This is a genomic window from Agromyces sp. NPDC057679, assembly GCF_042799635.1.
In the GTDB taxonomy this organism is placed as follows: Bacteria; Actinomycetota; Actinomycetes; order Actinomycetales; family Microbacteriaceae; genus Agromyces.
In genome coordinates this window covers 223441-278164 of sequence record NZ_JBHVIK010000003.1, presented here as the reverse complement: position 1 = coordinate 278164, position 54724 = coordinate 223441, and the positions used below count along the sequence as shown (strand labels likewise).

Annotated in this window: 57 protein-coding genes and 1 tRNA gene (2 of these 58 running past the window's edge); 30 read left to right on the top strand and 28 right to left on the bottom strand. The window is 69.5% G+C overall.

Annotated elements, in window-relative coordinates:
• The 3 genes in view from ACFVAJ_RS14240 to ACFVAJ_RS14230 are tightly spaced (at most 53 nt apart) and all read left to right on the top strand, a layout consistent with a single transcriptional unit that may run on beyond the window.
• Positions 1-707, top strand: the end of a protein-coding gene (locus ACFVAJ_RS14240; RefSeq protein WP_376945167.1) for an ATP-binding cassette domain-containing protein. 1654 nt of this gene lie to the left of the window's left edge; only the last 707 of its 2361 coding nucleotides appear in the window; its start codon lies off the left edge, out of view; its stop codon occupies positions 705-707.
• Positions 704-1372: a pentapeptide repeat-containing protein gene (locus ACFVAJ_RS14235; RefSeq protein ID WP_376945165.1), complete on the top strand. Its 669-nt coding sequence runs from the start codon at positions 704-706 to the stop codon at positions 1370-1372. Before ACFVAJ_RS14240 ends, ACFVAJ_RS14235 begins: the two co-directional genes overlap by 4 nt.
• A 53-nt stretch (positions 1373-1425) precedes the next feature.
• Positions 1426-1614 (top strand): hypothetical protein, encoded by a 189-nt coding sequence (locus tag ACFVAJ_RS14230; RefSeq protein ID WP_376945163.1) that lies wholly within the window; start codon positions 1426-1428, stop codon positions 1612-1614.
• 69 nt (positions 1615-1683) lie between these two features.
• Here ACFVAJ_RS14230 and ACFVAJ_RS14225 read toward each other — a convergent pair whose 3' ends face one another.
• From ACFVAJ_RS14225 to ACFVAJ_RS14215, 3 genes are all read right to left on the bottom strand, one after another.
• Positions 1684-2628 carry an alpha/beta hydrolase gene (locus ACFVAJ_RS14225; RefSeq protein WP_376945161.1) on the bottom strand — a complete coding sequence of 315 codons (945 nt, stop codon included), beginning with the start codon at positions 2626-2628 and terminating at the stop codon, positions 1684-1686.
• 91 nt (positions 2629-2719) lie between these two features.
• A complete protein-coding gene (locus tag ACFVAJ_RS14220; RefSeq protein ID WP_376945159.1) occupies positions 2720-3082 on the bottom strand; it encodes a hypothetical protein in 363 nt (120 codons plus the stop codon).
• A 289-nt stretch (positions 3083-3371) separates the two neighbouring features.
• Positions 3372-4214: an AraC family transcriptional regulator gene (locus ACFVAJ_RS14215; RefSeq protein ID WP_376945157.1), complete on the bottom strand. Its 843-nt coding sequence runs from the start codon at positions 4212-4214 to the stop codon at positions 3372-3374.
• A 79-nt stretch (positions 4215-4293) separates the two neighbouring features.
• On the opposite strand from ACFVAJ_RS14215, the gene ACFVAJ_RS14210 reads away from it, so the two are divergent.
• From ACFVAJ_RS14210 to ACFVAJ_RS14195, 4 genes are all read left to right on the top strand, one after another.
• Positions 4294-4974: an alkylmercury lyase family protein gene (locus ACFVAJ_RS14210; protein ID WP_376945155.1), complete on the top strand. Its 681-nt coding sequence runs from the start codon at positions 4294-4296 to the stop codon at positions 4972-4974.
• A gap of 343 nt (positions 4975-5317) precedes the next feature.
• Positions 5318-6070, top strand: coding sequence for a hypothetical protein (locus ACFVAJ_RS14205; RefSeq protein ID WP_376945153.1), 753 nt, complete (start codon positions 5318-5320; stop codon positions 6068-6070).
• A gap of 30 nt (positions 6071-6100) precedes the next feature.
• Entirely contained in the window at positions 6101-6283 is a 183-nt protein-coding gene (locus tag ACFVAJ_RS14200) for a hypothetical protein (RefSeq protein WP_376945151.1), read from the top strand.
• 349 nt (positions 6284-6632) lie between these two features.
• Entirely contained in the window at positions 6633-6863 is a 231-nt protein-coding gene (locus ACFVAJ_RS14195) for a hypothetical protein (protein WP_376945149.1), read from the top strand.
• Positions 6864-6902: 39 nt separating this feature from the next.
• Here the strand turns inward: ACFVAJ_RS14195 and ACFVAJ_RS14190 are convergent, their stop codons facing one another.
• Positions 6903-7505 carry a GrpB family protein gene (locus tag ACFVAJ_RS14190; protein ID WP_376945147.1) on the bottom strand — a complete coding sequence of 201 codons (603 nt, stop codon included), beginning with the start codon at positions 7503-7505 and terminating at the stop codon, positions 6903-6905.
• Between the two features lie 124 nt (positions 7506-7629).
• Positions 7630-8199, bottom strand: coding sequence for a hypothetical protein (locus tag ACFVAJ_RS14185; RefSeq protein WP_376945145.1), 570 nt, complete (start codon positions 8197-8199; stop codon positions 7630-7632).
• Positions 8200-8556: 357 nt separating this feature from the next.
• Between ACFVAJ_RS14185 and ACFVAJ_RS14180 the strand changes: the two genes are divergently transcribed.
• The 3 genes from ACFVAJ_RS14180 (at position 8557) to ACFVAJ_RS14170 (ending at position 10811) form a co-directional block, all read left to right on the top strand.
• A complete protein-coding gene (locus ACFVAJ_RS14180; protein ID WP_376945143.1) occupies positions 8557-9072 on the top strand; it encodes a hypothetical protein in 516 nt (171 codons plus the stop codon).
• A gap of 29 nt (positions 9073-9101) precedes the next feature.
• Positions 9102-9857 carry a YcnI family protein gene (locus tag ACFVAJ_RS14175; protein ID WP_376945141.1) on the top strand — a complete coding sequence of 252 codons (756 nt, stop codon included), beginning with the start codon at positions 9102-9104 and terminating at the stop codon, positions 9855-9857.
• Positions 9858-10022: 165 nt separating this feature from the next.
• Positions 10023-10811 (top strand): maleylpyruvate isomerase N-terminal domain-containing protein, encoded by a 789-nt coding sequence (locus ACFVAJ_RS14170; protein WP_376945139.1) that lies wholly within the window; start codon positions 10023-10025, stop codon positions 10809-10811.
• Positions 10812-10948: 137 nt separating this feature from the next.
• Here the strand turns inward: ACFVAJ_RS14170 and ACFVAJ_RS14165 are convergent, their stop codons facing one another.
• From ACFVAJ_RS14165 to ACFVAJ_RS14155, 3 genes are all read right to left on the bottom strand, one after another.
• The gene (locus ACFVAJ_RS14165; protein ID WP_376945137.1) at positions 10949-11293 is read right to left on the bottom strand and encodes a YciI family protein; all 345 of its coding nucleotides are present in this window, start codon (positions 11291-11293) and stop codon (positions 10949-10951) included.
• On the bottom strand, positions 11290-11811 hold the full coding sequence (locus ACFVAJ_RS14160; protein ID WP_376945135.1) for a GNAT family N-acetyltransferase: 522 nt from the start codon (positions 11809-11811) through the stop codon (positions 11290-11292). Before ACFVAJ_RS14160 ends, ACFVAJ_RS14165 begins: the two co-directional genes overlap by 4 nt.
• A gap of 60 nt (positions 11812-11871) precedes the next feature.
• Positions 11872-11947: transfer RNA gene (locus ACFVAJ_RS14155), tRNA-Gly, on the bottom strand.
• Positions 11948-12122: 175 nt separating this feature from the next.
• Here ACFVAJ_RS14155 and ACFVAJ_RS14150 point away from each other — a divergent pair.
• Positions 12123-12503 (top strand): YybH family protein, encoded by a 381-nt coding sequence (locus ACFVAJ_RS14150; protein WP_376945133.1) that lies wholly within the window; start codon positions 12123-12125, stop codon positions 12501-12503.
• Between the two features lie 23 nt (positions 12504-12526).
• Here ACFVAJ_RS14150 and ACFVAJ_RS14145 read toward each other — a convergent pair whose 3' ends face one another.
• The gene (locus ACFVAJ_RS14145; protein ID WP_376945129.1) at positions 12527-13030 is read right to left on the bottom strand and encodes a sigma-70 family RNA polymerase sigma factor; all 504 of its coding nucleotides are present in this window, start codon (positions 13028-13030) and stop codon (positions 12527-12529) included.
• A 156-nt stretch (positions 13031-13186) separates the two neighbouring features.
• Positions 13187-13585 carry a hypothetical protein gene (locus tag ACFVAJ_RS14140; protein ID WP_376945127.1) on the bottom strand — a complete coding sequence of 133 codons (399 nt, stop codon included), beginning with the start codon at positions 13583-13585 and terminating at the stop codon, positions 13187-13189.
• On the opposite strand from ACFVAJ_RS14140, the gene ACFVAJ_RS14135 reads away from it, so the two are divergent.
• Entirely contained in the window at positions 13584-14348 is a 765-nt protein-coding gene (locus ACFVAJ_RS14135; protein ID WP_376945125.1) for an SDR family NAD(P)-dependent oxidoreductase, read from the top strand. The genes ACFVAJ_RS14140 and ACFVAJ_RS14135 overlap by 2 nt on opposite strands.
• A gap of 16 nt (positions 14349-14364) precedes the next feature.
• Here the strand turns inward: ACFVAJ_RS14135 and dhaM are convergent, their stop codons facing one another.
• The 3 genes from dhaM to dhaK are packed head-to-tail and all read right to left on the bottom strand — an operon-like array spanning position 14365 to position 16765.
• The gene (gene dhaM, locus ACFVAJ_RS14130; protein ID WP_376945123.1) at positions 14365-15096 is read right to left on the bottom strand and encodes a dihydroxyacetone kinase phosphoryl donor subunit DhaM; all 732 of its coding nucleotides are present in this window, start codon (positions 15094-15096) and stop codon (positions 14365-14367) included.
• Positions 15093-15740 carry a dihydroxyacetone kinase subunit DhaL gene (dhaL, locus tag ACFVAJ_RS14125; protein WP_376945121.1) on the bottom strand — a complete coding sequence of 216 codons (648 nt, stop codon included), beginning with the start codon at positions 15738-15740 and terminating at the stop codon, positions 15093-15095. The genes dhaM and dhaL overlap by 4 nt, the downstream gene beginning before the upstream one ends.
• Before the next feature lie 23 nt (positions 15741-15763).
• Positions 15764-16765 carry a dihydroxyacetone kinase subunit DhaK gene (dhaK, locus tag ACFVAJ_RS14120; protein WP_376945119.1) on the bottom strand — a complete coding sequence of 334 codons (1002 nt, stop codon included), beginning with the start codon at positions 16763-16765 and terminating at the stop codon, positions 15764-15766.
• A gap of 207 nt (positions 16766-16972) precedes the next feature.
• Between dhaK and ACFVAJ_RS14115 the strand changes: the two genes are divergently transcribed.
• Positions 16973-17731, top strand: a complete 759-nt coding sequence (locus ACFVAJ_RS14115) for an MIP/aquaporin family protein (protein WP_376945117.1) — start codon at positions 16973-16975, stop codon at positions 17729-17731.
• Positions 17732-17832: 101 nt separating this feature from the next.
• Positions 17833-19347, top strand: a complete 1515-nt coding sequence (gene glpK / locus ACFVAJ_RS14110; RefSeq protein ID WP_376945115.1) for a glycerol kinase GlpK — start codon at positions 17833-17835, stop codon at positions 19345-19347.
• Between the two features lie 65 nt (positions 19348-19412).
• On the opposite strand, the gene trpD is transcribed toward glpK, so the two are convergent.
• On the bottom strand, positions 19413-20465 hold the full coding sequence (gene trpD, locus ACFVAJ_RS14105; RefSeq protein ID WP_376945113.1) for an anthranilate phosphoribosyltransferase: 1053 nt from the start codon (positions 20463-20465) through the stop codon (positions 19413-19415).
• Between the two features lie 138 nt (positions 20466-20603).
• Between trpD and ACFVAJ_RS14100 the strand changes: the two genes are divergently transcribed.
• Genes ACFVAJ_RS14100 through ACFVAJ_RS14075 form a run of 6 tightly spaced genes read left to right on the top strand, consistent with a single transcriptional unit; the run spans position 20604 to position 26456 of the window.
• Positions 20604-21239, top strand: a complete 636-nt coding sequence (locus ACFVAJ_RS14100; RefSeq protein WP_022887748.1) for a heme-copper oxidase subunit III — start codon at positions 20604-20606, stop codon at positions 21237-21239.
• A 49-nt stretch (positions 21240-21288) separates the two neighbouring features.
• Positions 21289-22083 carry a c-type cytochrome gene (locus ACFVAJ_RS14095; protein ID WP_376945110.1) on the top strand — a complete coding sequence of 265 codons (795 nt, stop codon included), beginning with the start codon at positions 21289-21291 and terminating at the stop codon, positions 22081-22083.
• A 37-nt stretch (positions 22084-22120) separates the two neighbouring features.
• On the top strand, positions 22121-23197 hold the full coding sequence (locus ACFVAJ_RS14090; RefSeq protein WP_376945108.1) for a Rieske 2Fe-2S domain-containing protein: 1077 nt from the start codon (positions 22121-22123) through the stop codon (positions 23195-23197).
• Positions 23194-24801, top strand: coding sequence for a cytochrome bc complex cytochrome b subunit (locus ACFVAJ_RS14085; RefSeq protein ID WP_376945106.1), 1608 nt, complete (start codon positions 23194-23196; stop codon positions 24799-24801). Before ACFVAJ_RS14090 ends, ACFVAJ_RS14085 begins: the two co-directional genes overlap by 4 nt.
• Positions 24802-24833: 32 nt before the next feature.
• On the top strand, positions 24834-25736 hold the full coding sequence (locus ACFVAJ_RS14080) for a methyltransferase domain-containing protein (protein WP_376945104.1): 903 nt from the start codon (positions 24834-24836) through the stop codon (positions 25734-25736).
• 36 nt (positions 25737-25772) lie between these two features.
• The gene (locus tag ACFVAJ_RS14075; RefSeq protein WP_376945102.1) at positions 25773-26456 is read left to right on the top strand and encodes a methyltransferase domain-containing protein; all 684 of its coding nucleotides are present in this window, start codon (positions 25773-25775) and stop codon (positions 26454-26456) included.
• A 70-nt stretch (positions 26457-26526) separates the two neighbouring features.
• Here the strand turns inward: ACFVAJ_RS14075 and ACFVAJ_RS14070 are convergent, their stop codons facing one another.
• The 5 genes from ACFVAJ_RS14070 to ACFVAJ_RS14050 form a co-directional block, all read right to left on the bottom strand.
• A complete protein-coding gene (locus ACFVAJ_RS14070) occupies positions 26527-26958 on the bottom strand; it encodes a cytochrome c oxidase subunit 4 (RefSeq protein WP_376945100.1) in 432 nt (143 codons plus the stop codon).
• Positions 26958-28694, bottom strand: a complete 1737-nt coding sequence (gene ctaD / locus ACFVAJ_RS14065; RefSeq protein WP_376945098.1) for a cytochrome c oxidase subunit I — start codon at positions 28692-28694, stop codon at positions 26958-26960. Before ctaD ends, ACFVAJ_RS14070 begins: the two co-directional genes overlap by 1 nt.
• A complete protein-coding gene (coxB, locus tag ACFVAJ_RS14060; RefSeq protein WP_376945096.1) occupies positions 28691-29593 on the bottom strand; it encodes a cytochrome c oxidase subunit II in 903 nt (300 codons plus the stop codon). The genes ctaD and coxB overlap by 4 nt, the downstream gene beginning before the upstream one ends.
• A 199-nt stretch (positions 29594-29792) precedes the next feature.
• A complete protein-coding gene (gene erpA, locus ACFVAJ_RS14055; RefSeq protein WP_157424487.1) occupies positions 29793-30143 on the bottom strand; it encodes an iron-sulfur cluster insertion protein ErpA in 351 nt (116 codons plus the stop codon).
• A 79-nt stretch (positions 30144-30222) separates the two neighbouring features.
• On the bottom strand, positions 30223-31668 hold the full coding sequence (locus tag ACFVAJ_RS14050) for a dipeptidase (RefSeq protein WP_376945094.1): 1446 nt from the start codon (positions 31666-31668) through the stop codon (positions 30223-30225).
• Between the two features lie 36 nt (positions 31669-31704).
• On the opposite strand from ACFVAJ_RS14050, the gene ACFVAJ_RS14045 reads away from it, so the two are divergent.
• A complete protein-coding gene (locus ACFVAJ_RS14045) occupies positions 31705-32292 on the top strand; it encodes a DUF3043 domain-containing protein (RefSeq protein WP_157424485.1) in 588 nt (195 codons plus the stop codon).
• 66 nt (positions 32293-32358) lie between these two features.
• On the opposite strand, the gene ACFVAJ_RS14040 is transcribed toward ACFVAJ_RS14045, so the two are convergent.
• On the bottom strand, positions 32359-33507 hold the full coding sequence (locus ACFVAJ_RS14040) for an alkaline phosphatase family protein (protein ID WP_376945092.1): 1149 nt from the start codon (positions 33505-33507) through the stop codon (positions 32359-32361).
• A gap of 75 nt (positions 33508-33582) precedes the next feature.
• Here ACFVAJ_RS14040 and ACFVAJ_RS14035 point away from each other — a divergent pair, with 75 nt between their 5' ends.
• Positions 33583-36060: a DNA topoisomerase (ATP-hydrolyzing) subunit A gene (locus ACFVAJ_RS14035; protein WP_376945090.1), complete on the top strand. Its 2478-nt coding sequence runs from the start codon at positions 33583-33585 to the stop codon at positions 36058-36060.
• A 146-nt stretch (positions 36061-36206) separates the two neighbouring features.
• Here the strand turns inward: ACFVAJ_RS14035 and ACFVAJ_RS14030 are convergent, their stop codons facing one another.
• Complete coding sequence (locus ACFVAJ_RS14030) at positions 36207-38285, bottom strand: type IIA DNA topoisomerase subunit B (RefSeq protein WP_376945088.1); 2079 nt, start codon at positions 38283-38285, stop codon at positions 36207-36209.
• Positions 38286-38426: 141 nt separating this feature from the next.
• Between ACFVAJ_RS14030 and ACFVAJ_RS14025 the strand changes: the two genes are divergently transcribed.
• Positions 38427-38663, top strand: a complete 237-nt coding sequence (locus ACFVAJ_RS14025) for a hypothetical protein (protein ID WP_022887733.1) — start codon at positions 38427-38429, stop codon at positions 38661-38663.
• A gap of 85 nt (positions 38664-38748) precedes the next feature.
• Here the strand turns inward: ACFVAJ_RS14025 and ACFVAJ_RS14020 are convergent, their stop codons facing one another.
• From ACFVAJ_RS14020 to ACFVAJ_RS14005, 4 genes are all read right to left on the bottom strand, one after another.
• The gene (locus tag ACFVAJ_RS14020) at positions 38749-39486 is read right to left on the bottom strand and encodes a type 1 glutamine amidotransferase (RefSeq protein ID WP_376945086.1); all 738 of its coding nucleotides are present in this window, start codon (positions 39484-39486) and stop codon (positions 38749-38751) included.
• The gene (locus tag ACFVAJ_RS14015) at positions 39483-40739 is read right to left on the bottom strand and encodes a Mur ligase family protein (protein ID WP_376945084.1); all 1257 of its coding nucleotides are present in this window, start codon (positions 40737-40739) and stop codon (positions 39483-39485) included. The genes ACFVAJ_RS14020 and ACFVAJ_RS14015 overlap by 4 nt, the downstream gene beginning before the upstream one ends.
• A gap of 7 nt (positions 40740-40746) precedes the next feature.
• Positions 40747-42039 (bottom strand): RNA polymerase sigma factor, encoded by a 1293-nt coding sequence (locus tag ACFVAJ_RS14010; protein WP_376945082.1) that lies wholly within the window; start codon positions 42037-42039, stop codon positions 40747-40749.
• A gap of 263 nt (positions 42040-42302) precedes the next feature.
• A complete protein-coding gene (locus ACFVAJ_RS14005) occupies positions 42303-43229 on the bottom strand; it encodes a proteasome assembly chaperone family protein (RefSeq protein WP_376945080.1) in 927 nt (308 codons plus the stop codon).
• Between the two features lie 88 nt (positions 43230-43317).
• Here ACFVAJ_RS14005 and ACFVAJ_RS14000 point away from each other — a divergent pair, with 88 nt between their 5' ends.
• From ACFVAJ_RS14000 to sucB, 3 genes are all read left to right on the top strand, one after another.
• The gene (locus ACFVAJ_RS14000) at positions 43318-44790 is read left to right on the top strand and encodes a leucyl aminopeptidase (protein ID WP_376945078.1); all 1473 of its coding nucleotides are present in this window, start codon (positions 43318-43320) and stop codon (positions 44788-44790) included.
• Between the two features lie 98 nt (positions 44791-44888).
• On the top strand, positions 44889-46262 hold the full coding sequence (gene lpdA / locus ACFVAJ_RS13995) for a dihydrolipoyl dehydrogenase (protein WP_376945076.1): 1374 nt from the start codon (positions 44889-44891) through the stop codon (positions 46260-46262).
• 68 nt (positions 46263-46330) lie between these two features.
• Complete coding sequence (gene sucB / locus ACFVAJ_RS13990) at positions 46331-47803, top strand: 2-oxoglutarate dehydrogenase, E2 component, dihydrolipoamide succinyltransferase (RefSeq protein WP_376945074.1); 1473 nt, start codon at positions 46331-46333, stop codon at positions 47801-47803.
• Here the strand turns inward: sucB and ACFVAJ_RS13985 are convergent.
• Positions 47800-49437 carry a hypothetical protein gene (locus ACFVAJ_RS13985; protein ID WP_376945072.1) on the bottom strand — a complete coding sequence of 546 codons (1638 nt, stop codon included), beginning with the start codon at positions 49435-49437 and terminating at the stop codon, positions 47800-47802. The two genes, sucB and ACFVAJ_RS13985, sit on opposite strands and share 4 nt — an antisense overlap.
• 107 nt (positions 49438-49544) lie before the next feature.
• On the opposite strand from ACFVAJ_RS13985, the gene lipB reads away from it, so the two are divergent.
• The 3 genes from lipB (at position 49545) to ACFVAJ_RS13970 (ending at position 51971) form a co-directional block, all read left to right on the top strand.
• Positions 49545-50186: a lipoyl(octanoyl) transferase LipB gene (gene lipB / locus ACFVAJ_RS13980; protein ID WP_376945070.1), complete on the top strand. Its 642-nt coding sequence runs from the start codon at positions 49545-49547 to the stop codon at positions 50184-50186.
• A complete protein-coding gene (gene lipA, locus ACFVAJ_RS13975) occupies positions 50183-51172 on the top strand; it encodes a lipoyl synthase (RefSeq protein WP_376945068.1) in 990 nt (329 codons plus the stop codon). The genes lipB and lipA overlap by 4 nt, the downstream gene beginning before the upstream one ends.
• 85 nt (positions 51173-51257) lie before the next feature.
• A complete protein-coding gene (locus ACFVAJ_RS13970) occupies positions 51258-51971 on the top strand; it encodes a DUF4191 domain-containing protein (RefSeq protein ID WP_376945066.1) in 714 nt (237 codons plus the stop codon).
• Positions 51972-52072: 101 nt separating this feature from the next.
• Here the strand turns inward: ACFVAJ_RS13970 and ACFVAJ_RS13965 are convergent, their stop codons facing one another.
• Complete coding sequence (locus ACFVAJ_RS13965) at positions 52073-52507, bottom strand: RDD family protein (protein WP_376945064.1); 435 nt, start codon at positions 52505-52507, stop codon at positions 52073-52075.
• A gap of 137 nt (positions 52508-52644) precedes the next feature.
• Between ACFVAJ_RS13965 and glnA the strand changes: the two genes are divergently transcribed.
• Positions 52645-54069, top strand: coding sequence for a type I glutamate--ammonia ligase (glnA, locus tag ACFVAJ_RS13960; protein ID WP_376945062.1), 1425 nt, complete (start codon positions 52645-52647; stop codon positions 54067-54069).
• Between the two features lie 154 nt (positions 54070-54223).
• Here glnA and ACFVAJ_RS13955 read toward each other — a convergent pair whose 3' ends face one another.
• On the bottom strand, positions 54224-54724 hold the final stretch of the coding sequence (locus ACFVAJ_RS13955; RefSeq protein WP_376945060.1) for a bifunctional [glutamine synthetase] adenylyltransferase/[glutamine synthetase]-adenylyl-L-tyrosine phosphorylase. Its footprint extends 2514 nt past the window's final position; 501 of the gene's 3015 nt are visible here — the last part of the coding sequence; its start codon lies off the right edge, out of view; it ends in the stop codon at positions 54224-54226.

Sequence of the window (54724 nt, the reverse complement as noted above, 5' to 3'; positions counted from 1 at the left end):
CCTACACCGGGCTCCTCGAGCCGATCCGCAAGGCGTTCGCGAAGGCGAACGGCGTCAAGCCGGCCCTCTTCAGCGCGAACTCCGAGGGAGCCTGCCCGAGCTGCAAGGGCGCGGGCGTGATCATCACCGAGCTCGGCTTCATGGACACGATCGAGACCCCCTGCGAAGACTGCGGCGGCAAGCGGTTCCAGGCGGGAGTGCTCGAGTACAAGCTCGGTGGGCTCGACATCACCGAGGTGCTCGACCTGCCCGTCGCCCAGGCGCACCGCTTCTTCGACTCGCCCGAGGCGAAGCTGCCGGCCGCCGTGAAGATCCTCAAGCGACTCGAAGACGTCGGGCTCGGCTACCTGACACTCGGACAGCCGCTCTCGACGTTGTCGGGCGGCGAGCGGCAGCGCGTCAAGCTCGCCATCGCGATGGGCGAGCCCGGCGAGGTCTACGTGCTCGACGAACCGACGACGGGCCTGCACCTCGCCGACGTCGAGAACCTGCTCGGCCTGCTCGACCGGCTGGTCGACTCGGGCAAGTCGGTCATCGTCATCGAGCACCATCAGGCCGTGATGGCGCACGCCGACTGGATCATCGATCTCGGTCCGGGTGCGGGGCACGACGGCGGGCGCATCGTCTTCGAGGGCGCGCCGGCCGATCTGGTCGCCGCACGGTCGACGCTCACGGGCGAGCACCTCGCGGAGTACGTCGGCGCATGAAGCCGACTCGCGTCGCCGCCCCTCGCATCGACGAACTCGTGCTGCGCGACCTCGTCGACGGCGACGATGACGAATTGGCGTCGGGTGCCAGGCTCGAAGGGGTGCGTTTCAGGGAAGCAGACGTCAGCGCACGCGATCTGACCGGCCTTCGGCTCATCGAATGCGAGCTCGACGGCGTCGCCGCCCATGAGGCGAGGCTGCGTGGTGCGGTGATCAGCGAGACGCGGATCGAGCGACTCGAGGCACCGGTGCTGCACGCGCCGCGCGCCGAGTTGCGCGACGTCGTCGTCACGGGTTCGCGGCTCGGTTCCGTCGAGTTCATCGACAACCGATGGCAGTCGGTCCGGTTCATCGGCTGCAAGCTCGGCTTCGTGAACCTCCGCGGATCCGAGCTCCGGGATCTCCGATTCACCGACTGCGACATCGAGGAGCTCGATCTCGGCAACGCCCGCGCGGAGCGGGTCGCGTTCGACGGCTGCGAACTCCGAGCACTCGCGGTCACCGGGGCGACGCTTCGCGACGTCGACCTCCGAGGGCTCGACTTCACCGCGATGTCGACGCTCGACGGCATCGCCGGCCTGCGCGGCGCGACGCTCGACAGCATGCAGGTCGCCCTGCTCGCACCGAGCCTCGCGACGCACCTCGGAATCAGAATCATCGACTGACCGGCAATTTCAGTGCCCGATCAAATTTCTGGTACGGCAGCCCCGCCGACGCATTGAACGGCAAGGTGCTCTGCTTCTTCCAGGAGTCGACGAAGTTCAAGCTCCGGTACTCCACGCTCGGATTCCACGACGTGGCGAAACTCGACGACGGCACGATGTGGGCGACCTCGTTCGCGATCACCTCACTCAGCGAAGCCGACGAGGCTCGCTTCGTCGATCTCATCACGCGCGCCGTCTCGTGATCGGTCGAAATGGCGCGTGAACGGTCGCGCTGACGAGAGCGAACAGCGGCTCGGCACGCGGTGGACGTCTCACCGCGAGTGAAGCCGGCGTTCGCCCTCCGAGTCGATCCGCGCGGCGGCCGCAGTCCGGCCGGGCGAGGTGCCGAGATGGCGACCGAACTCCATGAGGATCCGGTCGCCTGCCTGTCGTGCCGACGGTGACACCGTGTCGAGATTGATGAAGCCGTGGACCATCCCCGGAAGGTCGTGGTGGGCGACCAGGCTGCCTCCGACTTCGAGGCGTTCGGCGAGTTCTGCGCCCTCGTCGTGCAGCGGGTCATGCTCACTGGTCACGACGATCGTCGCGGGCATTCCAGCGGCCGGCAGCTCCAACGGGCTGTACACGTCCGCGTTCGCCCGCTCGTCGGGAATCCATTTCTCGATGAACCAGTGCAATGCCGTTGTGCTAAGGCCCCACCCGTGCGCCTTCGTGCGGATGCTCGCTCTGCTCAACCTCAGGTCCGCGTTCGGATTCAGAAGAAGGAGACCCTCGACTGTCGTGCCGTGCGCCACGAGCCGGTGCGCGGCGAGGTACGCGATGAGGCCGCCTGCGCTGTCACCGGCCAGCCCGAGCGGGGTCGTCGGCAGCTCGCCGAGTATCGCCTGTACCACCGCGATGACGTCATCGACGCCAGCCGGGGCCGGATGCTCCGGAGCGAGGCGGTAGGCCACGGCGACGACATCCACATCGCCCAACGTCGCGAGTCTGCGGCACGCACGGTCATGGGAGTCGAGGTCGCCGAACACGAAACCGCCGCCGTGCACGAAGACCACGGTCGGCCGAGTGCGGCCGGCATGCCGATACCAGCGGACCGGGATGCGCACCTCGGCTTCGACGAACGAGTCCTCGACGACATCGACCTCGGGACCTCGCGCGCGAGACCGCTCGGCACGAAGCTCCTCGAGCAGGGGCTCCGTCTCGGGCTCGCGTCGAACGGCGTCCAACCACTGGGCAAGCTCTGCGTCCGCGATCACGAGTTCAGAGTACCCAGCGGTGAGCAGCACCCCCGGTGGGGGAGCGGGGACCCGGTGATCATGAAGGGACTTCTGCATCCCCGGGCCGGATTCACGATGAGGCGACCGCTCGTTCGCCGTCCGTCGCGCCGACGGTGCCCGCCATCCGCCGACGCAGAACGGCCGCCAGCCCGGGAACATCGACCGGCGTGCTGGTCTCGACCGGGAGCACCGGCAGCCCCGAGAGCGGGGCGGCGTTCGACGTCAACGCCTCCCATTCTGATCGTCGCGCCTCATCGAAGTGCGCCCGGTGACGTTCGCGCGTCAGGAACCGCTTCCGTGCGAGATCATGGCGCGTGTAACACCAGATCTCGACGCCCCGCGGTGCACCCAGCAGATCGAAGCCTCGGTGGAAGTGCGACTCGTCGCGATCGGTGGCCCAGAACGACTCGAGCATCACCGTCCCGCTGAGCATGCGCGCGATCGCCCAGAGGTTCTCAGCGGCGACCGCGCGAGCTCCGACGTCGGGAGCGAGACGTCGACCGCGTCGCTGAGCGCCTCCTTGATCGCATCTTTCGCGACGAGGGGAACGGTGAGCTCGCGTGCGAGCGGTCTCGCCAAGGTGGTCTTGCCCGCACCTGGAATCCCGTTCACCACGATGAGGAAGTCGATCACCGTCCGAGCGTATTGGTACCGACAGTACCGGGGGAGTGCCGATCCTGAGTCGCCGTGGAGGGCCGTTTCACGATGAAGCGACTTCCCGATCACTTCGGCGTCGGCATCGGCGACGCCGAAGGCAGGTCCGCCGAGGAGCGTGGAGCGGATCGAGCCGAGGCACGGAACGCGCCGGGTGTCACACCCAGCGTGCGTCGGAAGTGACGAGTGAGGTGCGCTTGATCGTGGAACCCCGCGAGGACCGCGGCATCGACGGGGGAGTGCCCGTCGATGAGCAGCCGCCGCGCTCGATCGACACGGCGGCCCACGACGTAGCGATGAGGAGGGATACCGTACGCACGCGTGAACGCACGCACCAGGTGGCTCGGATGTGCGCCGAGTTCCCGCGCCGCTGCGGCGATCGTGAACGGCTCGCTGAGGCGCTCGTCGAGCAGCAGGCGCAGGCGCTTGGCGAGTGGCGCATCGGGAACCTCGACGTGGACGCCGCCGAAGCCGTGGGCGATGATGCGCCCGAGCTCGAACACCCAGTGTTCGGCCGCATCGGCGTCGCCGGGCAATCGGAGCGCCGCGTGGACGCGCTGCACGGCCGAGAGCGCAGCGGGAGTCGTGATCGTGGGACGTGCTGCCGCGGCGTCTGGCGCCCACCGCGGCAACCAGTCGGCCGCGAGGTAGAGCACGCGCTTGCGGTACTCGGCCCCACCGACCGCGGTACGTCCGTCGTGCGGCACTCCCGGTGGGAGCAGCGCGATCACGCCGGGTCGAGCGTGGTGCGCGACCCGATCCAGCTCATAGCTGACGGCGCCGTCGTCGACGAGCATCACCGTCCAGTCGTCGTGCGTGTGCGCCGGGTACTCGTGCCGACCGAAGGTCGCATGCAGCACCTCGCGGACCGCGGGCACTCCCGGCCGCCATGCGCGCACTGCCTCGACCATGCAAGAAACGTACAAGACCCGCCTGCGCGCCGGATGAAGACTGGAGACGTCGACCGTTGCCGCACCACGAAGGAGCATCATGAACACCCCGACATCCCGACGCCTGCGCGATCTCGTGTACGAGACGTTCGCGAACGAGGGCCGGGCCCCCTCGATCGCCGAGCTCGCGCGCCGCACCTCGAGCGGCGTCGACGACGTGCGGCGTCAGCTGCACGACCTCGCGGACGCGCACGCCCTCGTGCTGAACCGTGACGGCGACGCGATCCGCATGGCGCACCCGTTCACGTCCGCGCCGATGGCTTTCGTCGTGACTCCGGCCGACGGCCATGACGATCGGCGCTGGTGGGGCGGATGTGCGTGGGACTCGTTCGGCATCAGTGCAGCCCTCGGCCTCGAGGTGCGGATCGAGACCGCGTGCCCGGAGTGCGGAGCGACGATTTCCTTCGCCGCAGGCCCGACGACACCGCCGCCCGCCGAACTCGTGGTGCGCTTTCCGCGCCCGGCCGCCGAGTGGTGGGACGACGTCGTCGCCACCTGCACGATGATCCGGCTGTTCTGCACCCGCGAACACGCCGAGTCGTGGGGCGCCGAGCACGCTCCCGACACGGGATACCTCGAGCCGGCGACGACCGTGTGGAGCCTCGCGAAGCCGTGGTACGGCGATCGCCTTGCAGCCGACTTCACTCCGCACACGCGCGAGCACAACCAGGCGCTGCTCGACGAGCGCGGCCTGGTCGGCGAGTTCTGGCGTCTGCCATAGCGGGTCACAGAGATCGGATGTCTCGGCGGCGCGCCAGTCGGCTCGCACAAGACGGTCGAGGGGGAGTGGCGGTGCCTCCCGCGCACCGTCGTTCGTCTAGCCGGTGGGCTCATCCGCTGGATCGGGAAGGTAATCGGTGAAATCGATCGGTTTGATGATCGGCAGTTCGGGCTCAAGCGGCACGGATGAAGACGGCATCGAATTCCTTTTCGGCCGGTGATGAAGCCGGCTGCGCACAGGGCAGCGCAGCCGGCTACCGGCACATGGATATGTCCGGGTGGAGTCGTTTGGTTCCCAGATCCATCCCTTGATCCGGAGTCTCTTCTCCGCGATCATCGAGCGCATGACCCGACTTCACGCCCGGCGGCCGCTGATGGCCGCCGGCTGGTGCCTCGCCCTTCCCGTGGCATCCCTCTTCGTTCTGACCGCATGCGCAGCGCCGCCCACCGGCGAGGCCGCGGCTGCACCGACGGACGCGACCTCCGCCGTTGTGAGCATCGAGATGCCCGACCTGGCGCCGTACCCTGAACCCGATCCGCCGCTCACGGAGGCGGAGTCGGAGGCGAAGCGGCTCGACGATGCCGACGTGCGCTGGCAGGGTGTGCTCGCGAGCTACCCTGACGCCGTACGACCGGATGTCGCTTTCGAGGGCTACGTCACCGACGAGAATCGCATCGAGGTGCTCCGCGCCTGCTACGAGGCGGGCGGCCTGCAGGTCGACGAGGGGCGAACGTCGGAGAACATCGACGGGCCGCCCGACTCCATCGGGTGGACGGGCGGTGGCAAGGCAGAGATGATCGCGGCGTTTGCCTGCGACACCGCGCACCCGACGAAGATCACCAGCGCACGCCCGAACGATGCGGAGCTCGGGTGGGTCTACGACTATCTCACGGAGTTCTACGGCCCATGTCTCGCTGCGAACGGCATCGAGGTGCCGGAGCCTCCAGGCCGCGACGTATGGGTCGAGGCGTGGCCCGGATTCGTCTGGTTCCCGTCTGTCGCCGACAACGAACGATTCATGGAGCGGGACATGGATGCCGCGCTCAGAGAAGCGTGCCCTGATCCGGATACCTACGTACTGACCGTGCTGCGGTAGCTTGAGCGAACCGTCACCAAGGGGGAGAACATGAGCGCATACGTCATCGCCTTCATTTCGACCGGAGCTGTCACGGCCGCAGCTACCTTGGTGGCGATCACGACGCTGATGGGGCACCGTCCACGACTCGCTGCCGCTGGAGCCGACCGGCGGGTGCAGAGCGAGCTCGCAGAGATTCAGCGCCAGATCGACCGGGGGCGGCACGGCGTCTGACACGCTGGCGTTCACCAGGTGAGGCGCTCCCGGCGCGGAAGATTATGTCCGTAGGACCGTTGCAGTGGTTGCCAGACAGACGACTCGTGACGAGCTGGGCGCTGCTGATCGCGCCTTGCACAACGCGCTCGACGGATCATCCCGATCCTCGTGGTTGTCGCGCCGTTGGTCACACGTGGAGCAGTCTCCGCGTCGATCTGACCGAAGAAGACCTCCTGCGGATGGCAGGCAGCTGAGGATCCTCCGATCATTCGTGAGATAACCGATAATGCACATTATGTCGGAATAGAAGTTTCGAGGGAGATGGAACCTGCTCCCCCTGCACCCCGTGCGCCCTAGACTCAACCTCATGTCGCCCATCGCATTGCTGATCGCCGGGATCATTCAATTCGGCATCGCTCTGGTTCTGATCATTGGTCGGCGACCAATTGCCGACTGGCTGGCGACGAACATCGCACCGCTCGATGTTGCGTGGTTTCATGTGCGGGGCGAACTGTTGATGGGATTCGTGGGCCTCAGCGGCTGCATCGGTGGCATCGCGTTCCTCGCGCTCGGATCACTCTCGCTCGCGTCCGCGTGAAGGAAACGCTCATCGCGAGTCGCGTTTGCGACGCACGAATTACGCTGGCCGTGCCCGCCGTTCGACGATGAAGGCCTCCTTGCCGCCTATGTAGGCGATCCGGTCGTCAGGATGCTGGATGGACAGATTGAGCTTGAGCTCCCGGTACGCATCGCGTTCAGCCGGGTGAGCTCGCAGGAAATCGCGGAAACCGATGTAGTACTGCCACTCTTGTGACCCGTACACCAGTACGTGGAGATTTGCGAGCCGAATCATCGGCTGGAGTTCATAGCCGTACATGCGATCCGGACGGACGTCGTTCGCGTCACCACGGAACACGAACCCGAGTCCGGCGAGCCAGTCATGTATCTCGTCCTGCACGTCGCCATCCCGGATAGTGTGACGAACGCCAATTCCGATGTCCAGGATCGGCTTCGCCGCCAGCCCAGGGACCGACGTCGATCCAATGTGCTCGATCGCAACCACCGCATTCGGTGCGTCGAATGCCATGGCTGCGCGAACATCATCAAACGTGCGCGCCCAAGCATCAGTGGCAGGCGCGATCTGCACGACGCCTCGAGGGAGCCCAAGGGCTGAATCGGCGAAGGCGACCGAAACAGCACCAGCGTGAGAGGACATCCCGCCAGAATAGTCCGGCGACATCTGTCGAGTCTCAGCACCGAACGCTGTCGAAACTGTCGAACTCCAACTCGAACTGCTCAACGCCTGTGCGGATTCCTCCGCTCACCAAGACGGAAGCCCATGAGCGCACAACCAGCACCGTCGCTTACTCGACAACGACGACGTAGGCGTCGTGGAGTTTCGCCCAGTCGGTAGCCGCGGCGACCATCGCGTCTCGGTCGCTGGTACCTGCTAGCCCGGTCCCGCCGGATTCGTCGACGGAGGAGACCGTGCCCCAGGCACCGATGCCCCAATAGACGATGACGATGGTGCGACCAAACTCGTTCGCGTATGAGGTTGCCACCTCGCGGAGGCTTCTGATTCCCGCCATGGGCGCAAACTCGTCGTCGGTCTGTGCCTGGGCTGCGCCGGGCGCCGCGTCGGCGACGATCTGGTCGATGACCGGCTGCGGGAGGGGCTCTCCGGGTGTCACGACAGCGACGGTGCCATCGTGAAGGGTGATGTCGCGGGGTGCGTTCCTCGCGAGCACCTGCTTCTCGAACTCGGAGAGTTCACCGTCCTCGTCCGTGTCCCCTTCGATCGCATCGGAGGCGGCCGCGTTCGGGGTCGTGTCGGTATCGGGCAGGGACGAGGCGTCCACGGGGGTACAGCCGGTGAGCAGGAGGAGGGGCAGCAGCGCGGTGAGGGCGACGCGGCCAGCCGGGGTCTTCATCATTCGGCGAATCTATCGCCCGCGGCCAACTCTGCGAGCCGGGCGGCGCAATCAGAGGGTTCCAGGCGATCACGACGGCCCGCCACTCCCCTGACCTTCGCATCCAACGATCGACCCAGGACTTCGTGCGATCCGAGCGCACCGAGGCCTGGGTGCCCTCGGTGACCACGACGAAAACTGGCTCGGGTCGACCTCGTGCGGAACGGTAGGCTCCTGCTCGTGCACATCGAGCGGGCGAATCGGACTCTGCGGGGGTCTCTGGTCGCGCTCACCGCGACGTTGCTGGCGTCGCTCGCACACACGATCGGCGGCGGAGCACCTCCCGGCACGGTCTCGATCGTCGTCGCGCTCGCGTTCTCCGTGCCGTTCGGCATCGCGATGGTCGGAACGGGAACACAGCCGCTGAGAACCGCGTTCGCAGCCGTCGGCGCGCAGCTCGCGCTGCACACGACCTTCTCCCTTTCGGCCGGCGCGGCGACAGGCGGTCAGCGAATCGAGGGCGCCCTCGCACACAACGGGCACTCCCCCACGGCCGTGCGTGGCGCATGGCTCGAGCTGGCGGGCGCCCCTGCAGCGACGCATGCGGAGCATTTCGGCGGGACGATGCCGCTTGCGCACGTCGTCGCGGCCGTGGTCGCCGTTGCCGGAATCCGGCTCGTCGACGGAGCCATTCGTGCGATCGCGGAGGTCTGGCGAAGCATCCTCGTCGCAGTCGCCCTGCTGCTCGCGCCGTCGCGCGCGGTCGCGCTGCGACGGAAGATGTGCACCCGTACGACCGTGCGCGTACGCCCGCTCCTCGCGCGTCTGGAATCGAGCGTGGTACGGCGCGGACCGCCGCGTGGAATCGGCGTCGCCATCGCGGCGCATGTGCTCTGATCTTCCGATTCCACACGAAAGAACTCACCATGTCTGAACGACCCTCCTTCCGTCCTGCCCTCATGACCGCCGCCGCACTCGGCGCCGGCGCACTCCTCGCGATCGGCGCTCCGCTCGCCGCGAGCGCGCATGTCGGCGTCGAGTCCACGTCGACTGCGGCGGGCGCGTACACCGTGCTCGGCTTCGGCATCCCGCATGGCTGCGGCGAGAGCCCCACCACGAAGCTCACCTTCACCATCCCCGAGGGCATCGACCGGGTCACCCCGACCGTCAACCACGGTTGGACGATCGAGAAGGTGATCGAGACTCTGCCTGAACCGAAGACCGACTCGCACGGAGCGAACGTCGTCGACCGGGTGAGCCAGGTCGTCTACACGGCGGTCACTCCGCTGCCGAGCGATCTGCGCGACGTCATCGAGCTGTCGCTGCAGCTTCCCGCCGACGCCGAGGGCGAGATCCTCGCGTTCCCGGTGCTGCAGGAGTGCGCCGAGGGCTCGACCGACTGGAGCGCCCCCGTCGTCGAGGGCGAGGAGGAACCCGAGCACCCGGCCCCTTCCATCACCGTGACCGCTGCGGAGGCCGATGGGCACCACGGCGGAGTGGTGAGCGCCTCCGACCACGGCGACGCGGATGCCTCGGCCACGTCATCAGACTCGGCCGCCGCCTCGGCGAATGACGCAGTGGCGCGTGCCCTCGGCATCACCGGCATCGTGGTGGGCGTCGCTGGCCTCGGACTCGGCCTCGCCGTCGCGCTCGGCGCACGTCGCTCGCGCAAGTCGGAATAGTCGACCGATACCCACTGCAGGATCGCGGCTCCGGTCCCGGCCGGGGCCGCGATCTTGTGGATATCCGCCGGCTTTCGTCGGCCGAGCAGCATGGAAAGCCTTGGGTGGCCGCGTCGGCTGCAAGAACCACTGTCCAGTGGCGGGGCACTGTGATAGAAAGCCGGGATGCACGAGTTTCTCGCGTTCCCCGACCGGCTGCGGCTGATCGACGAACGGTCGGCCGCCTTCCAGGCTGCGGTCGCCGCGGCACCCAGCCTCGACATGCAGATGCCGACCAATCCCGAGCGGACGCTGTTCGATCACGTGCAGCACGTGGGCATGGGTCGCCGCAAGGCAGCCGCCATCGTCGCCGCCGGCCCTGCGGACGCTCCGCCGGAGGAATCCGCTTGGGGTGGCGGCACGGGTGCACCTCGGGAGCGCGAGGCGCTCCTGGCCTGGTGGGTCGAGTCCGTCGAGCAGCTGATGAGCGTGCTGCGCGAGGCGGGCCCCGATCGCGGCTGCTGGACGTGGTGGGATGACTCGCCGTCACCGCAGACCTCAGGGGCCTGGGCGCGGCGCCAGCTCCACGAGATCGCGGTGCACACCTACGATGTCCAGCTCGCCGGCGGCGCCCCGCAGCCCATCCCGGAGCAGATCGCCCTCGACGGGTTCGACGACTGCCAGTTCACCCTCTGCGCGACGACGGTCGCCTGGCCGCACGAGCCCGCCACCGTCGAGTACCACGCGACCGAGAGTCGCTCCTGGCGCCTCCGGCTGTCCCCCGACGGAGCACAGGTCGCCCACCTCGCGCCCGTCGCCGGCGAGGAGGACTCCGACATGACCGACGCCTCCGCCCGGGGCACGGCCAGTGACCTGGTCCTGTTCTTCTACGGCCGCATTCCGCTGGAATCGTTGGAGTTCCAAGGCGACCGTCGCATCTTCGATCAGCTCGCGGCCTGGGATCCGTCCGTGTGACGACCCGCGTGATGCGATCGTACGAACCCGGAGGTCGAGGCCGACGCCGACGATTTCACGACGGGCAGCGAGTGCCCTGTCAACGAATTCCTCCCTGCTTCTCGGTCTCCAGTGATTTCCGAGACCGAGCGACCACCTCAGCTCTCAGGGTCGTACATGAACGCGCGCACCTCCTGCGCGCATCGGCAGGCAGCCGCGATCTTCGCCGCCCATTCGAGTGCGGCCTCGCGGCTCGGCACCTCGAGCACCGTGAATCCCCCGTCGAGTCGAGGGCGCTCGGGGTAGGTGCCGTCGCGCACTGCACCGTCACCCTCGACCAGGACGGGCGCGACACTCTCGTCGACTCCCCCGCCGAACACCCAGACTCCGGCTGCCTTCGCGGCCCGCACGACCTCGCGCGAGTCGTGGTCGGCCGCCTGCAACTCCTCGGCAGTGAGATGCTGCATCGCGGCACTCGGGAACGAGATCAGGTACTTCGTCATGGCTTCGCTGCCCCTTCGTTGTCTCCGCTCGAGGGTTCGCCCCGAAGCATCTTGCGCATCTGCTGCGTGGTCACCTCGTACCCCGCCGACTCGTACAGCCCGATGCCGGCGGTGTTCTTGCCGAACACGTTCAGTTCGAGCGCCGCGGCGCCGGCTTCGAGGGCCGCGCGTTCGACCACCTCGAGCAGCGCTCGCCCGAGTCCGCTCCCCCGCCGCGCCTCGAGGACCTCGATGTCGTAGAGAAATGCGGCGTCGGGCGCGCCGCGCGGGTGGTCGAGACCGACCCAAGCGCGCCCGACCGGCTCGCCGTCGGCGTCGATCCCTCGCAGCACGAGCATCCGTGGCGTGTCGACGCCCTGCGGGAGCAGGAGGGCGTTCTCGTCTCGAGCGCGCTCGACCGCACCTTCGGCCCGCCATCGTCCGGCCGCGATCTGCTCGGTCGCGTACTCCTCGGCGATCTCGGTCTGCCACTCGTCGAACTCGGCGCGCGTCATCGCACGCACAGTCACGTTCGTCATGCAAGCCATGGTTGCATGCGCGAGGTGCCGCCGGTCAAGGCGGTACTGGAAATGATCCTGTGGAGCGGACGACGGGGTTCGAACCCGCGACCTTCACCTTGGCAAGGTGACGCGCTACCAGCTGCGCTACGTCCGCATCGGGGCGGATGCCCCGTGGCCGACTCTCTCGAGCGGCCGTGAACGAGTATACCGGATTCGGAATGTACTGATTCACCACTCCCCTCTCCGACGAGATCTGTCACACGGCGAACTCCCCCGCGTCGTTCCCAGTAGGGCGCGAATCCGCGCGCCGATCTCCCGAAAGGAACCCCATGTCGACTCCGGTCACCTCGCTCGACCAGCTCAACCTCGCGTTCGCCGAGCGCTTCAACGCGCGCGACCTCGACGGGCTGCTCGCGCTCAACATCCCCGAGGCGGTCTTCGTGCCCGCGCCGGGGCAGCCCGTGCAGGGCGTCGGGCCGGTGCGTACCGCGCTCGAGCAGTTCCTCGCCCTCGAGCTGCCGATCACGATGACGGTGCGCCACGCCTTCGCGAGCGGCTCGACCGGACTCACGATCGCCGACTGGACGATGCAGGGCACCGGTCCGGACGGCAGCGCGATCGAGCTCGGCGGCAGCACCTCGGATGTCGCGATCTTCGATGAGGCGACCGGATGGCGTTTCGTCATCGACAACCCCTTCGGCACCGCCTGAGCGCAGCGCGGGCCGGTCCGCCGTCAGGCGGCGGGCCGACCCGGCAGGCTCGACGTATCCGCCACCCGAGGATGCTGCTTCAGCGCCCGGCGCGCACGGGCGACCCGCTGGCGCGCGGCAGCCGGGGTGATCCCGAACCGCTCGGCGATCTCCCCCGCCGACTTCCCGTCGACGGCGCTCATGAGCAACGCATCGCGGAGTTCGGGTTGGAGTTCACCGATCGATCGCAGCACTGTCACGAGTTGTGCCTGGAGTTCGGCCTCGTGCTCCACATCATGCCGAGCCCGCAGCCGCTCGCACTCGACTTCACCGTCGGTCGGCGGATTCCGTCGCGCGAGGTCGATCGCGGTGCGACGCGCGATCACGTCGAGCCAGGCGCACATCGTGCCGGCGTCGGCGCGCTCGAGCCCGTCGATCGAACGCCAGGCTCGCATGGCGGCGATCTGGGCGGCGTCGTCGGCGTCATCGCGCCGAACACCCAGCGAGATGCTTCGCCGCCGCAGTCGATGCGGTTCGGCGGTGAGCATCGCGGTAAGCGTGCGCCGCCGCTCCACTGCCGTGCTCACTTGAAGTCCGGTCACGGCGTCTCCACTCTTCGGCCCATTTCCAGGCGGCGAATTTCTATGCAGGCGCATGCTACTGGAGGAGAGTGGAGTCCGCTCCCCCGGAGGCGTCGAGAATCCTCAGGCCTGCGGCGACTGTGCCGCCCGCTCGGCGCGCCGGCCGCTCAACGGCATGCCGAGCTCGTTCAGCGGCGCGTTCGTGGGCCGCTCGGGCAACCGTTCGTCGGTCGGGCACGTCATCACGATGTTGCCGGCCGTATCGTCGAAGCGATGCTCGGAGATCGCCTGGCCGCAGACCGGACACGGTCGCGTCATCAACTCCGCAGGATCGGCCTGCTCGATGCCTTCCGTGATGGGCGGGGCGCCGAAGATCGGCTCGAGTGCGTGATCGACTCGATCGAAGAACCGGGTGAATGCGTTGCCGTCATCAGGGCGGCTCGCTGCGTCGCGTGCCATACGCCAGATGGTACGCCCTGAGGCATCCTCATCGCCAGTGACGCGGCCGTAGGCTTGCAGCATGACGGATGCCTCGCTCCCCCGCCCGGTCACGATCATCACCGGTGCGAGCCGCGGCATCGGCGCTGCGATCGCCGAACGGCTCGCCGCCGAGGGCCACGACCTCGTGCTCACCTACCGCGAACGCGCCGACGAGGCCGACGCCGTCGCACAGCGCTGCAGCGCCGCGGGTGCCAAGGTGCTCCTCCTCCAGGCCGACCTCGGCGATCTCGACGCCGCGGCGAACGTCGTCCCCGCGGCGATCGCCGCCTTCGGGCGCGTCACCGGCCTCGTCAACAACGCGGGCATCACCGGACGCATCGGGCCGTTCCTCGACGCCGAGCTCGAGGAGACCGAGCTCCTCTTCCGCGTCAACGTGCTCGCACCGATCGTGCTCACGCGCGCGGCCGTCGCGCACATGGCGACCGACCGCGGCGGCGCCGGCGGGTCGATCGTGAACATCTCCTCGGGCGCGGCGAAGTCGGGCTCACCGAACACGTACATCCCGTACGCGATGAGCAAGGCGGCGCTCAACGCCCTCACGACGGGCGCATCGAAGGAGTTCGGCCCGGTCGGTGTGCGCGTCAACACCGTCTCCCCCGGCACGACGCGCACCGAGATCCACGCGGCGGCCGGTCGGCCCGACGCCCCCGACGAGCGCGCCCCGGGCATCCCGATGCGCCGCCCGGGCGAAGCCCACGAGATGGCGGGCGCCGTCGCCTACCTGCTCTCCTCCGACGCGAGCTACACCTCGGGAGCCGACATCCGCATCGCCGGCGGCAACTGAGCTCCGCGCGCGAGCCCTAGTGCTCGCCGAACCCCGATGCGGCGAGGGCGGCGAGGGCGTCGACCTCGCCTGAACCGGCGACGTCGTCGGTGGCGATCTCGACCTCGGCGCCCTTCGTGAGCCCCAGCGACATGATGCCGAGCAGGCTCTTCGCGTCGGCGCCGTTCACCGTCACGCGGTGCTCGAAGGTCGCCGCCAGTTTGACGAGCTCCGCGGCGGGCCGGGCATGCAGGCCGTCGGCGTTCACGAGCGTCACCGTCCGCGAATAGCCGGATGCCCCGGCGTCGCCGCCGCCCGGAGCCACGTCGTCCGCGCCCGATGCCGTCGACCCGGCGCCGCTCGCGCCGCCGTCGCCCCGCGCCGACTCCGCGGCGGCCACGACCGCATCCAGCCCGTCGCCGGCCTCGGCCGCCACCGACGCGGCGACCCCGCCCTCGACGAGCGGCGCATCGACGAGGCGCACCCGGGCGCGCAGTTCGTCGTCGAGGAAGTCGAGCGCCGTCTCCGTCGTGAGGATCGCCGACCCGAGGTCGCAGAGCACGACGGCCCCGTGCCCCGAGTCGGCCGCGGAGATCGCTGCCGACACGAGGTCGAAGCTCGTGCCGATGCGGCCGTCGTCGGTGCCGCCGGCGGCCTCGAGCGCGGCCGTCGGGGCCATCTGACGGGCGAGTTCGACGAGACCCGCCGCGATCTGCGACGAGTGCGAGACGAAGACGAGACCGACCTTGCCCGGGGTTCCTCCGCTCATGCCCCTGCCCCGTCGGCCGCGGCGTCGGCGCCGGCGCGCAGCAGCAGCGCGCTCGACTCGGCGCCCGGGTCGCGGTGTCCGGCCGAGCGCTCGCCGAGATAGCTCGCCCGACCCTTGCGTGCGACGAGCGGTTCGGTTGCGACCGCGCCCGCCTCGGCGGCGGAGGCCGCTGCGGCGAACACCTCGGCGGCGTCGGCGCCGGCGCTCGCCGCAGCCTCGGCGGCGTCGACGGCCGGGGTCCACGCGTCGACCATCGTCTTGTCGCCGGGCTCGGCCTTGCCCCGGCTCACGATGCCGTCGCGTGCGGCGGCGAGGAGGCCGGCGACGGCGGCGCCGTCGAGCGAGGTCGCCCCGCCGACCGCGCCCGAGGCCTTCAGGTACGCCGTGCCGTAGAGCGGTCCGGCCGCGCCGCCGACCGTCGAGATGAGGGTCGTCGCGACGAGTTTCAGCACGTCACCGGGCGTCGAGCCCGCCGGCAGGTCGTCGAGTTTCGCCACGACCGCCTGGAATCCGCGGTCCATGTTCTCGCCGTGGTCGCCGTCGCCGATCTCGCGGTCGAGCGTGATCAGCTCCACCCGATGCTCCGCGATGCGATCCGCGCTCCGCCTGACCCAGTCGACCGCCCAGGTGATGTCCAATCCCACCGGTTCTCCCTCGCCTTCCCCGTCTACCGACCCCATCGGAGTGCAGCCGTCTGCACCGGGGCATCCCAGAGTTCGATCATCTCGTCATCGAGCTTCAGCAATGTGATCGACATCCCCTGCATCTCGAGCGAGGTGATGTAGTTGCCGACGAGCGATCGTGCGATCGGGATGCCGCGCTCCGCGAGCACCTCGGCCGCCCGGCGGTAGGCGAGGTAGAGCTCGACCTGCGGCGTGCCGCCCATGCCGTTCACGAACAGCAGCGCGCGCTCGCCGGAGGCGTAGGGCAGGTCGTCGAGGATCGGCTCGAGCAGCCGGTCGACGAGACGGTCGGCCGGCTCGAGCGCGACCCGCTCGCGGCCAGGCTCGCCGTGGATCCCGATGCCGATCTCGATCTCGTCCTCGGCGAGCGTGAAGCTCGGCTCACCGGCGTGCGGCACGATGCACGGAGTGAGTGCGAGCCCCATCGACCGGGCTCCCGCGTTGACGCGCTCGGCGATCGCGGCCACCTCGTCGAGCGAGTCGCCCCGTTCGGCGGCCGCACCCGCGATCTTCTCGACGAGCACGGTGCCGGCGACGCCGCGGCGCCCTGCCGTGTAGAGCGAGTCCTTCACGGCGACGTCGTCGTTCGTGACGACCGCGCGCACCGTGATGCCCTCGGCTTCGGCGAGGTCGGCCGCGGTCTCGAAGTTCAGCACGTCGCCCGTGTAGTTCTTCACGATGTGGAGCACGCCGGCGCCCCCGTCGACCGCCTTCGTCGCCGCCAGGATCGGATCGGGCGTCGGCGAGGTGAACACGGCACCCGGCACCGCGGCATCAAGCATGCCGAAGCCCACGTACCCGGCGTGCAGCGGCTCATGCCCGCTGCCGCCGCCGCTCACGATGCCGACCTTGCCGGCGATGGGCGCATCGGCGCGGACGACGTGGATCGGGTCGGTCTCGACCCGCACCAGGTCGGCGTGCGCGAGCGCGAACCCTGCGACCGATTCGTCGACGACCCGCTTCGGGTCGTTGATGATCTTCTTCACGGACACCCCTTCCGCCAGGCTGCCTGCGGCCGCGCGACCGTGCATCGACCCCGACGCAGCACTCCCTCGCCAACCTACGCCCGCGGGCGCCCCGCACGTAAGGGGCATTCCGACGATTCCGGCCCGGCCATTCCCCCAGAAGGGGCCACGAGACTATCGTGACCCTTGAGCGGGGGCGACGACGCTTCCGCGTCGAAGGGGGTTGGAATGAATCTCGGAATCATCTTCCTCTCGGAGATGGTCGGCACAGCGATGCTGGTCCTCCTCGGTTGCGGCGTGGTCGCCAATGTCGCGCTCATCAGGACGAAGGGCCACAACGGCGGGTTCCTCATGGTGAACATCGGCTGGGGCCTCGCGGTCTTCTCCGGCGTCATCGTGTCGTACGCGTCCGGGGCCCACCTCAACCCGGCGGTCACGCTCGGACTCACCGTGAACTTCCTCGGCAAGGGCGAGACCGAGTTCGTTCCGGGGATCCCGATCGACGGGGCATCCATCGGCACGTACATCGGCGCGCAGATGGTCGGCGCACTGCTCGGTGCGGTCTTCTGCTGGCTCGCATACAAGCAGCACTTCGACGAGGAGCCGGAACCGGCGGCGAAGCTCGCCGTGTTCTCGACCGGTCCCGCGATCCGCTCCTACGGGTGGAACCTCGTCACCGAGATCATCGGCACCTTCGTGCTGGTGTTCGTCATCCTCGGATTCAGCTACGGCGGCACGCCGGCCGAGCTCGGGGCGATTCCCGTCGCGTTCCTCGTGATCGCGATCGGTGCGTCGCTCGGTGGCCCGACCGGCTACGCGATCAACCCGGCCCGTGACCTCGGTCCTCGCATCGCGCACGCCATCCTGCCCATCAAGGGCAAGGGGTCGTCCGACTGGTCCTACTCCTGGGTGCCGGTCGTCGGCCCCGTCATCGGCGGTCTCATCGCCGGGTGGGCGGCGCTCGCGCTGCTCCCCGTGCTCGGGTGACCCACGGCGGCGGAGCCGTTCCCGGCTCCGCCGCCGAACCGCCCAGCATCGAACCGAGCGTGCGCGGCGACGGGCCTCGTGCGCATGAATGAGAGGAAGTCATGGCCGACTACATCCTGGCTATCGACCAGGGCACGACCAGTTCCCGCGCGATCATCTTCGACAAGGCCGGATCGATCGTCTCCACCGGGCAGCTGGAGCACGAGCAGATCTTCCCCAAGGCGGGCTGGGTCGAGCACGACCCCGCCGAGATCTGGCGCAACACCCGGGAGGTGATCGGCCAGGCCCTCGGCAAGGCCGACCTGACGCGGCACGACATCGCCGCGGTCGGCATCACCAACCAGCGCGAGACGGCCGTCGTGTGGGACAAGCACACCGGCGACCCCGTCTACAACGCGATCGTCTGGCAGGACACCCGGACGCAGCCCATCGTCGACCGCCTTGCCGCGGACGGCGGCGTCGAGCGATTCAAGGAGCAGGTGGGCCTGCCGCTCGCGACCTACTTCTCGGGCACGAAGATCGTCTGGATCCTCGAGAACGTGCCCGGCGCACGCGAGAAGGCCGAGGCCGGCGACCTCCTGTTCGGCACCACCGACACCTGGGTGCTCTGGAACCTCACGGGCGGCCACGAGGGCGGTGTGCACGCGACGGATGTCACGAACGCGAGCCGCACGATGTTCATGGACCTCGAGACCCTGCAATGGGACGACGAGATCCTCGCCGCGTTCGGCGTGCCCCGCTCGATGCTCCCCGAGATCAAGAGCTCGTCGGAGATCTACGGCACCGTCGAGCCCTCGAGCCTGCTCCGCGAGGTGCCGGTCGCCGGCATCCTCGGCGACCAGCAGGCCGCGACCTTCGGCCAGGCCGCCTTCGATCCGGGCGAGTCGAAGAACACCTACGGCACGGGCAACTTCCTCATCTTCAACACGGGCGAGGAGATCGTCCACTCGAAGAACGGACTGCTCACCACGCTCGGCTACAAGCTCGGCGACCAGGCCCCGCACTACGCGCTCGAGGGATCGATCGCCGTCACCGGTTCGCTGATCCAGTGGCTGCGCGACAACCTGGGCCTCTTCGCGAGCGCCCCCGAGGTCGAGGACCTGGCGAAGTCCGTCGAGGACAACGGCGGCGCGTACTTCGTGCCGGCGTTCTCGGGGCTGTTCGCGCCGTACTGGCGCCCCGATGCGCGTGGTGCCCTCGTCGGCCTCACGCGCTTCGTGAACAAGGGCCACATCGCCCGCGCCGCCCTCGAGGCGACGGCGTTCCAGACGAGGGAGGTGCTCGACGCGGTGAACGCCGACTCGGGCGTCGAGCTCACGGAGCTCAAGGTCGACGGCGGCATGATCGCCAACAACACGCTCATGCAGTTCCAGGCCGACATCCTCGGTGTACCGGTCGTCAGGCCGGTCGTCGCCGAGACGACCGCGCTCGGCGCAGCCTACGCCGCGGGCCTCGCGGTCGGCTTCTGGTCGAGCCTCGACGAGCTGCGCGCGAACTGGCAGGAGGACTCCCGCTGGGAGCCCGAGATGGATGCCGCGGAGCGCGACCGGCAGCTGCGGCTCTGGAAGAAGGCGGTCTCGAAGACCTTCGACTGGGTCGATGAGGACGTGAAGTAGGACACCTCCACAACAGCGCGGGCCCCGTGGATGCCACGGGGCCCGCGCCGCTGTTCGGGTCGGCGTCAGCGCTTGGTCGCCGCGATCCACTCGTCGAGCTTCGCCGCGGCGGCACCGCGATCGATGGTCTCCTCGGCGATCGCCATCTTGTCGCGGAAGCGGTCGAGGATCGGGCGCTGGAACTGCGACGGGTCCTTCGCGAGCTCGAACGCGACGAGTCCGGCCGCGGCGTTCAGCACCACGATGTCGCGCACGGGGCCGCGCGCGCCGCCGAGCACCTCGTGCACGATCGCGGCGTTGTGCGCCGCGTCGCCGCCGGTGAGCTGGTCGATGCTCGCACGCGGGATGCCGAGGTCGCGCGGGTCGAGGTCGTGCTCCTTCACCGTGCCGCCCGACACCTCCCACATGTGGCTGTGCCCCGTGGTCGTGAGCTCGTCGAGCCCGTCGTCGCCGCGGAAGACCAGCGCCGTCGCGCCGCGCGTCTGGAACACGCCGACGATGAGCGGAACCCGATCGAGGTGCGCGACGCCGACGGCCGACGCCTCGGGGCGCGCCGGGTTGCAGAGCGGACCGAGGAAGTTGAAGACGGTCGGCACGCCCAGTTGCGCCCGGACGGCGCCGGCGTGGCGGAAGCCGGGGTGGAACGCCGCGGCGTACGCGAAGGTGATGCCCGCCTCGTCGAGGACCTGCGTCACGCGCTCGGCCGGCAGGGCGAGGTCGAGGCCGAGTGCGGCGAGCACATCGGAGGAGCCCGAGGCCGAGCTCGCGGCGCGGTTGCCGTGCTTGATCACGGGGACGCCAGCCGAGGCGGCGACGATGGACGCCATGGTCGAGACGTTGACCGTGCCGAAGCGGTCGCCGCCCGTGCCCACGATGTCGAGCGCCATCGGGTCGGCGTCGAGGGGAACGGCGTGTTCGAGCACGGCATCGCGGAAGCCCACGATCTCGTCGACGGTCTCGCCCTTGATGCGGAGTGCCACGAGGAAGGCGGCGAGTTGCGCCTCGGTCGCGGCGCCCGTCATCACCTGCTCCATGCACCACGCGGCATCCGAAACACTCAGATCTACCCCCTGTAGAAGGGAGTTCAGGATGTCGGGCCAATTCTGGTGAGCGGGCATGTCCCGATCCTATCCGCCCGATTCGCGGCGGATTCACGGGCTTCCCACAGCCCGACTTAGGGTTCCCTTACCCCTCTCGAGCGACACGGTCCGCCCGGATGACGAAAACTCAGGCCTGATTTCGGCCATAATGGGGGGGTGACGAGCACCTCAATCACTTATCAGGCGAGCGCGCCCGTGATCAATCGACCGAACACCGTCGCGGTGGGAACGATCGTCTGGCTGGGCAGCGAGGTCATGTTCTTCGCCGGCCTCTTCGCGATCTACTTCACGCTGCGATCGACGTCGCCCGAACTCTGGGCGTTCGAGGCCGATCGACTCAACTTCCCGTTCTCGCTGACGAACACGATCATCCTCGTGCTCTCGTCGTTCACGTGCCAGTTCGGCGTCTTCGCGGCGGAGCGCATGCAGCCGTACGCGACCGGCGCGTGGTACAACGTGGCGAAGTGGGGCATGGTCGAGTGGTTCTTCCTCACCTTCGCCATGGGCTCGATCTTCGTCGCCGGCCAGGTCTGGGAGTACGCCACCCTCGTCTCCGAGGGCATCGCGATCGACTCCAACGCCTACGGCTCCGCCTTCTACCTGACGACCGGCTTCCACGGCCTCCACGTCACCGGCGGCCTGATCGCGTTCCTGCTCATCATCGGCCGCGTGTTCGCCGTCAAGAACTTCGGCCACCGCGAAGCCACGAGCGCGATCGTCGTCTCGTACTACTGGCACTTCGTCGACGTCGTCTGGATCGGTCTCTTCCTCGTCATCTACGTACTGAAGTAAGCCGCCCCGAGAAGCGTCAACCCTCATGCCCGTGAACAGGAAGAACCACATGACTCGCTCGAAGCGACGCGCCGGACGCCGGCACCCGCTCGCCACCGTCGCGCTCCTCGCGCTCGGTCTCGTCTTCACCGGCGGCGCCTACGCAGCGCTCAGCACCGGCACCGTCGCCCAGGCAGAAGTCGACCCCAACTCGCAGCAGACCATCGAGGAGGGCAAGAAGCTCTTCCAGGCGAACTGCGCGACGTGCCACGGCCTCGAGGCCCAGGGCACCGACAACGGACCGAGCCTCATCGGCGTCGGTGCCGCGTCCGTCGACTTCCAGGTCGGCACCGGCCGCATGCCGATGCAGATGCAGGGCCCGCAGGCCCAGCAGAAGCCCGTGCAGTTCACCGACGAGCAGGTCAAGCAGCTCGCGTACTTCGTCGCCTCGCTGGGCCCCGGCCCCGAGATCCCGAGCGACCACCTCGTCAACGGCGGCGGCGATGCCGCCAACGGCGCCGAGCTCTTCCGCATCAACTGCGCGATGTGCCACAACGTCGCCGGCGCCGGCGGCGCCCTGACCGAGGGCAAGTTCGCTCCCCCGCTCACGGATGTCTCGGGCGTCCACATCTACGAGGCCATGGTCACGGGCCCGCAGAACATGCCGGTGTTCAACGACCTGAACATCTCGCCCGAAGACAAGCGCGACGTCATCACGTACCTCAAGTACGTCCAGGACAACCGTTCCCCCGGCGGAATCGAGCTCGGCTCGCTCGGCCCGGTCGCGGAGGGCCTGTTCATCTGGATCTTCGGTCTCGGCGCGATCGTCGCGATCACCGTGTGGATCACGGCGAAGTCCAACTAGCGCACGCCCGGCACTGAAGAAGCTACGAAGGAGAACCATGGCACAGGACGACCACAGCAGCGCGGAGATCGCCGCTGCCGACTCGTCGCACGCCGCGCACGATTCAGCCGTCTCGCCGGGTACCGCGGTCATCGCCGCTGACGCGTTCGAGAACCCCGGATTCCCGCCGCACCGACCCCGCGTCACCGACGAGGACCCGAAGCGCGAGAAGCGTGCGCAGCGCACCGTCTACACGCTCTTCTACCTCTCGATCCTCGGCAGCGTGTGGGCGATCGCCGCCTACATGCTGTTCCCGATGGAGTCGAACAACGTCGGCGACGTGCGACTGAACAACATGTTCATCGGCCTCGGCGCGACGCTCGCCCTGTTCGGCATCGGCTTCGGCGCGGTGCACTGGGCGAAGGCGATCATGACCGACGTCGAGCTCGCCGACGAGCGTCACCCGATCGGTGGCTCCCCCGAGACGCAGGCCGCGGCCGCCCAGGTCTTCGCCGACGCCGACCGCGAGTCGGGCTTCACCCGTCGCGCGGCGATCCGCAACAGCCTCATCGGCGCGCTGCTGGTCTTCCCGCTCCCGGCCGTCGTGCTGTTCCGCGGGTTCGCTCCCCAGGACCAGATCCCCGTCGAGCTCCTCAGCCACACCATGTGGAAGAAGGGCACGCGTCTCGCGCTCGACCCCTCCGGAACGCCGATCAAGGCCTCCGACGTCACGATCGGCAGCGCCTTCCACGTGATCCCCGAGGGCCTCACCGAGCTCGAGCACGGCAAGCTCGAGGAGAAGGCGAAGGCGGCAGTGCTGCTCATGCGCCTGAACCCCGATGAGCTCAACGAGCTGCCCGAGCGCGAGAGCTGGTCGTACGAGGGCATCGTCGCCTACTCCAAGATCTGCACCCACGTCGGCTGCCCGGTCGCCCTGTACGAGCAGCACACGCACCACCTGCTCTGCCCCTGCCACCAGTCGCAGTTCGATGTGGCGAACCACTGCGAGGTCATCTTCGGCCCGGCCAAGCGGCCCCTGCCGCAGCTGCCGATCGCCGTCGACGACGAGGGCTACCTCATCGCGCAGAGCGACTTCACCGAACCCGTCGGCCCGAGCTTCTGGGAGCGCCATTGAGCACCGCACCGTCCGCCACAGCGCCGCAGAAGCGGTCGTTCACCGCGGCTGCCTCCGTCTACGTCAACGAACGGACGAGTGTCGCCGGCTTCGTCAAGGAGCTCGGCCGCAAGGCGTTCCCCGACCACTGGTCGTTCCTCCTCGGTGAGGTCGCGCTCTTCGCCTTCGTCGTGGTGCTCATCTCGGGTACCTTCCTGACGTTCTTCTTCCAGGCGTCGATGGCCGAGGTCCACTACGACGGCTCGTACGTGCCCCTCAAGGGCGTCGAGATGTCGGTCGCGATGGCGTCGACGCTCGACATCTCGTTCGACATCCGCGGCGGCCTCTTCGTGCGCCAGATGCACCACTGGGGCGCGCTGCTCTTCGTCGCCGCCATCGGCCTGCACATGCTGCGCATCTTCTTCACGGGTGCGTTCCGCAAGCCGCGCGAGCTGAACTGGGTGATCGGTTTCATCCTCTTCATCCTCGCGATGGCCGAGGGCTTCACGGGCTACTCGCTCCCCGACGACCTGCTCTCGGGCAACGGCCTCCGCATCATCGACGGCATGGTCAAGGGCATCCCGCTGATCGGCACCTGGACCTCGTTCCTCCTCTTCGGCGGCGAGTTCCCCGGTACCCAGATCGTGGGTCGTCTCTACACCCTGCACATCCTGCTGCTCCCGGCGCTCGTGGTCGCGCTCGTCGCGCTCCACCTCGTGTTCGTGGTCGTGCACAAGCACACCCAGTACGCGGGCCCCGGCAAGACCCAGCAGAACGCGGTGGGCCCGCCCATCCTCCCGATCTACGCGGCCAAGGCCGGCGGGTTCTTCTTCATCGTCTTCGGTGTGCTCGCACTCATCGCCTCGATGTTCACGATCAACCCGATCTGGAACTACGGTCCCTACGACCCGTCCCCCGTCTCGGCCGGTACCCAGCCCGACTGGTACATCGGCTTCGCCGACGGCGCCCTGCGTCTCATCCCGCCGGGCTGGGAGTTCGTGTGGCTCGACCGCACCTGGTCGTTCAACATCATCGTCCCGCTCGTCGTGCTCGGCGGCTTCATCGTCACCGTGCTCATCTACCCGTTCATCGAGGCGTGGGTGAAGGGCGACAAGCGCGAGCACCACATCGCCGACCGTCCCCGCAACGCACCGACCCGCACGGCGATCGGCGCCGCAGGTGTCACGTTCTACGCCGGCCTCTGGGCGGCGGCGAGCTCCGACATCCTCGCGACGCACTTCTCGCTCACGATGGAGGGCGTGATCCACGCGCTCCAGGCGACCGTCATCCTCGGCCCGTTCGTCGCGTACTTCATCACGAAGCGCGTCTGCATCGCGCTGCAGAAGAAGGACCGCGAGATCGTGCTGCACGGCTACGAGTCGGGTCGCATCGTCAAGCTCCCCGGCGGTGAGTTCATCGAGGTGCACCAGCCGCTCGACGAGTACGAGCGCTGGCGCCTGGTGAGCTTCGAGAGCTACGAGCCGCTCATGATCCGCCCGAACGCCCGTGGCAAGATCACGGTCGGTCAGCGCATCCGCGCCTCGTTCTCGCGCTGGTTCTTCGAAGACCGCATCGCGCCGGTCTCGAAGGGCGAGCTCGAAGCCGGCCACGACGGCCACCACTGACGCACGCGTCTGACAGTTCCGGGCACCGAACCATGTCGATCGACTCGACGTGGCTTCGGTGCCCGAACTGTTTCCTCGACCTCTCCCCCGTCGACGACCGCACCTTCGGCTGCGAGACGGGGCATCGATTCGACCGGTCGAAGCACGGCTTCCTGACGCTGCTGCCTCCGAAGGCGCCGCGCACGGTCGGCGACGATCCCGGGATGCTGCGTGCCCGCGCCGGGCTGCTCGGCAGCGGCGCGTACACGCCGATCTCGGACGCCCTCATCGAGGCCGTGCGGTCGGTGTCGGACTCGCCGCAGACCCGGGCCGCGGGCGAGTCGGGTTCCCCGCTGCGCGTCGCCGATCTCGGCTGCGGCACCGGCCATTACTCGGCCGAGCTCGCGCGTGCACTGCCCGAGCTCGGGTTCCTCCTCGCAGACCGCTCCCCCGATGCGGTTCGCGCGAGCCTGCGGGCGCTGCCCGCAGCCACCGGCGTCGTGCTCGACATCTGGCGGCCCCTCCCGCTCCGCACCGACTGCGTCGACGTCATCCTCAACGTGTTCGCCCCGCGCAACCTCGACGAGTTCGCGCGAGTCCTCCGTCCGGGAGGAACCCTGCTCACCGTCGTGCCGACCGAACGGCATCTGCGCGAGTTGCGCCGCGACGGCCTCATGCTCGACATCCCCAGCGGCAAGTCGTCAGGGCTCACCGAGCAGCTCTCCGCACTCGGCTTCGCGACGGACTCGATCACGGCGATCGAGTACCCACTCCAGGCGGATGCCACCACGCGGCTGCTGCTCGCCGACATGGGGCCCTCGGCGCACCATGCCGAGACGCTCGCGCAGGATGCCACGGCCGGAAGCACGGGCGCGGAGGCGACGGTGCCCGTCACCGTCTCGATCGAGCTGCTTCGCTTCACCCTCGCGGCCGGCGGAGACGTCTGGCACGCGTGACGTGCGCGGGCGGCGCTCCGGCTCCATACTGGCGGCGTGGATGACTGCTGCAGCGCCGGCGACGAGCCGAATGGCCGCTCCGGCGACGGGAACGAACGCTACGATGCCGTGTTCGACGAGCGGTTCGCGAAGCGCATCGCACGCCAGTACGCCAAGCGGGGTCTGACGAGCCCGGAGCGCCGCATCGTCGACTACCTCGTCGACGAGATCGGCGTCGACGGCGCACGGGTCTTGGAGATCGGCGGCGGGGTCGGCGAGCTGCAGTTGGCGTTGCTCGAACGGGGCGCCTCGAGCACGGTCAACCTCGAGCTGTCCGCGGCCTATGAGTCGACTGCGCGCCGACTCGCATCCGAGGCAGGCGTTGCCGATCGGATGACCAGGACGGTCGGCGTCGACCTCGCCGAGCGCCCCGACGCCGTCGGTACCGCCGACATCGTCGTGCTGCATCGCGTGGTCTGCTGCTACCCCGACGCTGAACGCCTGCTCTCTGCTGCAGCCGACCGCGCGACCAGGGCGCTCGTCTTCAGCCACCCGCCGAGGAATCTGTTCAGCCGGGCCGGCGCGGTCGCAGTCAATCTGATGATGCGACTCGTCGGGCGGAGCTACCGCGGATTCATCCACTCCCCCGACGCCATGGTCTCGGTGCTCTCCGCGCATGGGATGCGGCCGGACTACCGACACCGCGATCTCTCGTGGTGCATCGTCGGCGCACGACGGTGAGCCGAGCTCCGGCACACACGACGAAGCCCCCGGCACCTCTGAGGTGCCGGGGGCTTCGAATACGCGGAGATCAGCGAGCGAAGTTGCCGCGGTAGTACTCGTACACCCAGCCGACGAGGCTGATGAGGCCGATGCCGACCGCGATGAACGAGATCCAGAACCCGACCGCGAGACCGAGGAACAGGAGCGCGGCCGCGCCGGCGAGCATGATCGGCCACCAGCTCCACGGGCTGAAGAAGCCGAGCTCGGCGTCGCCGTCGTCGATGTTGGCGTCGAGGCGGTCCTCGGGCAGCTCAGCGCCCTGGGCCTTGTGCACGCGGCTGAGGTAGAACGCGATGAATCCCGACAGGATCGCGCTCAGGCTGATCGCGACGGTTCCCGCCCACTCGGGGTGGTTGAGCCCGTGCGAGGCGTTGTCGGCCCAGCTCCAGGCCGTGTAGACCCCGGCCATGATCACGAAGAAGACCGTGAGGATCCAGAACAGGATGACGTTGGCGCGCATTACTTGATCTCCTCCGTGGCGGCGTCGTACGTCGGTGCCTCAGGGGCGTCCTTCGCGGGACCGATGCCGACCGGGATGCCGGCCTCGGGGTGGTTCAGGTCGAACGCGGGACGCTCGGAGCGGATGCGCGGGATCGACGTGAAGTTGTGCCGCGGCGGCGGGCAGCTGGTGGCCCACTCGAGCGAGCCGCCGTAGCCCCACGGGTCGTTGACCGTGACCTTCGGTGCACGACGAGCCGTGATGTAGACGTTCAGGAAGAACGGGATGAGCGAGATCGCGAGGATGCCCGCGCCGATCGTCGACAGCTGGTTCATCCAGGTGATGTTGTCTTCGGGCAGGTACGAGTAGTACCGGCGGGGCATGGCCACGACACCCAGCCAGTGCTGGACGAGGAAGGTCGTGTGGAAGCCGATGAAGAGCAGCCAGAAGTGCCACTTGCCGAGCGTCTCGTTGAGCATCTTGCCGGTCCACTTCGGCCACCAGAAGTAGAAGCCGGCGAACATCGCGAACACGACGGTGCCGAAGACGACGTAGTGGAAGTGGGCGACGACGAAGTACGTGTCGGAGACGTGGAAGTCGAGCGGCGGCGAAGCCAGGATGACGCCGGTCAGACCACCGAAGACGAACGTGATGAGGAAGCCGAGCGACCAGATCAGCGGCGTCTCGAAGGTGATCGAGCCGCGCCACATCGTGCCGACCCAGTTGAAGATCTTCACACCGGTCGGAACCGCGATGAGCATCGTCATGAGGGCGAAGAACGGCAGCAGCACCGAGCCGGTGACGTACATGTGGTGAGCCCACACGGTGACCGAGAGGGCCGCGATCGCGATCGTCGCGTAGATCAGCGTCTTGTAACCGAAGATCGGCTTGCGGCTGAAGACCGGGAAGATCTCGGAGACGATGCCGAAGAACGGCAGCGCGATGATGTAGACCTCGGGGTGGCCGAAGAACCAGAACAGGTGCTGCCACAGGATGACGCCGCCGTTGGCGGGGTCGTAGATGTGGGCGCCGAACACGCGGTCGGCGGCGGCCGCGAGCATCGCGGCGGCGAGGACGGGGAACGCCATCAGCACGAGGATCGAGGTGACGAGCGTGTTCCACGTGAAGATCGGCATGCGGAACATGGTCATTCCGGGGGCGCGCATCGTGATGATCGTCGTGATGAAGTTCACCGCACCGAGGATGGTGCCGAAGCCCGAGAGGCCGAGGCCGATCATCCAGAGGTTGCCGCCGACACCGGGCGAGAAGGTCGTCGACGCGAGCGGCTGATAGGCGAACCATCCGAACGACGCGGCACCCTGCGGGGTGAAGAAGCCGGCGACCGCCATGAGCGAACCGAAGTTGAAGAGCCAGTACGCGAAGGCGTTCAGACGCGGGAACGCCACGTCGGGCGCACCGATCTGCAGCGGCATCAGCACGTTCGCGAAGCCCGCGAACAGCGGGGTCGCGAACATCAGCAGCATGATCGTGCCGTGCATGGTGAACAGCTGGTTGTACTGCTCACGGGTCTGGATGAGCTCGAGACCGGGCTCGAACAGCTGCGCACGGATGATCAGCGCCATCACGCCGCCGATGCAGAAGTAGATGAACGCCGTGATCAGGTACATGTACCCGATGACCTTGTGGTCGGTGGAGGTGATCCACTTCACGAGGATGTTGCCCTTGCGTTCGACCTTCGAGGCGCCGAGCGGCAGGCTGCTCGACTGAGGTCGAGCCGGTGCGGTCGTGGTGCTCATTCGGCTTCGTGCTCCTCATTCAGTTCAGGCGCGCCCGTGCCGGGCAGGTTCTGATTGCGATCGAACTCGCTCGACAGCTGGCCTTCCTGGCCGGCGTCGCGAAGCGACTCGATGTAGTCCTCGTACTCGGCCTCGGAGACGACCTCGACGTTGAAGAGCATGAGCGAGTGGTACTCGCCGCAGAGCTCGGCGCACTTGCCGGCGTAGGTGCCCTCGCGCTCGGGGACGAACGACATGTAGTTCGTCTTGCCCGGGAACATGTCCTTCTTGTAGAGGAAGTCGACGACCCAGAACGAGTGGATGACGTCGCGGGACTCGAGTTCGATCTCGACGTTCTTGCCGACGGGCAGGTACAGGGTCGGCAGCTCGGACTGGACGAGCGAGCCCTTGGGGCCCTCGTCGTCGAGCTGGCCCTGGATGCCGGGCGAGTAGACGTCTTCGTTCACGTAGTTGAAGTCCCAGGCCCACTGCTTGGCGATGACCTCGACCTTGACGTCGATCTCGTCCTCGGCGAAGCGCTGCTCGATCGCCTGCTGGTCGCGCGCGGTGAACGCGAAGAACCCGAGCACGAGGATGAGCGGGACGATGGTGTAGAACACCTCGATCGGCATGTTGTAGCGCAGCTGCACCGGAAGGCCGGTCTGGCCCTTGCGGCGGCGGTACGCGATGACCGCCCAGATCGTCAGACCCCAGGTGATGATGCCGACGATGAGCAGCACGATCCACGACGTGACCCACAGGCCCGAGATTCGCTCGGTGTGGTTCGTGACCGGTGCCTCGCCTTCGACGAAGCCGGGGAGGAATCCGTTCAACTGAGCCTGCGTGCACCCGGCGAGTACGAGGCTGAGTGACGCTGCGATCGGGATTGCAGCCCATCGGAGACGGCGATTGTGGCGCACCGGTGACCTTTCGGGAGACTCGAAGGCGCTTCACAGCGAAGCGCGTTGATCGTTGTCTAGCCTACTCCGACTCCGCCCCCGAGGTGTGCATCCGGGGCCGGTGTCGGGCGTGCCGCGCCGCAGAAATCCGCTTCGATCTGGAGAAAACACGAAAGGAGGCCGCTTTTCGCGGCCTCCTTTCGGCGGGATGGGGTATGGCTCAGTGGAACGAGTCACCGCACGCGCAGCTGCCCTGCGCGTTGGGGTTGTCGATCGTGAAGCCCTGCTTCTGGATCGAGTCCTCGAAGTCGATCGAGGCTCCGTCGAGGTACGGCACGCTCATCTTGTCGACGACGACCTCGACGCCCTCGAAGTCGACGACCGCGTCGCCGTCGAGCAGGCGCTCGTCGAAGTACAGCTGGTAGATCAGCCCCGAGCAGCCGCCGGGCTGCACCGCGACGCGCAGACGCAGGTCGTCGCGGCCCTCCTGCGACAGCAGGCTGCGCACCTTGTCGGCGGCGGGGTCGCTCAGCTTCACGCCGTGCGTGGTGTCGGTGATCGTGTCGCTCATGTCTCTCCTCGATGCGTCTTGAAACGCGTGATCCTCATCCAATGGTAACCGCCGGAGCCTGGCCGACGGCAGGGAGCGCTCAGGAATCTTCCCCGCGCGCGTCGAGCCGCGCGAGGAAGAGCGCCTCGGCGAGCAGCGCGCGCTGGAAGACGCCCAGGTGCAGCGACTCGTTCGGGCTGTGCGCCCGCGAGTCGGGGTCCTCGACGCCGGTCACGAGGATCTGCGCCGCGGGGAACTCGTCGACGAGCTCGGCGATGAACGGGATCGAGCCGCCGACCCCGATCTCGACCGGGGCCTTGCCCCAGGCATCCTCCATGGCGCCGCGGGTCTCCGCGACCGCCCATCCGCTCGTGTCGACGAGGAACGGCTGCCCGGTGTCGACGTCCTCGAAGGTGAGCCGTGCGCCGAACGGCGCATTCCGCTCGAGGTGCGAACGGATGGCCTCGTACGCCTCGCGGGCGTCCTGGCCGGGCGCGACGCGCGCGCTCACCCGCACCCGCACACCGGGCACGAGCGTGTTCGAGGCGTTCGCGATGTCGGGGGCGTCGATGCCGGTGATCGTGATCGACGGCTGCGACCAGATGCGGGAGAGGATCGTGTCGTTGCCGACGGGGACGACACCGTCGAGAAGTCCCGTCTCGGCGCGGAGCTGCGCCTCGTCGTACTCGGGCGTCTCGAGCCCGGCCGAGGTGAGCCCCTCGACGGCGACGGAGCCGTCGGCGGCCCAGAGCGTGTCGAGCAGCCGGATGGCCGCGAACATCGCGTCGGGCACCGCGCCGCCGAACATCCCCGAGTGCGAGGCGTGGGCGAGCGTGTCGATGCGGAGGTTGAACGCGACCGCGCCGCGCAGCGCGACGGTGATCGCGGGCGTCTCGAGGTCCCAGTTGCCCGAGTCGGCGACGATGATCGCGTCGGCCTCGAGGAGGTCGCGGTGCGCGTGGAGGAAGTTCCCGAACGACTGCGAGAGGTACTCCTCCTCGCCCTCGATGAAGAGGGCGATGCCGAGGTCGAGGTCCGTGCCGAGCACCTCGGTGAGCGCTCGGATCGCGCCCACGTGCGCCATGATCCCGGCCTTGTCGTCGGCAGCGCCGCGGCCGTAGAGGCGGTCGCCGCGGAGGGTCGGTTCGAACGGCGCGGAGTCCCAGTCCTCGTCGCGCCCGGGGGGCTGCACGTCGTGGTGCGCGTAGAGCAGCACCGTCGGGCGGCCGTTGCGCGCGGCGCGGTGCGCGATGACGGCCGGGGAGCCGAGCTGCGGGTCCTCGTCGTCCTCGGCCCCGGCGACCGGGGCGCGGCGGACGTCGACGAGGTCGAACACGTCGAGGCCGCGCACGAGCTCGGCGACGGCCTCGGCGCTCGCCTGGAGGTTGGCGGGGTCGAAGGCGGGCCACGACACCGAGGGGATCTTGACGAGGTCGGTCAGGTCGGCGATCGTCGACGGGAATCCGGCGGCGACGGCCGCACGGATCGCCTCGACCTGCGGGTTCGCCGCATCGGCTCCGGCGACAGTGGGGAGAGAGTCGGTCATGCCGGTAATCTTAAGGGGAACCGATTCGAGGACCCCGTGGCAAAGCAACCCAACAGCACCGAGCAGCCGAGCGCCGAGACGCTCGAAGAGACCCAGGCACGACTGAAGAGCGGCGGCAAGGGCGCGCCGACTCCGACGCGCGCCGAGCGCGAGGCCGCGAACAAGCGCCCCCTCGTGCCCAACGACCGCAAGGAGGCGGCGAAGCAGGCGCGCGTGAAGGCCGCCGACGCACGCGAGAAGGCCCGCGTCGGCATGGCGATGGGCGACGAGCGCTACCTGCCCGCCCGTGACCGCGGCCCGCAGAAGAAGTACGTGCGCGACTACGTCGACGCCCGCTTCAGCATCGGCGAGGTGCTCATCCCCGTCATGTTCGCGGTCATCGTCCTGACGTTCATCCCGAGCGCCGAGGTCCAGGCCATCGGCATCATGTCGCTCTGGGCGTTCTTCCTCGTCGCGGTGATCGACGTGATCATCCTCGGCCAGGTGCTGACCCGCAAGCTCGCGGCGAAGTTCGGCGCCGACAAGGTCGAGAAGGTGCGCTGGTACGCGGCGATGCGCGCGCTCCAGCTGCGCGCCCTGCGCCTGCCGAAGCCGCAGGTCAAGCGTCGTCAGTACCCCGCCTGATCGATTCGAACATCGAGGATGCCACGTGGCCGGCCGGCCACGTGGCATCCTCGCGTTTCGGCGACGTCAGGAGCGCTCGTAGGCGCCGCGACGGATGAGCGGTACCCGCACCTCTTCTTCGCTGAGCGAACCGTGCTGGCCGATCATGGACTCGGCCTGCCGGTCGGCGGCCCGGCGGTCGTAGTACGCGATGCCCGACCTCGCGGCCACGAGGAGGTCGCCGATCCGGGGCTCGACGTCGGGGGCCACCTCGCCGAAGAGCCCGGCCGCGATCGCCTCCTCGCGCGACGCCACCCAGGAACGGCCCGACTCCGACGCGCGCCACTGCTCGACGAGCCGCTCGCGCGACGCCGCGTCGAGGGAGTCCTCGAAGTAGAGCTGGAGGAATCGGGGCTCGCCGCCGACGTGGCGGACGCCGTCGACGAGCTCGGGCTTCGCGTCGATGAAGACGTGCCGGTGCGCCGGGACGTCGACCACGCCGTGGTCGGCGGTGACGAGGAGGCCGGTGCCCCGTGGCATCCGCCGTTCGAAGGCCGCGACCTCGGCGTCGAGCTGCTCGAGCAGCCCCAGCCAGCGGTCCGACTCCCAGCCGTCGGCGTGGGCCGCTTGATCGAGTTCGGGGATGTAGAGGTAGACGAGGGCCGGCGCTCCCCCGTCGAGCACGCCGAGCGCGGCCTCGAAGCGGTCGGCCATGGTCAGGCCCGGGACGTAGCGCGCTCCGCGCAGCACGGCGCGCGTGAAGCCGGAGTCGGCGTAGCGCGGGGCCCCGATGACGACGGCGTCGACGCCGCCCTCCGTGGCCGCCTCGAACAGCGTCGGTCGCAGCTGCCACGTCTCGGGGCGCATGCCGGCGTCCCAGCCGTTGAGCTGGTTGACGAGCCGGTCGTGGGCGCGGTCGAGGGTGCGGTAGCCGACCAGTCCGTGGGCGCCGGGCATCGCGCCGGTGGTGAGGCTCGCGAGCGCCGCCGCGGTCGTCGACGGGAGGACGGTGTGGACGACATCGCGCTTCGCCATGGCGCCCGCGAGATGGCGGGCGTGGCCGGCTCGCTGCCGCAGGTTCGCCGCGCCGAGCCCGTCGACGAGCACGACGACCGCACTGCGGGCCGGTGCGAGTCCGAGCGAGTTCGACGCCCCGGTGAGGCTCGCGAGCGAACTGTCGAGCACCGCGGTGAGGCGCGGGGCGGTGTCGGCGGGCACCGGTAGCATGGCAGACATCGCGCCCAGTCTGGCACAGGCCGGGCGCGCCCCCGTTCCCCCGCGTGCCCCGCACGCACGGCCCAGAAACGACGGATGACCCGAGCCACATCGCAGCCCGCCGACGAACCCATCGTCGAGCGCATCGAAGACGTCGACGTCGCCACCGAGATGCAGGGCTCGTTCCTCGAGTACGCCTACTCGGTGATCTACTCGCGAGCCCTGCCCGATGCCCGTGACGGCCTGAAGCCCGTGCAACGGCGCATCCTCTACCAGATGAGCGAGATGGGCCTCCGGCCCGAGAAGGGCCACGTGAAGTCGGCCCGCGTCGTCGGCGAGGTCATGGGCAAGCTCCACCCGCACGGCGACACCGCGATCTACGACGCGCTCGTGCGCATGGCGCAGGCCTTCACACTGCGGGTGCCGCTCATCGACGGCCACGGCAACTTCGGCTCGCTCGACGACGGGCCCGCCGCCCCCCGGTACACCGAGGCGCGGCTCGCCTCGACCGCGCTCGCGATGACCGAGGGCCTCGATGAAGATGTCGTCGACTTCGTGCCGAACTACGACAACCAGCTCACCCAGCCCGAGGTGCTGCCCGCGGCGTACCCGAACCTGCTCGTGAACGGCGCCGCCGGCATCGCCGTCGGCATGGCGACCAACATGGCCCCGCACAACCTCATCGAGGTCGTCGGCGCCGCCCGCCACCTCATCGCCAACCCCGACGCCACGCTCGACGAGCTCATGGAGTTCGTGCCAGGGCCCGACCTGCCCACGGGCGGCACGATCGTCGGCCTCGCGGGCGTCAAAGACGCGTATGCGACCGGTCGCGGCAGCTTCAAGACGCGCGCGAAGGTCTCGGTCGAGCAGATCACGGCGCGCAAGACCGGGCTCGTGGTCACCGAGCTGCCCTATCTCGTCGGCCCCGAGAAGGTCATCGAGAAGATCAAGGACGGCGTCAACGCCAAGAAGATCAACGGCATCTCCGACGTCACCGACCTCACCGACCGCACCAACGGGCTTCGGCTCGTCATCGGCATCAAGACCGGCTTCAGCCCCGACGCGGTGCTCGAGCAGCTCTACCGGCTGACCCCGCTCGAAGACTCGTTCAACATCAACAACGTCGCCCTGGTCGACGGCGGCCCGCAGACGCTCGGCCTGCGCGAACTCCTGCAGGTCTACGTCGGCCACCGCATCTCGGTCGTCACGCGCCGCTCCGAGTACCGCCTCGCACGTCGCCGTGAGCGCCTGCACCTCGTCGACGGCCTGCTCATCGCGATCCTCGACATCGACGAGGTCATCCAGCTCATCCGCGGCTCCGACGACACGGCCGCCGCCCGCAGCCGCCTGATGGAGGTCTTCGACCTCAGCCAGGTGCAGGCCGAGTACATCCTCGAGCTGCAGCTGCGCCGCCTGACGAAGTTCTCGCGCATCGAACTCGAGACCGAGCGCGACAAGCTGCGCGCCGAGATCGCCGAGCTCGAGGCGCTGCTCGCGAGCCGTCACCGCATCGAGGCCCTCGTCTCCGACGAGCTCGCCGAGACCGCCGAGCGCTACGGCACCCCGCGTCGCACCCTCCTCACCGATGCACGCCCGTCGATCGCCGGCGCCGCAGCCAAGCGCGCGGCGGCGGCCGCGCTCGAGGTGGCGGATGTCCCGTGCCGCGTCTTCCTCTCGGTGACAGGCCGCATCGCCCGCGTCGACCTGCCCGAGGGCCCCGACGGTGCGCCGACCATCACGGTGCCCGCCCGACGCAGCAAGCACGACGCGATCGCGTCGACCCTCGCCACGACGAGCCGCGCCGAGATCGGCGCGGTGACGAGCCGCGGCCGGCTCATCCGGTTCACCCCGGTCGATCTGCCGATGCTCCCTCCGACCTCGGTGCAGCTCGGTGCCGGGGTCAAGGTCGCCGACTACCTCGCGCTCCCCAACCGCGACGAGCGGGTTCTCGCGATCGTGTCGCTCGACGCCGATCGCTCGATCGCGATCGGCACGAAGCAGGGCGTCGTGAAGCGCGTCGCGACGGGCGCCTACCCGAACAAGCCCGAGTTCGAGGTCATCGGCCTCAAGGCCGGCGACGAGGTCGTCGGCGCCGTGCAGGGCGACGAGAGCGACGAGTTGGTGTTCGTCGCCTCCGACGCGCAGCTGCTGCGATTCCCGGCGGCCTCCGTGCGGCCCCAGGGCTGCCCCGCCGGCGGCATGGCGGGCATCAACCTCGGATCGGGCGCGCACGTGATCCACTTCACGAGCGTGTCGGCCGCCGAGACCGCCGACTCCGTCGTCGTGACCGTTGCGGCCTCGACCGACACCCTGCTCGGCACCGACCCGGGCAGCGCGAAGGTCAGCGACTTCGCCGAGTTCCCCGCCAAGGGCCGCGCGACCGGCGGGGTTCGTGCGCAACGGTTCCTGAAGGGCGAGGACGCGCTGCACCTCGCCTGGGTCGGCCCCTCCCCCGCACTCGCCGTCGGGCCCGACGGCAGCACCCGCGAGCTGCCCGACTCCGGCGCGAAGCGCGACGGGTCGGGCCAGCCCCTCGAGTCGGTCGTCGCCGCGGTCGGCCGCCGAGTCGGCTGACGGTTCGATCGAAAGAAGGAGGCGGGCACCCGGTGGGGTGCCCGCCTCCTTCGCTGTTCGGCGTGCGACCGCTGCTGCGGCTTCTGGCCGGTCGAGCTTCGCAACGGTCGAGCTGCGCGGCCGGTCGCGTCGCCGCGCAGCTCGACTCAGGCGTCGATGCGGTCGCGCTCGAGCGCGTCGGAGCTCTCGATGATGAACTCCTTGCGGGGGGCGACCTCGTTGCCCATGAGCAGTTCGAAGACCCGCCCGGCGCTCTCGGCATCGCCGATGCCGACCCGACGGAGCGTGCGGTGCCGCCGGTCCATCGTGGTCGTCGCAAGCTGGTCGGCGTCCATCTCGCCGAGACCCTTGTATCGCTGGATCGGGTCCTGGTAGCGCTTCTTCTGCTTGTCGAGCCCGGCGAGCACGCCCTTCAGCTCGGCCTCGGAGTACGTGTAGATCGTCTCGTTCGGCTTCGTGCCGGGGTTCATCACGACGACGCGGTGCAGCGGCGGCACGGCCGCGAAGACCCGCCCCTCCTCGATCATCGGGCGCATGTAGCGGAAGAACAAGGTGAGCAGCAGCGTGCGGATGTGCGCACCGTCGACGTCGGCGTCGGCCATCAGGATCACCTTGCCGTAGCGCGCCTGGGCGAGGTCGAAGCTGCGCCCCGAACCCGCACCGATGACCTGGATGATCGAGGCGCACTCGGCGTTGCCGAGCATGTCCGCCACGCTCGCCTTCTGCACGTTGAGGATCTTGCCGCGGATCGGCAGCAGCGCCTGGTGCTCGCTGTCGCGGGCGAGCTTCGCGGTGCCGAGCGCCGAGTCGCCCTCGACGATGAAGAGCTCGCTGTGCGCCACGTCGTTCGAGCGGCAGTCGACGAGCTTCGCCGGCAGCGACGAGCTCTCGAGGGCGTTCTTGCGACGCTGGGTCTCTTTGTGGGCCCGCGCGGAGATGCGCGACTTCATCTCGGCGACGACCTTGTCGAGGAGCAGCGCGGACTGCGCCTTGTCGTCGCGCTTCGTCGACGCGAACCGAGCGCCGAGCTCTTTGGTGAGCACGCTCGAGACGATGTTGCGCACGGCCGGGGTGCCGAGCACCTCCTTCGTCTGGCCCTCGAACTGCGGCTCGGGCAGGCGCACGGTGATGACGGCGGTGAGGCCGGCGAGCACGTCGTCCTTGTCGAGCTTGTCGTTGCCGGCCTTCAGGCGGCGCGCGTTCTGCTCGACCTGCTGGCGCAGGAACTTCAGGAGGCCCTGGTCGAACCCGGTCTGGTGCGTACCGCCCTTCGGCGTCGCGATGATGTTGACGAACGAGCGCACGACGGTGTCGTACCCCGTGCCCCAGCGCAGCGCGATGTCGACGTCGCAGGTGCGGGTGAGCTCGGTCGGCACCATGGCGCCGCCTTCGCTCAGCACGGGCACGGTCTCGGTGAAGTTGCCGGAGCCGCTCAGGCGCCAGATGTCGGTGATGCCCGAGTCGGGTGCGAGGTGGTCGACGAACTCGGAGATGCCCCCCTCGAACTGGAACGAGGTGGTGTGGGCGGTCTCGCCGCGCTCGTCGGTCACGTCGATCGCGAGGCCGGGGACGAGGAAGGCGGTCTGCCGGGCGCGCCCGAGCAGCTCGTCGGTCTGGAACTCGGCGCCCTTCGTGAAGATCTGCCGATCGGCCCAGTAGCGGATGCGGGTGCCGGTGACGCCCTTCTTGACCTTGCCGACGACGCGGAGCTCGCTGCGCTCTTCGAAGGGCGTGAACGGCGCGTCGGGCGAGGGGGCGCCGGAGTCGGCGAAGATGCCCGGCTCGCCGCGGTGGAACGACATCGCGAAGGTCTTGCCGTCGCGGTCGACCTCGACGTCGAGCCGCTCGGACAGCGCGTTGACGACCGAGGCGCCGACGCCGTGGAGGCCGCCGGAGGCCGCGTACGAGCCCGAGCCGAACTTGCCGCCGGCGTGCAGCTTCGTGAACACGACCTCGACGCCCGTGAGGCCCGTCTTCGGCTCGACGTCGACGGGGATGCCGCGGGCGCGGTCGCGCACCTCGACGCTGCCGTCGGGATGGAGGAGCACACCGATCTCGGAACCGTGGCCGGCGAGGGCCTCGTCGACCGAGTTGTCGATGATCTCCCAGACGCAGTGCATGAGACCGCGGGAGTCGGTCGAGCCGATGTACATGCCGGGGCGCTTGCGCACCGCCTCGAGCCCTTCGAGGACGGAGAGATGGCGGGCGGAATAGTCGGAGCTCACGTCGAACAAGCCTAGTGAGCGTCACCGACACCGTCGTACAGGCGCTACGCGCTGAGCGAAATGCCCGGCGACATGGAAGGGAGCCGCTCCCCCGCGTGTTTTCATTGATGAACGGACATTCATGAGCACGGAGGAGGAGCCATGACCCAGTACACCGAGACCACCGGTGCGGTCGATGAACTCGAGACCCCCTACGAGCTCACCGCGCTCGACCGCTGCGATGCCTGCGGCGCGCAGGCGTACATCCGCGTCGTCGTCGCGAGCGGCGAACTCCTCTTCTGCGCCCACCACGGTCGCAAGCACCAGGAGAAGCTCTCGCAGATCGCGCACAGCTGGCACGACGAGTCGAGCCGCCTGCTGGCCGACGACAAGCGCTGAGCGCCGCCGAACGCACGAAGAAACGCCCCGGGTCATTCCGGGGCGTTTCTCGTTGATGGACGGCCGAGGCGCTGCGGCCGAGCGCTCAGACGGCGGATGCCTCGACGCCCGCCGCACGCAGCTGCGCGGCTCGCGCCGCCGCGGCATAGCCGTCGACCTCGGTCGCCCGAGCCCCCGGTGCGTACGAGAGCCCGGCGCGCGCGGCCATGATGCCGAGCAGATGATCCGCGAACTCGGGGTTCTTCGCGAGCACCGGTCCGTGCAGGTGCGTTCCGAAGACGGCACCCATGACGACGCCCTCCTGGCCGGAGTCGCGGCCGTTGCCGGCGCCCGACCGCACCCGGCCGAGCGGCGAGCCCTCCGCGCCGACATAGTCGCGGGCATGGTTCTCGAATCCGACGAGCGTGCCGACGAGCGGCGACTTCACGACGAGATCGCCCGTGACCCGGCCGTCGCGGGGCACGGCGCGACCCGGCAGGATGCCGAGGCCCTCGATGCTGCGGCCGGCGCCGGTCTCGATCCCCCAGCTGAGCAGCTCCCAACCGGTGCCGACCGCGAGGATCGGAACGCCCTCGGTGCCCCACTGGCGGAGCTCGTCGTGCAGGCCGAGCAGCGCTTCGCGACTCGTCTCGAGGGAGGCGTCGCTGCCCGAGCCGAGCACGACCGCGTCGACCCGCGCGGGCAGGGCCGAACGGTCGTCGACCGCCACGACCTCGGCCTCGAGCCCGGCCCAGCGTGCACGCTGGGCGAGCACCGCGGAGTTCTGCGCGTCGCCGTTGGTGTTCTGCAGCGTCGGCAGAAGGGAGACGATGGTGAAGGTCATTCCGTTCCCGTCAGTCCGAGGTGGGCCCGCGTGCGGCGCATCGAGTCGGCCGAGAAGACGATCGTCTTCACGCCGCGCTCGGGTGCGGGCGCCGCGAGGAAGTCGTCGAGGGCGATCCCGAGCTCGGGCTCCACCCGGTCGATCTCGACCCCGTCGTACGCGAGCATGAGCGCTGCCTCGGCGGCCTTCGAGCCGCTGACGATCCGCACACGGCCCAGCGACGAGGCGTCGGCCGGCCAGAAGTACGAGGGATCGCGCACGTCCGAGCCGATCGCGAACAGGATGTCGCTCGTGCCCTGTTCGATGCTGTCGACGTTGAGCTGGTAGCTCGCCGGGTTCTGCACGAGCACGAACTCGACCTCCTGGCCCCGCACGGTGACGCGCTCGCCGCGACCGAAGACCGCCGGGATCGCGCTGAGCGCGTTCGCGGCCGTCTCGGGCGAGAAGCGCTCGCCGAGCACGGCGCGCGCGGTCTCGTAGGCGCATGCCGCGTCGACGGCGTAGTGGATGCCGCGGGCCGGCAATCCGGCTCGCACCTCCGCACCGCGGTCGTCGAGCACGACCTCGCGACCCTCGACCGCGTCGATGAGGAGCCCGGCGCCCGCAGTGAGGCGCCGCGCGGCGGTCTCGGTGTACCCGAGCCCGCGAGGGGCCGAGTCGAGCACGGCCTGGGAGACGCCGAAGCGATGCACCGCGACCTCCGGTCGCAGCTTCGCTGCGAGCCGTTCGAGGTACGCGTCGTCGGCGTTCACGATGACCGCCTCGCCCGCTCGTGCCGCGATGCGGCCGAGCATGCCGGCGACCATCTCGGAGTCGTGGAAGCGGTCGATCTGGTCGACCATGACGTTCGTGAGCGCGACGACTCGGGCGTCGACGCCCTGCATGACGAGCGCACCGTGCCCCTCGTCCATCTCGAGCACCGCGACCTCGCCGGGCACGCGGCCCCGCCAGTCGGCCTGCTCGAGCAGCGCGGAGGTGAGCCCTTGGCTGATGTTCGCCGTCGACGGGTTCGTGAAGACGTCGACGCCGTGCTCGCGCAGGATCGCGACCAGCATCTTCGTGGTCGTCGACTTGCCGGCGGATCCCGACACGACCACGAGCCCCTGCGGGAAGCCCGAGAGGGTGCGCTTCAGGTACTTCGGGGCGACGCGGTTGACGACGAGCCCTGGAACGGCCGAACCGCCGCCCGGCTTGCGCAGCCGGGCGGCGAAACGGGTGAGTCGGCCGACGAGGATCGCCGGCGCGTAGCGCACCGGCGGCCTACTCGAGGTAGTCGCGCAGCGACTGCGACCGCGACGGGTGGCGGAGCTTCGCCATCGTCTTCGACTCGATCTGGCGGATGCGCTCGCGCGTCACGCCGAAGGTGTCGCCGATCTGGTCGAGGGTCTTCGGCATGCCGTCGCCCAGGCCGAAGCGCATGCGGATCACGCCCGCCTCGCGCTCGGAGAGCGAGTCGAGCAGCGACTCGAGCTGCTTCTGCAGCATCGTGAAGCCCACCGCGTCGGCCGGCACGACCGCCTCGGTGTCCTCGATGAGGTCGCCGAACTCGCTGTCGCCGTCTTCACCGAGCGGCGTGTGCAGCGAGATCGGCTCGCGGCCGTACTTCTGCACCTCGATGACCTTCTCGGGGGTCATGTCGAGTTCGCGGCTGAGCTCTTCGGGCGTGGGCTCGCGGCCCAGGTCCTGCAGCATCTGGCGCTGCACGCGCGCGAGCTTGTTGATGACCTCGACCATGTGCACGGGGATGCGGATGGTGCGGGCCTGGTCGGCCATCGCGCGGGTGATCGCCTGGCGGATCCACCACGTCGCGTAGGTCGAGAACTTGAAGCCCTTGGTGTAGTCGAACTTCTCGACCGCACGGATGAGGCCCAGGTTGCCCTCCTGGATGAGGTCGAGGAACTGCATGCCGCGACCGGTGTAGCGCTTGGCGAGCGAGACGACGAGGCGCAGGTTGGCGCCGAGCAGGTGGCTCTTGGCGCGCTGGCCGTCCTTCGCGACCCACTGCAGCTCGCGACCGAGCTGCGAGCGCTTCTCGGCGTCGGTCATCGCCGACAGCTTCTCCTCGGCGAACAGGCCCGCCTCGATGCGCATCGCGAGCTCGACCTCTTCGGCCGCGTTCAGGAGCGCGACCTTGCCGATCTGCTTCAGGTAGTCCTTGACGGGGTCGGCCGTCGCGCCCGTGATCGCGGACGAGTAGACGGGCACCTCGTCCTCGTCGTCGGCAGCGCGGAGCACGAGCGCGCCCGTGGGGTGCGGCTCGACCGCGATGGGCTTCGCGTCGTCGTCGCCCTCGTCGGCGCCGTCGACCTCGACCTCGTCGAGTTCGACCGGCTCGACCTCGTCCTCATCGTCGTCGGACGCCTTGCCCTTCGCCTTCGCGCGCGGCTTCGCGGCGGTCTTCGCCGTCGCGGTGCGCGGCGTCTTGGACGCGGTCGTCGTCTTCGCCGCAGCCTTGGCTGCGGGCGCCTTGGCGGGGGCCGACTTCGCGGCGGTCTGGCGCTTCGCGGCAGGGGCCTCAGCCTCGCCGGCCGCCTTCGCCTTCGTCGTTGCCATACGTTTGAACCTCTCCTACCGTCGGCCGGCGTGTGCCCTCGTCGGAGGGCGCGGCTCGAGCTGTCGGTCCGGTCGTTTTCGGACACTATGAGGACCCATGTCAAGTCCGCGTGATGACACGACCTCGATCGTGCCCGCGGACCCGAACGGGTCCTGCCTTAATTATACAGCTCCGCGGCCGCGTGCACGCACATGCGACACCCCGGCGTTCACCAGTGGTCAACGCCGGGCGGCGCCCGGGAATTCCTTGCTCGTCGGCCCCGTCAGCCTGCGCGCGGCGGCTCGTCGTCGCGCGATCGGCGGAACGCGAGGAACTTCTCGAGCTCGGCGGCGATCTCGTCGGCGCTCGGCAGCTCGCCGTCCTCGTCGGTGAGCGGCGACCGCAGCGTCGTGCCCTCCATGTAGGCGTCGTGGCGCTCTTCCAACGTGCCGACGAGCTTCGCGAGCTCGCCGTTCTCGCCCACCTGCTCGTCGATGCGCCCGAGGAACTCGCGTCCCTGCTCGCGCAGCGCGTCGGTCGGGAAGATCCGGCCCGTGGCCGCGCTGATCGCCTCGAGCGCGGCCACGGCCGCCGACGGGTACTCGGCGTCGGCGAGGTAGTGCGGGATCAGGAGGACGAACCCGGTCGTCGGATGGCCGAGCTCGACCAGGCGGTACTCGATGAGGTGCAGGGCGTTCGACGGCACCTGCGTCGTCGGCCGCCACACCGACATCGTCTCGATGAGCTCCTCGCGGTTGCCGCTCACGGTGACCCGGATGGGCCTGGTGTGCGGCACCGGCATCGGGATGGAGTTCACCCAGGTCGTCGACGAGACCTGGAACTCGTCGACGAGCAGCAGCACCGCGGCGCTGAACTGCTCCCACCGGAAGTCGGGTTCGAAGCCCGTCAGCAGGAGGAACGGGCGACCGAGCTCGTCGCGCGCGAGCTCGAGCGCCAGCCGCGGCGGGGTGTAGTCGCTCAGATGGTCGCCCTCGAAGAGGATGATCGGGCGGCGGGCGCGGTAGTCGAGCAGCTCGTCGATGTCGAAGGTCGCGACGACGGTGGTGTCGAGGGTCTCCCTCAGGTACTCGGTCGTCTGCGCGACCGCGCCGCCCGCGTCGGCGGAACCGGTCAGGCCCGCGACGAGCGGCAGGCCCGGCGGCACCGACACATCGGCGTTCAACTCGAAGAGGGAGCGGGGATCGCGCATGATTCCAGCCTAGTGACGCTGCTCGGGGGCCCTCCCGAACGCGGCGTCGGGCGTTCATGCCCAGAGCGAACACGTACCATCGGGAGTCATGACCGTTCCCACGCTCTCCGTCACCTCCTCCCCCGCAGCCGACGCCGACGTCGACGTCGCGCTGCTCGTCGCAACGAAGGGTGCGGACGGTCCCGAACTGATCGCCGCCGACGGATTCGAGTGGGTCGTCCCCCAGCTCGTCGCGCTCGGCGCGACCGGCGCGAGCGAGGAGCTCACGCGGATCCCCGGTCACGAGGGCGGCGCCCGCGTGATCGCCGTCGTCGGCGCCGGCGAGCAGTCGGATGCCGCGAGCGTCCGCCGCGCAGCGGGCTCCGCCGTCCGCCGCCTCAGCTCCACCGAGTCGGTCGCGATCACCGCGGCCGTCGACGACGCTGAGGTGGCCGCGGCACTCCTCGAGGGCGCGGCCCTCGGTGCGTACGCGTACAACGAGTACCGCGGCGACGCGAAGCCCCCGGTCGCGCGGATCGCGCTGCACAGCGGCTTCGCCGCGGACGAGATCGGCCTCGAGCGGGTCCGGGCGGTCGTCGCCGCGGTCGCACGTACGAAGGACCTCGTCAACGCGTCGCCCTCGGAGCTCTACCCCGAGACCTTCGCCGCACTCGCCGTCGAGGCCGCGACCGCGGCCGGCGTGACGAGCAAGGTCTGGGACGAGGCCGCGCTCGCGACCGACGGGTTCGGCGGCATCGCCGGCGTCGGGCAGGGCTCCAGCCGGGGTCCCCGGCTCGTTCGCCTCGAATGGGCTCCCGACGGGGCATCCACGCATGTCGCCTTCGTCGGCAAGGGCATCACCTTCGACTCGGGCGGCCTCTCGCTGAAGCCGATGGCCTCGATGGTCGGCATGAAGACCGACATGGCGGGCGCCGCGGCCGTGCTCTCCTCGATCGTCGCGATCGCGGAGCTCGGTCTGCCGATCCGGGTCACCGGCTGGCTGTGCCTCGCCGAGAACATGCCCTCCGGCACCGCGATCCGGCCGAACGACGTGCTCCGGATCCGCGGCGGCAAGACGGTCGAGGTCGTGAACACCGACGCGGAGGGGCGCCTCGTGCTCGCCGACGCGCTCGTCGCCGCCAGCGAGGAACAGCCCGACGCCATCATCGACGTCGCGACGCTGACCGGCGCGCAGGTCGTCGCGCTGGGCCACCGCATCACGGGGCTCATGGGCGACGACGAGCTCGTCGCCCGGGTCCGCGCCGTCGCGGACGCCGTCGACGAGACCACCTGGCCGATGCCGCTGCCCGCCGACCTGCTGCCCCTCCTCAAGTCCGACGTGGCCGACCTCATGAACACGAAGCTCGGCATGACCGTGCCCGGCATGCTGCTCGCGGGCGTGTTCCTGCAGCAGTTCGTCGGGAAGCAGGACGGCTCGGAGGAGCGGATCCCGTGGGCGCACCTCGACATCGCGGGCCCCGGCCACAACGGCGGCGCCGGGTGGGGATTCACCGGGACGGGCGCGACCGGGGCGGCGGTCCGCACCCTCGTCGCGCTGGGCGAGGAGCTCTCCGCGAAGTAGTAGGGTCATATGGGCGAGAACGTCGCCCATACGCCCTGCCGCGGCGACACGCCGGCGGCGGTCCGTGACGCAGATCAGATGCGCAAGGGAGATTGCGGTTGTCCGAGCAGAACTTTGACATGGTCGTCCTCGGCGGAGGAAGCGCGGGTTATGCCGCTGCGATCCGCGCCGTCGAACTCGGACTCACCGCGGTGGTGATCGAGAAGGACAAGCTCGGCGGAACCTGTCTCCACCGCGGCTGCATCCCGACCAAGGCGCTGCTGCACGCGGCCGAGGTCGCGGAGGTCTCGAAGGACGCCGCGAAGTACGGCGTGAAGACGGCGTTCGAAGGTATCGACATCAACGGCGTCTCCGCGTACCGCGAGGGGATCGTCGCCAGCAAGTGGAAGGGCCTGCAGGGCCTCCTCAAGGCTCGCGGCATCCCCGTGGTCGAGGGCGAGGGCCGCCTCGTCGCCGCCGACACGGTGCAGGTCGGCGACGACCGCTACGTCGGCAAGAACGTCGTGCTGGCCACCGGCTCCTACTCGCGGTCGCTGCCCGGCCTCGAGATCGGCGGTCGCGTCATCACGAGCGAGCAGGCGCTCGAGCTCGACTTCGTGCCCAAGAAGGTCGCGGTGCTCGGCGGCGGCGTCATCGGCGTCGAGTTCGCGAGCGTCTGGCGCTCGTTCGGCGCCGAGGTGACCATCATCGAAGCGCTCCCCCACCTCGTGCCCAACGAGGAGGAGTCGATCTCCAAGCAGCTCGAGCGCGCGTTCCGCAAGCGCGGCATCGACTTCTCGCTCGGCGTTCGCTTCCAGAGCGTCACGCAGGACGAGCAGGGCGTCGTCATCACCCTCGAGAACGGCCAGAGCTACGACGCCGAGCTGCTGCTCGTCGCCGTCGGCCGCGGCCCCTCGACCCAGGGGCTCGGCTTCGAAGAGGCCGGCATCACGGTGGACCGCGGCTTCGTCCTCACGAACGAGCGCCTCGCGACGAACGTCCCCGGCGTCTACGCCGTCGGCGACATCGTCCCCGGCCTCCAGCTCGCGCACCGCAGCTACCAGCAGGGCATCTTCGTCGCCGAGGAGATCGCGGGCCTGAACCCGATCGTCGTCGAGGACGTCAACGTCCCGAAGATCACCTACTGCGAGCCCGAGATCGCCTCGGTCGGCTACACCGAGGCCAAGGCCGCGGAGAAGTTCGGCGCCGAGCAGATCAGCTCGTACGACTACAACCTCGCGGGCAACGGCAAGTCGAGCATCCTCGGTACCGGCGGCTCGGTGAAGGTCGTGCGCGTGAACGACGGCCCCATCGTCGGCGTGCACATGATCGGCGGACGCGTCGGCGAGCTCATCGCCGAGGCCCAGCTGGCCGTGAACTGGGAGGCGTACCCCGAGGACATCGCCCCGTTCATCCACGCGCACCCGACGCAGGCCGAGGCCTTCGGCGAGGCCGTGCTGAAGCTCGCCGGCAAGCCGCTGCACGCCATCTGAGCCCCGCCGCCCGCCCAACGACTGCAATAAGCTAGAAAGCGTTCCCACGCTGTGAAGGAGACAAGCGCATGAGCGAATCCGTCAGCCTCCCGGCACTCGGTGAGAGTGTCACTGAAGGCACGGTCACCCGCTGGCTGAAGAATGTCGGCGACCGTGTCGAGGTCGACGAGCCGCTGCTCGAGGTCTCGACCGACAAGGTCGACACCGAGATCCCGTCGCCCGTCGCGGGTGTCATCGAGGCGATCCTCGTCCAGGAGGACGAGACCGTCGAGGTCGGTACCGCGCTCGTGACGATCGGCGACGGCTCCGGTGCTGCGGCACCCGAGGCGGCCGCCCCCGAGGCAGCTGCGCCCGCGCCCGCCGAGGCACCCGCCGCCGAGCCGGTCGCGGCACCGCCTGCGCCCGAGCCCGTCGCGCCGGCCGCTCCGGCTGCCGCACCCGAGCCCGCCGCACCGGCGGCTCCGGTGGCCGCACCCGAGCCCGCTCCGGCTCCGGCCGCCCCGGCCGCCGCACCCGAGCCCGCCGCACCGGCGGCTCCCGCTGCCGCGCCGGCACCGGCCGCCGCACCCGAGCCCGCTCCGGCTCCCGCAGCCCCGGCCGCTCCCGCCGCGGCTCCCGCGCCCACCGGCGGCGCGCACGCCGGCCCCTCGGGCTACGTCACCCCGATCGTGCGCAAGCTCGCGAACGAGCAGGGCGTCGACCTCGCCAGCGTCACCGGCACCGGTGTCGGCGGTCGCATCCGCAAGCAGGACGTGATCTCGGCTCACGCGGCGCCCGCCGCCGCTGCCGCAGCCCCGGCGGTGCGCACGCCGCTCGAGACCTCCCCGCTGCGCGGCACCACCGTGCCGATGACGCGTCTGCGCAAGGTCGTCGCCGAGCGCGCGGTCGTCTCGATGACGTCCACGGCGCAGCTCACGACGGTCGTCGAGGTCGACGTGACCCGCGTCGCGCGGTTCCGCGACCGCGTCAAGGGCGACTTCCTCGCGAAGACCGGCAACAAGCTCTCGTTCCTGCCGTTCTTCGCCCTGGCTGCCGCCGAGGCGCTGCGTGCGTACCCGATCATCAACTCGACGGTCGACGGCGACAGCATCGTCTACCCGGCGCAGGAGAACATGAGCATCGCGGTCGACACCGAGCGCGGCCTGCTCACGCCGGTCATCCGCAACGCGGGTGAGCTCGACATCGCCGGCCTCGCCGCGCAGATCGCCGACCTCGCCGACCGCACGCGCAACAACCAGCTGAAGCCCGACGAGCTCGCCGGCGGCACGTTCACCCTGACGAACACCGGTTCGCGCGGCGCGCTGTTCGACACGCCCGTCGTGTTCCTGCCGCAGTCGGCGATCCTCGGCACCGGCATCGTCGTCAAGCGCCCGGTCGTCGTGAGCCAGGACGGCGCCGACGCGATCGCCGTGCGCTCGATGGTCTACCTCGCCCTGTCGTACGACCACCGCATCATCGACGGCGCCGACGCCGCCCGCTTCCTCACGGCGGTCAAGGACCGTCTCGAAGAGGGTGCGTTCGACGCCGACCTCGGCATCTAGTCGAAGAGTTCTCGAAGACGCCAACCGGCCTCGCTCCTCATCACGAGGAGCGAGGCCGGTTCGCGTTCGGGGTCGGCGTACGGCACCCGCACGAGCACGGCATCCCCCATCGCAGCGGTGACCTCAAGAGCGTCGAGGGCGTAGCCCGTCGGCTCGATGTCCGCTCCCTCGCGCGCGGCGGACAGCAGCGCGAGGTCGGCCCGCTCGATCGCCGAACCCGGCTGATCGACCTGCGCGAGGCACGCCGCGTCGAGCGCGTCGAAGCAGTCCTGCCGGAGCGCGAGCAGCGCCACGGCCGCCTCGACCGGATCCTCGACCGCACCGCGGTCGGGTTCAGCCACGGGATCCGCCGCCATGCCGTCCGGGGCCGCAGCACTCTCGTCGCCCGCAAGCGTCGCCTCACCCCCGCCTGCCTCCTCGACGGCCCCGCCGATGCCGGCGGGCGCGACGCCCGCCCCAGTAGTGCTCCCGGCGTCGCCAGCGGCCTGCCGGCCGGCGGGCGGCACGAGCGTCAGCAGCAGCACGAGCGCGGCACCGCCCGCCAGGCCCGCGACGAGCACGGTGCGGCGACGCGCGAACAGCGCCCGCCGCAGTCGCGAGGCGAGCGACGGCACGGGGTCGACGTCCGCGAGGCTCGCCCCGTGCTCGAACGCATCGACCGGCACCTGGGCGAGTGCCGCCAGTGTGCCGATCAGCCCGCGACGGGGTGACCGCTGGGCGGCGCGTCCCGGCGTCGTGTCGCCCTGATCGAAATGGCCTGGCTCCCCCGCCGGCCCGGCCGTTCCCCGTGGATCAGCCACGCGCGCGGGAATCGCCCCGGGCCGGCCCGTCACGCGAACCCCGCGCAGCGGCGAGGCGGCGGCCGACTCGAACAACGTCCGCTCCAGCAGCGCCTCGCTGCGGACGAACGGCCGCGCGGCGGCCGCATCGCCGATCGCCGAGACTGCCCGGTCGAGGCTGCCGACGGGCCGTGTCGCCTCCGCCACCGCCGCGACGAGCTCGGCCAGCACCGCATGGCCCGCACGGAGCAGCTCGGTGCGTTCGATCGCACTCGAGAGCTCGTCGAGCCGCCGGATCGCGCCGAGCCCGATCAGCCTCGGGCGGCCGACGCCGTCGATGAGCACGTCGTTCGGCGCGAGCCTCGTGTGCACGTAGCCCGCTTCGGCCAACCCGGCGACGGCGACCGCGATGGGAGCGAGCAGCGTGACGGCCTCACCCGGTTCGAGGGCCCGTTCCGTCAGCAGGCGTGCGAGCGTCGGTCCGGCGATCCGTTCGACGGCCAGCACGCAGCGCCCGTCGTCGAGTGCGGTGACATCGATGAGCGCAGGCAGCGTGCCCGTGGCATCCGCCGTCATCGCCGAGATCTCGGCGGCGACCCGTGCGTCGTCGCCGCCCGCCTCGTAGATGCGCACGGCGACCACCGCGCGCGGCGAATCGGCCTCGGGCGGGTGGACACTGCTCGCGAGGTAGATCGTGGCACGATCGCCCGTCGCCAGGCGCCGCAGCAGGCGATAGCCCGAGACGACCGCCCGGTCGCCATCGGCGGGGGTCGGCTGCGCCGCAACGGCGCCCGAGCCCGAACCCGTCGGCGGTGGCGTGGCCGGGTCCGGTCGGCGGCGCGAGTGTCTTCTCATCCCCGAACTCTCGTCGACGGCGCGCACCCGTCTCGATCCAGCGGGCGGACCGGGGCGACGGCGGAAGCCGTGCCCTCTGGGGAGGACGAGTCGCCTAGACTGGCCGAATGCTCGACATCGTCGTCACGGGGCTAAGCGCCAACTCCGTGCCGTACATCGAGGGTCTCGACCTTCAGCGCGCCGTCCATCGCGCGGTCGTCGCGGGCGAACGCCCCGACACCGTCCTCCTTCTGGAGCACCCCTCCGTCTACACCGCCGGGAAGCGCACCGCTCCCGATGAACGACCCGACGACGGCACCCCCGTCATCGACGTCGATCGCGGCGGCAAGATCACCTGGCACGGGCCGGGTCAGCTCGTGGGGTACCCGATCATCCATCTCACCGAACCGGTCGACGTGGTCGGCTACGTCCGACAGCTCGAGGGCGTCCTGATCGACGTGCTCCAGGGCCTCGGTGTCGACGGTCGCCGCGTCGACGGCCGCTCGGGCGTCTGGGTCGGCCCCGAGGGCGGTGAGAACAAGATCGCCGCCATCGGCATCCGCGTCGCCGACGGCGTCACGATGCACGGGTTCGCCCTCAACTGCTCGAACTCGCTCGAGCCGTACGAGAAGATCGTCGCCTGCGGCATCCGCGACGCGGGGATCACCACGATCAGCCGCGAGCTCGGACGAACGGTGACGCCGGCCGATCTCGTCGACGCCGTCAGCGCACGCCTCCGCCTCGAGTTCGACAGGGCGCTGGCCGCGTGAGCACCGTCCCCGAGGGGCGCAGACTGCTGCGCCTCGAAGTCCGCAATGCCCAGACGCCCATCGAACGCAAGCCCGAGTGGATCAAGACGCGGGCGAAGATGGGTCCCGAGTACCGTGCCCTGCAGTCGCTCGTGAAGAGCGAGGAGCTACACACGGTCTGCCAGGAGGCCGGCTGTCCGAACATCTACGAGTGCTGGGAGGACCGCGAGGCGACCTTCCTCATCGGCGGTTCGCAGTGCACGAGGCGCTGCGACTTCTGCCAGATCGACACCGGCAAGCCCGCCGACTTCGACGCCGACGAGCCGCGCCGGGTCGGAGAATCGGTCGTGCGCATGCAGCTGCGCTATTCGACCGTCACGGGCGTCGCCCGCGACGACCTGGCCGACGGCGGCGCCTGGCTCTACGCCGAGACGATCCGCGAGATCCACCGGCAGTCGCCCGGCACCGGCGTGGAGATCCTCGTGCCCGACTTCAACGGCGTGCCCGAGCTCCTCGGCGAGGTGTTCTCCGCACGGCCCGAGGTCTTCGCGCACAACGTCGAGACGGTGCCGCGTATCTTCAAGCGCATCCGCCCGGCGTTCCGCTACGAGCGATCGCTCGACGTGATCACCCAGGGTCGCGACGCCGGGCTCATCACCAAGTCGAACCTCATCCTCGGCATGGGTGAGGAGCGTGAGGAGGTCTCCCAGGCTCTCCGCGACCTCCACGACGCGGGCACCGACATCATCACGGTGACCCAGTACCTGCGTCCGAGCCCGCGCCACCTGCCCGTGGCGCGGTGGGTGCGACCCGAGGAGTTCCTCGAGATCAAGGCGGAGGCCGAGGAGATCGGCTTCCTCGGCGTGCTCGCCGGCCCGCTGGTGCGATCGTCGTACCGGGCGGGCCGGCTCTGGGCGCAGTCGATGCGGGCGAAGGGCCGGGAACTCCCGAGCGAACTCGCGCACCTCGCCGACGCGTCGCTCGGGTTCGCTCAGGCCGTCGGCTGATCCAGTCCCGAACCGGTACCACCTGCTCGGACCGCGATGTCCCACGCGGTCCGAGCAGGCCCCGGCCGCCGGTATCCTAGGAACCATGGCACGCACCAAGGACGCATCGAAGGCTCAGAAGGAGCCCGGCCGCCTCAAGCAGATGTGGCAGGTCTTCCAGATGACCCGCCGCTACGACTCGACCGCGCAGTGGCTGATGCTCCTGGCGTTCCTCGGTCCGATCGTCGTCGGCCTGGCGCTCGCGCTGTGGCTCAGCGAGGGCAACGGCTTCACCATCGCGCTCTGGATCGTCGCCGGCGTCCTCGCCGGCCTCCTCCTCGCGCTCCTGGTGCTCGGCCGCCGTGCCGAGCGCGCCGCGTACTCGCAGATCGACGGCCAGCCGGGCGCCGTGGGCGCCGTGCTCCGCAGCGGCCTGCGCGGCAGCTGGGTCGGCAACGAGATGCCCGTCGCCGTCAACGGCAAGACCCAGGACGCGGTGTACCGCGCCGTCGGCAAGGGCGGTGTCGCGCTCATTAGCGAGGGCCCGATCTCCCGCACCCAGCGCATGCTCGACGACGAGCAGCGCAAGGTCGCGCGAGTGCTCCCGAACGTGCCCATCACGCTCATCTCCGTCGGGCACGACGAGGGTTCGATCGAGCTCTACCGTCTCGCCGCGACCCTGCGCAAGACGAAGAAGGCGCTGACGAAGCCCGAGGTGCTCGCGGTCTCGAACCGACTGAACTCCCTCCAGACGTCGCTGCCGATCCCGAAGGGCATCGACCCCATGAAGGCGCGGCCGCAGCGCGGCAAGATGCGCTGAGCGCACACGTCGGCCACGCGGCATCCGTCTCGATTCGACGGGTGCCGCGTTCGTCGTTCAGGGCCCGTTCGTCGTTCGAGGCCCGGATGCCCCGCCTGCGACTACGAGCGGATGAGCACCGTGCGGGCGACCTTGTCGTGGAAGCCGCGCTGGTCGGAGTCCCACACGAGCGCGGGGATCACGAGGAGCAGGAGGCCGGTGCGCACGATCGGGCGGACGAAGCCGACCCAGCCGCCTTCGACGGCGACGACGTGCATGCCGAACAGGCGGTGCCCGATGCTGCCGCCGATGGTCGGGATGAAGACGATCTGCAGCACCGCGAAGACGAGCGGCGTGACCCACGTGTACGCCACCGATTCGTAGGGCGTCACGAGCAGCGAGAGCAGCATCGCACTGCCCCAGTCGACGAGCAGGGCGAGGATGCGCCGTCCCGCACGTGCGACAGAACCACGCCCCTCGTCGGGGAGTCCGAGTCGTTCGCCGGGCCACCGGCTCGGTTCGAGATCGCCGAATGTCTGAGGTTTCGCGTCGGGCACCTGATGATTCTACCGAAGCCGTGCTGGCGTAACATGGCCGAAACATTCCGGTCATGGTCGGGAAACGGCGCGCGGATAGCGTCGCTCGTGGCTGTGCAAGACCGTTCCGCTACCCGCCCCCTTGGAGACGCCGAAACATGTTCACCGATTCGTCCGAAGTGCTCAAGTTCATCAAGGAGACGGATGTCAAGTTCCTCGACATCCGCTTCACCGACCTCCCGGGCGTGCAGCAGCACTTCAACATCCCGGCCTCGACGGTCGACGAGGAGTTCTTCACGGTCGGTCAGCTCTTCGACGGCTCCTCGATCCGCGGCTTCGCGAACATCCACGAGTCGGACATGCAGCTCATCCCCGACGTGACGACCGCGTACGTCGACCAGTTCCGCGCCGAGCGCACGCTCGTCATGGTCTTCGACATCTACAACCCGCGCAACGGCGAGATCTACGCGAAGGACCCGCGCCAGGTCGCCAAGAAGGCCGAGAAGTACCTCGCCTCGACCGGCATCGCCGACACCGCGTACTTCGCCCCCGAGGCCGAGTTCTACATCTTCGACGACGTGCGCTACGAGATCAACCAGCACTCGAGCTTCTACTCGGTCGACTCCGAAGAGGGCGCCTGGAACAGCGGCCGCGCGGAAGAGGGCGGCAACCTCGGCAACAAGACGCCCTTCAAGGGCGGCTACTTCCCCGTCAGCCCGGTCGACAAGACGGCGGACCTGCGCGACGACATCTCGCTCAAGCTCATCGAGGCGGGCTTCCAGCTCGAGCGTTCGCACCACGAGGTGGGCACCGGCGGGCAGCAGGAGATCAACTACCGCTTCGACACGATGGTGCACGCGGCCGACGACATCCTGAAGTTCAAGTACATCGTGAAGAACACCGCCGACCAGTGGGGCAAGACGGCGACGTTCATGCCGAAGCCGCTCTTCGGCGACAACGGCTCGGGCATGCACACCCACCAGTCGCTCTGGAACGACGGCAAGCCGCTGTTCTACGACGAGGCGGGCTACGGCGGGCTCTCCGACCTCGCCCGTTGGTACATCGGCGGCCTGCTGAAGCACGCTCCGGCCGTGCTCGCGTTCACCAACCCGAGCGTCAACTCCTTCCGCCGCCTCGTCCCCGGCTTCGAGGCTCCGGTCAACCTCGTGTACTCGGCCGGCAACCGCTCGGCGTGCATCCGCATCCCGATCACCGGCACCAACCCGAAGGCCAAGCGCATCGAGTTCCGCGTGCCCGACGGCGCGTCGAACCCGTACCTCGCCTTCGCCGCACAGCTCATGGCCGGCCTCGACGGCATCAAGAACCGCATCGAGCCGCACGAGCCCGTCGACAAGGACCTCTACGAGCTCCCGCCCGAGGAGGCCAAGGCCATCCCGCAGCTGCCGGGTTCGCTCGACGCCGCGCTCGACGCGCTCGAGGCCGACCACGACTTCCTCCTCGAGGGCGGCGTGTTCACCAAGGAACTCATCGAGACCTGGATCGACTACAAGCGCGAGAAGGAGCTGAAGCCCCTCGCTCAGCGCCCGCACCCGTTCGAGTTCGAGCTCTACTACGGCGTCTGATCCACTCGCAGCCCCCTGCTGCCCCGGAAGGGCCGTCCCGCGCGAGCGGGGCGGCCCTTCCGTCGTCGTACGCGAGTTCCACTGCATCGCGAGGGCGACGGCATGGATGCCATGGGCCGCCCCGTGGCATCCGCGCCGTCGCTCGTGGTGAGCGTCAGACGGTGGGTTCGCGCTTCGGCTCGAGACCGTAGAAACCGCGTTCGAACACGGCGCGGGCCCGGCGCGTGAGCTGCAGGTAGTCGTGCTCGAGCTGGGTCGCCGAACCGGCGGGATACCCCATGATGCGGGCGACGCCCTCGAGCTGCGAACGCTCGACCGGCAGCACGTCGGTCGTGCGGTCGAGCCAGAGCGTCAGCGCCGACCGGGCACGCGATGAGAACACCCAGGCGGCACGAAGGGTCTCGGCGTCGTCGGCGTCGATGAGCCCGGCCTCGGTCGCGGCTTCGAGTGCCCCGAGGGTCGACGTCGTGCGGAGCGCGGCGATCTCGGCGGCGTGCTGCAGCTGCACGAGCTGCACGAACCACTCGACGTCGGAGATCGACCCGCGGCCGAGCTTCAGGTGCCGGGTCGGGTCGGCGCCCTGCGGCAGGCGCTCGTTCTCGACGCGGGCCTTGATGCGCTTGACCTCGCGCACCGCCTGCTCGGCGATCTCGTG

Excerpts from the sequence above, each read along its gene's own strand:
- ACFVAJ_RS14010 (WP_376945082.1), bottom strand. The coding sequence starts at position 42,039 with ATGGCAACGACGAAGGCGAAGGCGGCCGGCGAGGCTGAGGCCCCTGCC.
- ACFVAJ_RS14040 (WP_376945092.1), bottom strand. The coding sequence starts at position 33,507 with ATGTCTGCCATGCTACCGGTGCCCGCCGACACCGCCCCGCGCCTCACC.
- ACFVAJ_RS14000 (WP_376945078.1), top strand. The coding sequence starts at position 43,318 with ATGACCGTTCCCACGCTCTCCGTCACCTCCTCCCCCGCAGCCGACGCC.
- ACFVAJ_RS14050 (WP_376945094.1), bottom strand. The coding sequence starts at position 31,668 with ATGACCGACTCTCTCCCCACTGTCGCCGGAGCCGATGCGGCGAACCCG.
- ACFVAJ_RS14095 (WP_376945110.1), top strand. The coding sequence starts at position 21,289 with ATGACTCGCTCGAAGCGACGCGCCGGACGCCGGCACCCGCTCGCCACC.
- ACFVAJ_RS14190 (WP_376945147.1), bottom strand. The coding sequence starts at position 7,505 with ATGTCGCCGGACTATTCTGGCGGGATGTCCTCTCACGCTGGTGCTGTT.
- ACFVAJ_RS14170 (WP_376945139.1), top strand. The coding sequence starts at position 10,023 with ATGCACGAGTTTCTCGCGTTCCCCGACCGGCTGCGGCTGATCGACGAA.
- ACFVAJ_RS13985 (WP_376945072.1), bottom strand. The coding sequence starts at position 49,437 with ATGAGAAGACACTCGCGCCGCCGACCGGACCCGGCCACGCCACCGCCG.
- dhaM (WP_376945123.1), bottom strand. The coding sequence starts at position 15,096 with ATGAGCGGAGGAACCCCGGGCAAGGTCGGTCTCGTCTTCGTCTCGCAC.
- ACFVAJ_RS14160 (WP_376945135.1), bottom strand. The coding sequence starts at position 11,811 with ATGACGAACGTGACTGTGCGTGCGATGACGCGCGCCGAGTTCGACGAG.
- ACFVAJ_RS14215 (WP_376945157.1), bottom strand. The coding sequence starts at position 4,214 with ATGGTCGAGGCAGTGCGCGCATGGCGGCCGGGAGTGCCCGCGGTCCGC.
- glpK (WP_376945115.1), top strand. The coding sequence starts at position 17,833 with ATGGCCGACTACATCCTGGCTATCGACCAGGGCACGACCAGTTCCCGC.
- ACFVAJ_RS14200 (WP_376945151.1), top strand. The coding sequence starts at position 6,101 with ATGAGCGCATACGTCATCGCCTTCATTTCGACCGGAGCTGTCACGGCC.
- ACFVAJ_RS14140 (WP_376945127.1), bottom strand. The coding sequence starts at position 13,585 with ATGCTGCAAGCCTACGGCCGCGTCACTGGCGATGAGGATGCCTCAGGG.
- sucB (WP_376945074.1), top strand. The coding sequence starts at position 46,331 with ATGAGCGAATCCGTCAGCCTCCCGGCACTCGGTGAGAGTGTCACTGAA.
- ACFVAJ_RS14005 (WP_376945080.1), bottom strand. The coding sequence starts at position 43,229 with ATGCGCGATCCCCGCTCCCTCTTCGAGTTGAACGCCGATGTGTCGGTG.
- ACFVAJ_RS14070 (WP_376945100.1), bottom strand. The coding sequence starts at position 26,958 with ATGCGCGCCAACGTCATCCTGTTCTGGATCCTCACGGTCTTCTTCGTG.
- lipB (WP_376945070.1), top strand. The coding sequence starts at position 49,545 with ATGCTCGACATCGTCGTCACGGGGCTAAGCGCCAACTCCGTGCCGTAC.
- ACFVAJ_RS14165 (WP_376945137.1), bottom strand. The coding sequence starts at position 11,293 with ATGACGAAGTACCTGATCTCGTTCCCGAGTGCCGCGATGCAGCATCTC.
- ctaD (WP_376945098.1), bottom strand. The coding sequence starts at position 28,694 with ATGAGCACCACGACCGCACCGGCTCGACCTCAGTCGAGCAGCCTGCCG.
- ACFVAJ_RS14080 (WP_376945104.1), top strand. The coding sequence starts at position 24,834 with ATGTCGATCGACTCGACGTGGCTTCGGTGCCCGAACTGTTTCCTCGAC.
- glnA (WP_376945062.1), top strand. The coding sequence starts at position 52,645 with ATGTTCACCGATTCGTCCGAAGTGCTCAAGTTCATCAAGGAGACGGAT.
- ACFVAJ_RS13970 (WP_376945066.1), top strand. The coding sequence starts at position 51,258 with ATGGCACGCACCAAGGACGCATCGAAGGCTCAGAAGGAGCCCGGCCGC.
- ACFVAJ_RS14175 (WP_376945141.1), top strand. The coding sequence starts at position 9,102 with ATGTCTGAACGACCCTCCTTCCGTCCTGCCCTCATGACCGCCGCCGCA.
- ACFVAJ_RS14220 (WP_376945159.1), bottom strand. The coding sequence starts at position 3,082 with ATGCTCAGCGGGACGGTGATGCTCGAGTCGTTCTGGGCCACCGATCGC.
- ACFVAJ_RS14150 (WP_376945133.1), top strand. The coding sequence starts at position 12,123 with ATGTCGACTCCGGTCACCTCGCTCGACCAGCTCAACCTCGCGTTCGCC.
- ACFVAJ_RS14035 (WP_376945090.1), top strand. The coding sequence starts at position 33,583 with ATGACCCGAGCCACATCGCAGCCCGCCGACGAACCCATCGTCGAGCGC.
- ACFVAJ_RS14115 (WP_376945117.1), top strand. The coding sequence starts at position 16,973 with ATGAATCTCGGAATCATCTTCCTCTCGGAGATGGTCGGCACAGCGATG.
- ACFVAJ_RS14195 (WP_376945149.1), top strand. The coding sequence starts at position 6,633 with ATGTCGCCCATCGCATTGCTGATCGCCGGGATCATTCAATTCGGCATC.
- erpA (WP_157424487.1), bottom strand. The coding sequence starts at position 30,143 with ATGAGCGACACGATCACCGACACCACGCACGGCGTGAAGCTGAGCGAC.
- ACFVAJ_RS14210 (WP_376945155.1), top strand. The coding sequence starts at position 4,294 with ATGAACACCCCGACATCCCGACGCCTGCGCGATCTCGTGTACGAGACG.
- ACFVAJ_RS14135 (WP_376945125.1), top strand. The coding sequence starts at position 13,584 with ATGACGGATGCCTCGCTCCCCCGCCCGGTCACGATCATCACCGGTGCG.
- ACFVAJ_RS14235 (WP_376945165.1), top strand. The coding sequence starts at position 704 with ATGAAGCCGACTCGCGTCGCCGCCCCTCGCATCGACGAACTCGTGCTG.
- ACFVAJ_RS14090 (WP_376945108.1), top strand. The coding sequence starts at position 22,121 with ATGGCACAGGACGACCACAGCAGCGCGGAGATCGCCGCTGCCGACTCG.
- ACFVAJ_RS14145 (WP_376945129.1), bottom strand. The coding sequence starts at position 13,030 with ATGCTCACCGCCGAACCGCATCGACTGCGGCGGCGAAGCATCTCGCTG.
- ACFVAJ_RS14025 (WP_022887733.1), top strand. The coding sequence starts at position 38,427 with ATGACCCAGTACACCGAGACCACCGGTGCGGTCGATGAACTCGAGACC.
- ACFVAJ_RS14185 (WP_376945145.1), bottom strand. The coding sequence starts at position 8,199 with ATGATGAAGACCCCGGCTGGCCGCGTCGCCCTCACCGCGCTGCTGCCC.
- ACFVAJ_RS14205 (WP_376945153.1), top strand. The coding sequence starts at position 5,318 with ATGACCCGACTTCACGCCCGGCGGCCGCTGATGGCCGCCGGCTGGTGC.
- trpD (WP_376945113.1), bottom strand. The coding sequence starts at position 20,465 with ATGCCCGCTCACCAGAATTGGCCCGACATCCTGAACTCCCTTCTACAG.
- ACFVAJ_RS14020 (WP_376945086.1), bottom strand. The coding sequence starts at position 39,486 with ATGACCTTCACCATCGTCTCCCTTCTGCCGACGCTGCAGAACACCAAC.